35 protein-coding genes and 3 pseudogenes (1 of these 38 cut by a window edge) are annotated in these 56055 nt (G+C 47.3%); 19 read left to right on the top strand and 19 right to left on the bottom strand.

Annotated elements, in window-relative coordinates:
• Positions 1 to 549 precede the first annotated feature (549 nt).
• Positions 550 to 16320 carry a non-ribosomal peptide synthetase gene (locus PSI17_RS00985; RefSeq protein ID WP_273550150.1) on the bottom strand — a complete coding sequence of 5257 codons (15771 nt, stop codon included), beginning with the start codon at positions 16318 to 16320 and terminating at the stop codon, positions 550 to 552.
• Positions 16321 to 17411: 1091 nt separating this feature from the next.
• Here PSI17_RS00985 and PSI17_RS00980 point away from each other — a divergent pair.
• Positions 17412 to 18002 (top strand): annotated as a pseudogene (locus tag PSI17_RS00980) (Fic family protein); the annotation flags it as partial.
• A gap of 155 nt (positions 18003 to 18157) precedes the next feature.
• Here the strand turns inward: PSI17_RS00980 and fis are convergent.
• The 10 genes from fis to acuI form a co-directional block, all read right to left on the bottom strand.
• Positions 18158 to 18454 (bottom strand): DNA-binding transcriptional regulator Fis, encoded by a 297-nt coding sequence (gene fis / locus PSI17_RS00975; protein WP_010847912.1) that lies wholly within the window; start codon positions 18452 to 18454, stop codon positions 18158 to 18160.
• A gap of 20 nt (positions 18455 to 18474) precedes the next feature.
• Positions 18475 to 19446 (bottom strand): tRNA dihydrouridine synthase DusB, encoded by a 972-nt coding sequence (dusB, locus tag PSI17_RS00970; protein ID WP_273550149.1) that lies wholly within the window; start codon positions 19444 to 19446, stop codon positions 18475 to 18477.
• 284 nt (positions 19447 to 19730) lie between these two features.
• Entirely contained in the window at positions 19731 to 20612 is an 882-nt protein-coding gene (prmA, locus tag PSI17_RS00965) for a 50S ribosomal protein L11 methyltransferase (protein WP_273550148.1), read from the bottom strand.
• A 143-nt stretch (positions 20613 to 20755) separates the two neighbouring features.
• A complete protein-coding gene (panF, locus tag PSI17_RS00960; RefSeq protein ID WP_273550147.1) occupies positions 20756 to 22201 on the bottom strand; it encodes a sodium/pantothenate symporter in 1446 nt (481 codons plus the stop codon).
• The gene (locus tag PSI17_RS00955; RefSeq protein ID WP_273550146.1) at positions 22191 to 22433 is read right to left on the bottom strand and encodes a YhdT family protein; all 243 of its coding nucleotides are present in this window, start codon (positions 22431 to 22433) and stop codon (positions 22191 to 22193) included. The genes panF and PSI17_RS00955 overlap by 11 nt, the downstream gene beginning before the upstream one ends.
• 219 nt (positions 22434 to 22652) lie before the next feature.
• The gene (locus PSI17_RS00950; protein WP_273550145.1) at positions 22653 to 23888 is read right to left on the bottom strand and encodes a M64 family metallopeptidase; all 1236 of its coding nucleotides are present in this window, start codon (positions 23886 to 23888) and stop codon (positions 22653 to 22655) included.
• Positions 23889 to 24316: 428 nt separating this feature from the next.
• Positions 24317 to 25666 (bottom strand): acetyl-CoA carboxylase biotin carboxylase subunit, encoded by a 1350-nt coding sequence (gene accC, locus PSI17_RS00945; protein ID WP_273550144.1) that lies wholly within the window; start codon positions 25664 to 25666, stop codon positions 24317 to 24319.
• A gap of 13 nt (positions 25667 to 25679) precedes the next feature.
• On the bottom strand, positions 25680 to 26135 hold the full coding sequence (accB, locus tag PSI17_RS00940; protein WP_273550143.1) for an acetyl-CoA carboxylase biotin carboxyl carrier protein: 456 nt from the start codon (positions 26133 to 26135) through the stop codon (positions 25680 to 25682).
• A gap of 27 nt (positions 26136 to 26162) precedes the next feature.
• Positions 26163 to 26615, bottom strand: a complete 453-nt coding sequence (gene aroQ / locus PSI17_RS00935) for a type II 3-dehydroquinate dehydratase (RefSeq protein ID WP_273550142.1) — start codon at positions 26613 to 26615, stop codon at positions 26163 to 26165.
• Positions 26616 to 26770: 155 nt separating this feature from the next.
• Positions 26771 to 27745 (bottom strand): acrylyl-CoA reductase (NADPH), encoded by a 975-nt coding sequence (acuI, locus tag PSI17_RS00930; RefSeq protein WP_273550141.1) that lies wholly within the window; start codon positions 27743 to 27745, stop codon positions 26771 to 26773.
• 623 nt (positions 27746 to 28368) lie between these two features.
• Between acuI and mreB the strand changes: the two genes are divergently transcribed.
• From mreB to PSI17_RS00875, 11 genes and pseudogenes are all read left to right on the top strand, one after another.
• Positions 28369 to 29412 carry a rod shape-determining protein MreB gene (mreB, locus tag PSI17_RS00925; RefSeq protein WP_010847922.1) on the top strand — a complete coding sequence of 348 codons (1044 nt, stop codon included), beginning with the start codon at positions 28369 to 28371 and terminating at the stop codon, positions 29410 to 29412.
• A 108-nt stretch (positions 29413 to 29520) separates the two neighbouring features.
• Positions 29521 to 30558 (top strand): rod shape-determining protein MreC, encoded by a 1038-nt coding sequence (gene mreC / locus PSI17_RS00920; RefSeq protein WP_273550140.1) that lies wholly within the window; start codon positions 29521 to 29523, stop codon positions 30556 to 30558.
• A complete protein-coding gene (gene mreD, locus PSI17_RS00915; protein ID WP_273550139.1) occupies positions 30555 to 31043 on the top strand; it encodes a rod shape-determining protein MreD in 489 nt (162 codons plus the stop codon). The genes mreC and mreD overlap by 4 nt, the downstream gene beginning before the upstream one ends.
• 54 nt (positions 31044 to 31097) lie before the next feature.
• Positions 31098 to 31685: a Maf family protein gene (locus PSI17_RS00910; RefSeq protein ID WP_273550138.1), complete on the top strand. Its 588-nt coding sequence runs from the start codon at positions 31098 to 31100 to the stop codon at positions 31683 to 31685.
• Positions 31682 to 33151 (top strand): ribonuclease G, encoded by a 1470-nt coding sequence (gene rng, locus PSI17_RS00905; protein WP_273550137.1) that lies wholly within the window; start codon positions 31682 to 31684, stop codon positions 33149 to 33151. The genes PSI17_RS00910 and rng overlap by 4 nt, the downstream gene beginning before the upstream one ends.
• Positions 33152 to 33182: 31 nt before the next feature.
• A complete protein-coding gene (gene yhdP / locus PSI17_RS00900) occupies positions 33183 to 37061 on the top strand; it encodes an AsmA2 domain-containing protein YhdP (RefSeq protein ID WP_273550136.1) in 3879 nt (1292 codons plus the stop codon).
• Positions 37058 to 37906 carry a deaminated glutathione amidase gene (nit1, locus tag PSI17_RS00895; protein WP_273550135.1) on the top strand — a complete coding sequence of 283 codons (849 nt, stop codon included), beginning with the start codon at positions 37058 to 37060 and terminating at the stop codon, positions 37904 to 37906. The genes yhdP and nit1 overlap by 4 nt, the downstream gene beginning before the upstream one ends.
• Positions 37907 to 37924: 18 nt before the next feature.
• A complete protein-coding gene (gene tldD, locus PSI17_RS00890) occupies positions 37925 to 39370 on the top strand; it encodes a metalloprotease TldD (protein ID WP_273550134.1) in 1446 nt (481 codons plus the stop codon).
• Positions 39371 to 39407: 37 nt separating this feature from the next.
• Positions 39408 to 39866, top strand: a complete 459-nt coding sequence (locus PSI17_RS00885) for a ribonuclease domain-containing protein (RefSeq protein ID WP_273550133.1) — start codon at positions 39408 to 39410, stop codon at positions 39864 to 39866.
• Between the two features lie 4 nt (positions 39867 to 39870).
• Entirely contained in the window at positions 39871 to 40140 is a 270-nt protein-coding gene (locus PSI17_RS00880; protein ID WP_273550132.1) for a barstar family protein, read from the top strand.
• A pseudogene (locus PSI17_RS00875) lies at positions 40137 to 40346 on the top strand (cation:dicarboxylate symporter family transporter); the annotation flags it as partial. The gene PSI17_RS00880 and the pseudogene PSI17_RS00875, both read left to right, overlap by 4 nt.
• A 3-nt stretch (positions 40347 to 40349) precedes the next feature.
• Here the strand turns inward: PSI17_RS00875 and PSI17_RS00870 are convergent.
• The 3 genes and pseudogenes from PSI17_RS00870 to PSI17_RS00860 form a co-directional block, all read right to left on the bottom strand.
• Positions 40350 to 40529 (bottom strand): annotated as a pseudogene (locus tag PSI17_RS00870) (LysR family transcriptional regulator); the annotation flags it as partial.
• 96 nt (positions 40530 to 40625) lie between these two features.
• Positions 40626 to 41081 carry a YaiI/YqxD family protein gene (locus PSI17_RS00865; protein WP_273550131.1) on the bottom strand — a complete coding sequence of 152 codons (456 nt, stop codon included), beginning with the start codon at positions 41079 to 41081 and terminating at the stop codon, positions 40626 to 40628.
• A gap of 176 nt (positions 41082 to 41257) precedes the next feature.
• Complete coding sequence (locus PSI17_RS00860) at positions 41258 to 41578, bottom strand: heavy metal-binding domain-containing protein (protein ID WP_045968636.1); 321 nt, start codon at positions 41576 to 41578, stop codon at positions 41258 to 41260.
• A gap of 493 nt (positions 41579 to 42071) precedes the next feature.
• Here PSI17_RS00860 and potA point away from each other — a divergent pair, with 493 nt between their 5' ends.
• Genes potA through potC form a run of 3 tightly spaced genes read left to right on the top strand, consistent with a single transcriptional unit; the run spans position 42072 to position 44807 of the window.
• Positions 42072 to 43187 carry a spermidine/putrescine ABC transporter ATP-binding protein PotA gene (gene potA, locus PSI17_RS00855; RefSeq protein ID WP_273550130.1) on the top strand — a complete coding sequence of 372 codons (1116 nt, stop codon included), beginning with the start codon at positions 42072 to 42074 and terminating at the stop codon, positions 43185 to 43187.
• On the top strand, positions 43171 to 44031 hold the full coding sequence (gene potB, locus PSI17_RS00850) for a spermidine/putrescine ABC transporter permease PotB (protein ID WP_273550129.1): 861 nt from the start codon (positions 43171 to 43173) through the stop codon (positions 44029 to 44031). The genes potA and potB overlap by 17 nt, the downstream gene beginning before the upstream one ends.
• Positions 44028 to 44807 carry a spermidine/putrescine ABC transporter permease PotC gene (gene potC, locus PSI17_RS00845; RefSeq protein ID WP_273550128.1) on the top strand — a complete coding sequence of 260 codons (780 nt, stop codon included), beginning with the start codon at positions 44028 to 44030 and terminating at the stop codon, positions 44805 to 44807. Before potB ends, potC begins: the two co-directional genes overlap by 4 nt.
• Positions 44808 to 44847: 40 nt before the next feature.
• Here the strand turns inward: potC and PSI17_RS00840 are convergent, their stop codons facing one another.
• Both PSI17_RS00840 and PSI17_RS00835 read right to left on the bottom strand, forming a co-directional pair.
• Entirely contained in the window at positions 44848 to 45237 is a 390-nt protein-coding gene (locus tag PSI17_RS00840; protein WP_273550156.1) for a type II toxin-antitoxin system death-on-curing family toxin, read from the bottom strand.
• Positions 45237 to 45458, bottom strand: coding sequence for a type II toxin-antitoxin system Phd/YefM family antitoxin (locus PSI17_RS00835; protein ID WP_273550127.1), 222 nt, complete (start codon positions 45456 to 45458; stop codon positions 45237 to 45239). The genes PSI17_RS00840 and PSI17_RS00835 overlap by 1 nt, the downstream gene beginning before the upstream one ends.
• A gap of 208 nt (positions 45459 to 45666) precedes the next feature.
• On the opposite strand from PSI17_RS00835, the gene potD reads away from it, so the two are divergent.
• Positions 45667 to 46713, top strand: coding sequence for a spermidine/putrescine ABC transporter substrate-binding protein PotD (potD, locus tag PSI17_RS00830; protein ID WP_273550126.1), 1047 nt, complete (start codon positions 45667 to 45669; stop codon positions 46711 to 46713).
• Between the two features lie 274 nt (positions 46714 to 46987).
• Positions 46988 to 48556: an ATP-binding cassette domain-containing protein gene (locus PSI17_RS00825; RefSeq protein ID WP_273550125.1), complete on the top strand. Its 1569-nt coding sequence runs from the start codon at positions 46988 to 46990 to the stop codon at positions 48554 to 48556.
• Between the two features lie 24 nt (positions 48557 to 48580).
• On the opposite strand, the gene PSI17_RS00820 is transcribed toward PSI17_RS00825, so the two are convergent.
• The 3 genes from PSI17_RS00820 to PSI17_RS00815 form a co-directional block, all read right to left on the bottom strand.
• Positions 48581 to 49453, bottom strand: coding sequence for a phosphorothioated DNA-binding restriction endonuclease (locus PSI17_RS00820; RefSeq protein ID WP_273550124.1), 873 nt, complete (start codon positions 49451 to 49453; stop codon positions 48581 to 48583).
• A gap of 184 nt (positions 49454 to 49637) precedes the next feature.
• The gene (locus PSI17_RS17360; RefSeq protein ID WP_443255983.1) at positions 49638 to 50102 is read right to left on the bottom strand and encodes a very short patch repair endonuclease; all 465 of its coding nucleotides are present in this window, start codon (positions 50100 to 50102) and stop codon (positions 49638 to 49640) included.
• A gap of 520 nt (positions 50103 to 50622) precedes the next feature.
• Entirely contained in the window at positions 50623 to 52233 is a 1611-nt protein-coding gene (locus PSI17_RS00815; protein ID WP_273550123.1) for a DNA cytosine methyltransferase, read from the bottom strand.
• Between the two features lie 280 nt (positions 52234 to 52513).
• On the opposite strand from PSI17_RS00815, the gene PSI17_RS00810 reads away from it, so the two are divergent.
• Entirely contained in the window at positions 52514 to 53995 is a 1482-nt protein-coding gene (locus tag PSI17_RS00810; protein ID WP_273550122.1) for an MvaI/BcnI family restriction endonuclease, read from the top strand.
• Positions 53996 to 55318: 1323 nt separating this feature from the next.
• A protein-coding gene (locus PSI17_RS00805; protein WP_273550121.1) for a 3-oxoacyl-[acyl-carrier-protein] synthase III C-terminal domain-containing protein crosses the window boundary here: on the top strand, positions 55319 to 56055 show its 5' portion. 262 nt of this gene lie beyond the right edge of the window; only the first 737 of its 999 coding nucleotides appear in the window; its start codon is at positions 55319 to 55321; its stop codon lies off the right edge, out of view.

Here is a 56055-nt window from a genome sequence, read left to right as displayed (position 1 = left end):
TGTTTTTTAATAAAATTTTATTGATTTGACTTATATAAAGACATTTTAATGTTTTTATGTATTATTGCGGTTTATTTACCATTTTTTAATCAAAAATATTATTTACTATTACCTTTTTCACTAAATAGTCTTTTAATTCATCTAAAACTGGCGTTCACTCGCACTTTTGAATTTTTTGCAAGCAGCAGAAATATTCTGACGTGATATTGAGTGACGTCTGTTGTTTTTGTATTAAAAAACAATGTGATATTGGATTTTGTTAGGTGGGGAGTTGTCTTATCAACGCGTATTCTGTTTTGCCGTAATGATTTATCTACGAAAAATCCCGGCCTTGAGGTGTTTTTTCAGGATATTGCCCTAAAATCGAAAAAAAACGCTTGCTGTTGTACAAGGTTCTCGGAGTTCCATATTAAGAAGAAGAGTGATGATGTTTTTCTTTGAAATCAAATAAGGCACCGAAGTCATTAACCTTCGGTGCCTATATTCTGCTGTTAAAACAATCTTTAACCGGATAATCCAGACATTAATATAGCCTTATATCCTGCAATATTATCGGCATGACAGCGCCTCCGCTTCACAATCCATTGCCAATGCCCTGCTTAAGGTCTTAGCCAGAATGATTTTATTTTCACTCTCTTCCATCAGACTAAAATGATCTCCGGGAATTGGCGTTAATTGTAGCGAAGAATCGGGAACTATCTGATCCCAGCCTAACGACGGTTCCATCGTGATGGACTGTAGCGCAACATCCGTCACAAACGGGATTTGCGGATAAGCGTTCATGGCATAGAATTGATGCAGCGTGATGGCAAGGGCTTTCGGTTCATAATCTTTGACCATCTGAACATAACTCCCCATCTGCTCCCAACGCCTTGCAATCAAATCGGGCCGCAGATTGGATGGGTATAATTCCAACGCCTGCGCGGCGGCAATAAATTGCACCAAATCCAGTTCGTCCATTTTCTGATGCAATGTCGCAATCTCCTGAGGATGTTCATCCACTGACTGCCTCGCTAATTCAGCCAGGAACTGAAGTTTAGGTTGAACGACGAGCGCCTTGAAACGGTGAGGCGCAGGTGTATCAATCAGGCCTAAGAAGTTAACGGTTTCTCCGGCATTCAAGAGTTGTTGGGCAATGGCATAAGCCAGTATGCCCCCCGAAGAGTAGCCGTATATCCGGTACGGGCCTTCCGGCCGCACTGCCTTCATAAAGGTGATCATTCTGGCTGCCAGTGCTTCAATGCTCGACATCTGCTCATCATTGAGGGACGGCCAAGGGAGCGCATAAATCGGGTAATCCGCCTGAATATACTGAGCCAGCCCGAAAACATAAGAATAGTCATCCATGCCGCTGGGGACAAAGAATAGCGGTGGTTCGGTGCCATCTGGTCGTATCGGTATGGCGCTGCTGTGTGATTGAGAGAGCGGATCTAATGTGATCTCTGCCACCAGTTCTGCCAGCACCGGGAATTGGAACAGATTATTCAATGAGCAAATCAAACCCCGCCCTGCGGCCAGATTGATCATCCGCATGGCGAGCAGCGAGTGCCCACCCAAGGTAAAGAAGTTGTCATGCCGGCCAATCCGCTCAACGCCCAGTAATTCACGCCAGATAGCGGCCAGCACGATCTCCGTTTCCCCTTGCGGCGCTTCATAAATCTGACGGGCAAAAGCGTGCTGATCAGGCACAGGCAACGCCCGGTGATCCAGTTTGCCGTTCGGGGTCAACGGAAAGGCATCCAGCCGCACAAATGCTGCCGGCACCATATAGTCAGGCAACAAGGCTCTCAGGTGACGATGTAATTGGCTTGCCAGCTCGTTATCTTCTGCTGCCACGATATAAGCCACCAGACGTTTATCCTGCCCATCACCACGCGCCAGTACCAGCGCTTCACGGACTTCGGGGTATTCCGTCAGCCGTGCTTCGATTTCACCCGGTTCAATGCGGAAGCCGCGGATTTTAATCTGTTGATCATTACGGCCAACGAAGAGCAGATTGCCGTCCGGCAGGTAGCGAACCAAATCGCCGGTTCGGTACATGCGTGCCCCTTCAACATCACTAAAGGGATCGGTAAGGAAACGTTCAGCGGTCAAATCAGGGCGGTTGAGATAGCCACGCGTGACACCGGCACCACCAATATACAATTCCCCCACCGCCCCAAACGGCACTGGCTGGCCGTGATTATCCAGAAGATAAATACGGGTATTAGCGGTCGGGCGACCGATAGGGATCAGCATATCCGTCTCGTCTGGCGGGCAACGCCAGCAGGTGGCACAGACGGTGATTTCTGTCGGGCCATAAGCATTAAACAGCGTTGCCCGATCCCGCAGGGCCTGAAACAACGCCACACTGGGCGCTTCGCCACCCAATATCAAGGTGGGTTTTATCGTTATTGCCGGCAAATCCGCGCCATCCCGCAGCAGAGCCGGGGTCAAGCAGGCGTGGGTGACCTGATGTTCTTCCAGATAATGCCAAAGGCGGAGCGGGTCCTGCCGGACGCTATCCAGCGGAATTTCCAAGGTAGCGCCACTGCACAACGCCAGCATGACTTCCCAGACACTGGCATCGAAACCCGATGAGGCAAACTGCAACATCCGGCTATCCGGGCGAATATCAAATTGGCTGATTTTCTCCCAAATCAGATTGACCAAGCCACGATGCTCAACCATCACCCCTTTCGGCGTACCGGTGGAACCAGAGGTGTAAATCACATACGCCAGATGCCGCGAGGTGAGCGCAGGGACTGATGGATTGTTATCTGACTGATCAATGTTGTCTGACTGATCAATGTTATCTGACTGATCAATGTGGTCCGGCTGCTCAGGCTGGATATTGGGGTCAAGTACCGTTAATGCAGCAAGCGCGTGTTCGCCTAGTGCAGCCCGTCCCGCTTTATCCGCCAGTACTACTGACGGCGCGGCATCGTTAAGCATATAAGCCAGGCGATCACCCGGATAAGCCGGATCTAAGGGAACATAAGCGCCACCCGCTTTCAGTACCGCCAGAAGTGCGACCACGCTTGCCGGCGAACGGGTGACACAAATCGCCACCCGCTGATCGGGTTTCACGCCTAATGTCATTAACTGATGGGCCAGTCGGTTGGCTCGTGCATTCAGTTCCGCATAGCTGAATGTTTGCGCTTCATGGGCCAGTGCCACCGCAGCAGGATTTTTCTCCACCTGTTGTTCAAACAGTTGGTGAATACACAATGAATCAGGATACGCGGTTTGGGCGGCATGGCTGGTTTTCAACAGCAAATGGCTTTCCGTTGCCGGCAAAATATCCAGTTCTTGAACCGGCGTTTCCGGGGCAGACTCAAGGGCTGTCACTAAACTCTCCAGCGCCTGCTGCATGTAACCGCACACCCGCGCGGCTTCAAACGGCTGGACAATTTGCGCTGTCAGTCCCAAGGCATCACCAAAATCTTCCACTGACAGTGTAAACGGATAGTTAGTCCGTTCCTGCGCACCAAGGAATTCAACACCCGCCATGATTTCATTCGACGTTGCCGCAGCCATATTGTGTCGATAGTTCAGCAAGGTACTGAACAGCGGCGTTCCTCCTTGTACACCGCTGCAACGCTGGGCCAGTGCCAGCGAGGCATATTCATGTTCCAATAATCCCGCCAGCCGGTGATGGGCTGCCTGTACGCTGTCGCGCACTGGGGTATCATCCATATCCAAGCGGAGCGGCAAGGTATTGATAAACAGCCCCATGCCATTTTCCGCGCCTTCACCCGCTGCCATGCGACCAAACAAGACGGTGCCGAAGACTACCTGCTGCTGTCCGCTGGTACGCGACAGCACCTGTGCCCAGGCCAGATGGCACAACGCCGCCAGACTGACCCCCAACCGCCGTGCCTGACCCCGTAAGCGGTCATTTAATTCGGCGGTTAACATCCGGTGCGATTCGGTCATCTGTGAACCATCATGGTGAACTTCTGCCAACCCAAACGGTAACGTCGGTTCATTGACATCCGCCAGCATCTCAGTAAAGAAACGGCTATGTTGCTCCTGACTCATCCCCAACCGAGCCTGCGCCACCAGATTGCGGAATGGCGCAGGCGCTGGCAGGTGGCTGCCTTGCCCGTCAAGGTAGGCCTGAATTTCATGACTCATCACATCCAGCGCGGTATGGTCACCAATTAAATGGTGCATCAGTTGCAACACAATCCAGCGGCCATCGCGCTCCTGCGCCACCATTTCTTTCGCTACGACAAAGCGCAGCAACGGTGCCTGCCCCAAATCGAGACGGTAGTGGCGTGGGTTAAATCGTTGCGCCAGTTGGTCGCTGATCGCTCCCTCAGCGGGATCTAATGTCAATTCCGTCACTGACAACAGTGCCTGACGGCAAACGACCTGCGCCGGCACAGATAATCCTTGCCAGATAAAGGCGGTACGCAGAATGTCATGACGGTGAATCACCTGCTGAACCGCCGCCAGATAACGATCCAACAGAGGCCGGTCAGCAAAGGCCATTTGCCCCGCCAGCAGATAGGGATCGCCTTTATCGGCCAACAGATGGTGAAACAAGATCCCATCCTGCAACGGTGACAAGGCATAGATATCCTGAATATTGGCTGTCCCGCCCGGTATCTGCTTAACGATGTGATCAATCTCAGGCTGAGTCAGATCAATCAGCGGTAACATGGCTGGCGTCAACGCCGTGGTGGCCGGGGTAATCACGTTGGCCGGTACTTTTTCGGCCTGATTCAGCTTCAATGTTTGCGCCAGTTCAGACAGTACCGGAGATTGAAACAGATCACGTACTGCCAGTGTTAACCCCAAATTACGCAGACGTTCAACCATCCGTACTGCCAGCAACGAATGGCCGCCCAAGGCAAAGAAGCTGTCATACCGGCTGATCTGTTCAACGCCGAGTAATTCGTGCCAGATAGCGGCCAGTGCGGTTTCGGTTTCTCCTTGCGGTTCCGCGTAAATCTGGCGGGCAAACGCATCCTCCCCCGGTGCCGGCAACGCCCGGCGATCCAGCTTGCCGTTAGGCGTTAGCGGGAACGTATCCAATCGCACAAAGGCGGCCGGCACCATGTAATCAGGCAAGCGCGCACTCAGATGTTCACGCAGGTGGTTAACCAGCCCGTGATCAGCGTGTGCCGCCACATAAGCCACCAGCCGTTTATCCTGCCCGTTAGCCAAAGCCAGTACCAGCGCTTCACGCACGCCGGGATATTCTGTCAGCCGGGCTTCGATTTCTCCCGGTTCAATGCGGAAACCGCGGATTTTAATCTGCTGATCGTTACGGCCAACAAACACCAGATTGCCATCCGGCAGATAGCGCACTAAGTCTCCGGTTCGATACATCCGGGCATCAGTGACAGCACTAAACGGATCGGCCAGGAAACGTTCGTCAGTCAGTTCAGGACGATTGAGATAACCACGCGCGACACCGACGCCACCAATATAAAGTTCACCCACGGCGCCCAGCGGCACAGGTTGACCGAGGGCATTTAACAGATAGAGACGGGTGTTGGCGGTTGGACGCCCGATGGGAATTAATCCCCCGGTATAATCTGACGGACAACGCCAACGTGTGGCACAAACCGTGATTTCCGTCGGGCCATACGCATTGAATAGCGTGGCCTTGTGGCACAGCGCTTTAAGCAACGCCACACTGGGCGCTTCACCGCCCAATATCAGGGTCGGTTTTATGGTTATCGCCGGCAAATCAGTGCCATCCCGCAGCAAAGCCGGGGTCAAACAGGCGTGCGTCACAGACTGCGCTTGCAGATAATGCCAAAGCCGGTGTGGGTCCTGACGAACCGCTTCATCAGGAATAACCAGCGCGGCACCACCGCACAGCGCCATCATGATTTCCCAGACACCCGCATCAAAGCCAAATGAGGCAAACTGCAACATCCGGCTGGTGGGAAGAATGCCAAATCGGGCAATTTTATCCTGAATAAGATTGACCAGCCCACGATGTTCAACCATCACCCCTTTGGGCGTACCGGTCGAACCAGAGGTGTAAATCACATACGCCAGATGACGGGAGGTCAAGGTCGGCCGTTGTGGGTTGTGATCCGGTTGATCCGGCAAGGAATTCGGATCAATCACGGTCTGTCCCGCAAGCATTGGTTCACCCAAGGATGAATGTCCAGTGCTATCTGCCAATAAAATCATCGGTTCTGCATCAGCCAGAATATGGGACAGACGTTCACCCGGATAGGCAGGGTCTAACGGCACGTAAGCCCCGCCTGCTTTTAACACTGCCAATAGCGCCACTATCCGCGCGGGTGAACTGGCGACGCAAATCGCGACCCGCTGATCCGGCGTGACACCCAAAGCGATAAGCTGGTGCGCCAATCGGTTAGCATCCGCATTTAATCCGGCATAACTGAGGTGCCGATCTTCGTATATCAGCGCCGTGGCATCCGGCGTTTTCTCCGCCTGTTGTTCAAACAGTTGATGAATGCACAACGACTCAGGCCAGGCGGTTTCAGTGGCATTCCAGGTTGTTAACAACAAGGTGCGTTCCGTGGCCGGCAGAATGTCTAACTGCTGTACCGGCCTATCGGGCGCTTGTTCAAGTGCTTCAACCAGACTTTCCAATGCCCGCTGCATATAGCCGCATATCCGTTCTGGATCAAATGGCTGCACGACCTGAGCCGTCAGCCCCAGATCCGTGCCGCCATCCTCTACCGACAACACAAACGGATAGTTGGTTCGCTCCTGTGCGCCAAGGAATTCGATGCCGCTCACGATTTCATTCGGTGTTACCGGCTGGGTATTGTGTCGGTAATTCAACAGCGCATTAAAAAGCGGCGTTCCACGGGCTACGCCACTGCAACGCTGCGCCAGCGCTAGTGAAGCGTGTTCATGTTCCAGCAATCCGGCCAGTCGGCCATGTGCTGCGCGTACACTGTCCCGCACCGGGGTATTATCGATATCCAATCGCAACGGTAAGGTGTTAATAAATAGCCCCATGCCGCTGTCCGAACCTTCACCCGCCTGCATCCGCCCAAACAGTACCGTGCCGAACACCACGCGATCCTGCCCGCTGGTATGCGATAGCACCTGTGCCCAAGCCAGATGGCACAGTGCCGCCACACTGACACCCAACCGTCGCGCCTGACTCCGCAAGCGATCGTTCAGTCCCGCGCTCAGCAGCCGGTGGGCTTCCGTCACCTGAGAACCGTCATGGTGCACTTCCGCCAAGCCAAAGGGCAGCGTTGGCTCCTCGATCTCTGCCAACATAGCGGTAAAGAAGCGCGTATGTTCTGCCTGATTGCTCCCCTGCCGGGCTTGTGCGACAAGATGGCGGAACGGCACTGGTGCAGGCAAACTGCCTGTTTTCCCGGCGTCTGTTCGCCCGGAAAGAAAGGCCTGAACTTCGCTGTTCATCACTTCCAGCGTGGTGTGGTCGCCAATCAGGTGATGCAACAATTGCAACACAATCCAGCGGCCATCGCGCTCTGGTGCCACAACAAAACGTAATAAGGGAGACTGATTCAGGTCAATACGATGTCGGCGCGGGTCAAAACGTTGTGCCAGTTGGTCACTGACTGGCCCGTCAGCCGGATCGAGCGTCAATTCTGTGACTGACAACGGCACCTGACGGCAAACGACCTGAGCCGGCGCAGATATTCCTTCCCAAATAAAGGCGGTACGCAAGATATCATGGCGGTCAACCACCTGTTGGACTGCGGCCAGATAACGGTCGAGTAAACGTCGATCGGCAAAAGCCTGCTGCGTGATCAGCAGATAGGGATCGCCCTCATTGGCCAACAAATGGTGGAATAAAATGCCATCCTGCAACGGTGACAGCGCATAAATGTCCTGAATATTGGTTATCCCACCCGGCACTTGTTCAACAATGCGATCAATGTCAGATTGAGTCAGATCAATCAGCGGCAACATGGCTGGCGTCAGTACCGTTGTGTCCGGCGTAATGCCGTTATCAGGCACACTGACTTCATGATGCGGGGTCAGGGAATGTTGGGTCAGGGCTTGGGCTAAGATGCTTAATGTCGGATGCTGGAACAGCGTTTGTACCGATAGCCCTAACCCCATGCGTCGTAAACGTTCAATCATCTTGACGGCCAATAGCGAGTGACCGCCCAAGGCGAAGAAACTGTCATGTCGGCCAATCTGCCCAACATTCAGTAAGTCGCGCCAGATAGCCGCTAATGCGATTTCAATTTCCCCTTGCGGTGCCTGATAAGCTTGGTGGGCAAAGGCATGTTGATCCGGTGCGGGGAGTGACTGGCGATCCAGCTTGCCGTTAGGGGTCAGCGGAAAGGCATCCAAACGCACAAAAGCCGCCGGCACCATATAGTCAGGCAAAATCGCATTCAGGTGTTCACGCAGTCTGGTTGCCAGTCCGTCATCCGCTTGCGTGACGACATAAGCCACCAGACGTTTATCCTGCCCGTCACCCAATGCCAAGACCAGTGCTTCACTGACTTCAGCGTGTTCAATCAGCCGCGTTTCAATTTCTCCCGGTTCAATGCGGAAACCGCGGATTTTCACCTGTTGGTCATTGCGGCCAACGAAAAGCAGATTGCCATCCGGCAGGTAGCGGGCCAAATCCCCGGTACGATACATCCGGGCATGGGTGTCACCACTAAATGGATCACGCAGGAAACGTTCTGCGGTCAGTTCCGGGCGATTGAGGTAGCCGCGTGCGACGCCAACGCCACCAATATACAGTTCCCCCACTGCACCAAGGGGAACCGGCTGGCGGTGTTCATCCAGCAGATAGAGACGTTTGTTAGCAACCGGTCTGCCGATGGGAATTAATCCCCCGGTATAATCTGGCGGGCAATGCCAAGTGGTTGCACACACGGTGATTTCTGTCGGCCCATAAGCATTAAACAAATCGGCCCGGTTGCACAGTGCCTGAAATAACGCGGTACTCGGCGCTTCTCCGGCAAACATTACTGTGGGCTTTATCGCTATCGCCGGTAAAGCGGCACCGTCGTGAAACATCGCCGGTGTCAAGCACGCGTGCGTCACCGCGTGCTCTTCCAGATAACGCCAGAGGCGCTGCGGATCTTGCCGCACGGTTTCGGTAGGGATCACCAGCATGGCACCACAACCCAATGCCATCATCATTTCCCAGACACTGGCATCGAAACCAAATGAGGCAAACTGCAACATCCGGCTGGTGGCACCAACATTAAACTGGGTAATTTGTGTCAGCGCCAAATTCACCGCGCTGCCATGTTCAATCATCACCCCTTTTGGCCTGCCGGTTGAACCGGAAGTGTAAATCACATAGGCCAGATGGTGGGGAGCCAACCCAAAGACGTGCGGGTTATTGTCCGGCTGCTCCGGCAAGAGATTCGGATCGAGTACCGTCAGTGTCGCCAGAACGTCTTCACTTAGCGCTGCCCGCCCGGCATTATCCGCCAATACGATAACCGGTGCGGCATCAGTGAGGATATAAGCCAGGCGTTCACCGGGATAGGCCGGATCTAACGGCACATAGGCACCCCCCGCTTTCAGTACGGCCAATAACCCGATGATCCTCGCGAGTGAGCGTGTGACACAAATCGCCACCCGCTGATCCGGCGCGACGCCCAAGGCGATAAGCTGATGAGCGAGTCGGTTGGCGCGGGCATTCAGTTCGGCATAGCTGAGCGTCTGATTTTCATACATCACCGCGATGGCATCCGGGGTTTTCTCTGCCTGTTGTTCAAACAACTGATGAAAACATACCTGAGTCGGATACGCTTCTTCGGTCGCACTGCCATTTTCCAGTAAGCGTTCCCGTTCTGCGGACGACAAAATATCGATAGCCGTAACGGGTTGCTGAGGCTGGTGCACCATTGCCCGCAAGATGGCCTGCAAATAACCCACCTGTCTTTCAATCGTTTCATGGTCAAACAGGGCTGAAGAATAGTTCAGCTCTCCAACCACTTCGCCTGCCTTCTCGGTTAACTCCAGTTGCAGATCGAATTTCGCGATATCGTATCCCAGCCCGAAGGGGGTTACCGTCAATTCCGGTAATTGCCACGCCTCTGTTTCACTCTCCTGCCAGGCAAACATCACCTGAAACAGTGGCGTATGTTCCGGTCTGCGCGGCGGTTGGACAATTTCTACCACTTGCTCAAAAGGCAGATCCTGATGAGCCTGTGCACCCAGTGTCGCCTGCTGTACACGCCGCAGCAGTGTGACCACATCCGGCATAGCGGATAAATCGATGCGCAACGCTAATGTGTTGACAAAAAAACCAAGCAATGGCTCTATTTCCCGCCGGTTACGGTTAGCGCTCGGTATACCAATCACCACATCATCCTGACCCGACAAACGTGACAACAACGCCGCCCAAGCGGTCAACAGCGTCATAAACAGTGTGGTGCCGTGCTGTTGCCCCAAATGTTTTAGCGCTTGTACCAATGTGGCATCAATGTGCACGGCGATCCGGCCGCCAGTGAATGATTGTTGGGCGGGGCGGAGCCTGTCTGTCGGTAACTCCAGTAATACCGGGGCATCTGCCAGCGTCCGGCGCCAGTAATCGCTCTGTGCCTGTACGCCTTCACCAGAAAATACCTGCCGCTGCCAAGCCGCATAATCAGGATATTGCAGGGGCAATGGCGGCAACAGATCGGGTTGTTGATTCAGGCAAGCGGTATAAAGCGCCGCCAGTTCTGATTTCAGTATCCCTAAAGACCAGCCGTCGGAGATGATGTGATGTTGAGTCAGTAAGAATAAGTGATCTTCTTCGGCCAATTGAATCAGTGAGCAACGAATCAGAGGGCCACAGGCAAGATCAAACGGCGTTTCGGCTTCCTGTGCACACAAACGCTCAAGCTGTTCATCCACGTCAGATGTTTTACGGTCAGATGTTTTACGGTCAGATGTTTTACGCAAATCGTATTTTTGTATTGGCAGACCCAACTCCGCCGGCAACAGTTTAACCTGAGGCTGACCCTCCACGGTGATAAAAAGTGAACGCAGTGCCTCGTGGCGGGCAAACAGGCGGTTCAGGGCTTCTTGCCAAGCAGAAAGGTTAAGCCGGCCGTGTAAACGCTGGGCGGTCGGAATATGATAGGTATCACTGACCCCTTCAAATTGCGCCAGAAACCACAGGCGCTGTTGGCCAAACGATAAGGGTAAAACACCATCACGGGATATTGGCCTGATGTCAGGCAAGTTATCACTGTTCGCTTTGTCCGCATAACGCAGTGCGCAGATCTTGCCGGTAAATCCCGCCAGTGACGGTGACATAAACAACGCAGCCAACGGCAAATCGACACCGAAAACGGCGATTCGGTTTATCATCCGTACTGCCAGCAAGGAGTGTCCGCCCAACGCAAAGAAATTGTCATAGCGGCCGATCTGCTCAACGGCCAGTAATTCACGCCAGATAGCTGCCACGGCGATTTCCATTTCCCCCTGTGGCGCGACATAAATCTGGTGGGCGAAAGCATCTTCTGCCGGTGCCGGTAATGCCTGATGATCCAATTTACCGTTTGGCGTCAACGGGAAAGCCGCCAGACGGACAAAGGCCGCAGGCACCATATAATCAGGCAACACCGCACTCAAATGGCGGTGCAAACTGGCCGCCAATCCGCTGTTCGCTTCGGCGACAATATAGGCAACTAAACGTTTATCCTGCCCATCCCGCTCATTCCCCAAGGCCACAGCCACTACCCGCGCTTCCCGCACCGTGGGATGTTCTGCTAAGCGGGCTTCAATTTCACCCGGCTCAATGCGGAAACCGCGGATTTTGATCTGTTGGTCGTTACGGCCAACAAACACCAGATTGCCGTCCGGCAAATAGCGCACTAAATCTCCGGTTCGGTACATCCGGGCATCAGTCGCAGCACTAAATGGGTCAGCCAAGAAGCGTTCGTCAGTCAGATCGGGGCGATTAAGGTAGCCACGGGCAACACCGGCACCACCAATATACAATTCTCCCACTGCACCCAATGGGACTGGCTGGCCATGATTATCCAGCAGATAAAGGCGGGTATTTGCCGTCGGACGCCCAATGGGAATTAACACTTCTGTATGGTTCACATCGGCATGGTTCACATCGGTATCGTTTGACGGGCAACGCCAATGGGTGGCACAGACAGTAATTTCTGTCGGGCCATAGGCATTAAACAGGGTCGCCCGGTGACTCAGTGCCCGAAGCAATACGGGACTGGGCGCTTCACCCCCCAATATTAACGTGGGTTTTATCGCGATCGCCGGTAAATCGATACCATCCCGCAGCAAAGCGGGGGTCAGGCAGGCGTGCGTCACCGATTGTTCTTCAAGGTAATGCCAGAGATGACGTGAGTCCTGACGAATGAGATCGGCAGGGATCATCAGGCTGGCACCACTGCCTAATGCCATCATGATTTCCCAGACACTGGCATCAAAGCCAAATGAAGCAAACTGTAACATCCGGCTGGCAGGGCGAAGGTCAAACCGGGTGATTTTATCCTGAATAAGATTGACCAGCCCACGATGTTCAACCATCACCCCTTTGGGCGTGCCGGTTGATCCAGACGTGTAAATCACATAGGCCAGATGGCGGGAGGTCAGGGCAGGCACCTGCGGGTTGCTGTCGGGCTGGTCAGGTAAGCTGTTCGGATCTAATACCGTCAACGCGGTAAGCGTTTTCTCACCCAATGCAGTCCGCCCGATACTATCCGCCAGCAAAATAGCCGGAGCCGCATCGGTCAGGATATGCGACAGACGTTCTCCCGGATAAGCCGGATCTAACGGCACATAGGCACCACCTGCTTTTAACACCGCCAGCACCGCAATCACCCGTGCCGGTGAACTTGCCATGCAAATCGCCACCCGTTGATCGGGCACAACATTTAAGGCGATCAGTTGATGGGCCAGTCGGTTAGCACAGGCATTGAATTGCTGATAGCTGAACGTCTGATTTTCATACACCAGCGCCGTTGCATCGGGGGTTTTTTCCGCCTGTTGTTCAATCAACTGATGGATACACACTTGCTCAGGATAAGGGGTTTCAGTCGCATTCCACGTTTCCAGCAATAAGGTACGTTCTGATGCAGGCAAAACGTTCAGCATCCGTACCGGCGTTTCCGGTGCCAATTCAAGGGCATCCGCCAGACTTTCCAGTGCCTGCTGCATATAACCGCATACCCGTTCTGAATCAAACGGCTGTACTACCTGTGCCGTCAGCCCCAGTGTGGCACCCCCATCCTCCACTGACAGCACAAAAGGGTAGTTGGTGCGTTCCTGCTCGCCAAGGAATTCAATACCCGGCACCGCCTCATACGGAACCATTGGGTGCTCATTATGCCGGTAGTTCAGCAGGGCACTGAAAAGCGGTGTGCCGCCCTGTACCCCACTGCAACGCTGGGCCAACGCCAGTGAAGCATGTTCATAATCCAGTAATCCGGCTAATCGGGCATGTGCCAGCCTGACGCTATCGTGTAGCGGGGTATCATCGATATCCAGCCGGAGTGGCAGGGTATTGATAAACAGCCCCATGCCGCTGTCAGCGCCTTCCCCCGCCGCCATGCGCCCAAACAGTACCGTGCCGAACACCACTTTCTCTTGTCCGCTGGTGCGCGATAACACATGTGCCCAAGCCAGATGACACAGGGTTGCCAGACTGACGCCCAGACGCCTTGCCTGTGCACGCAGGCGGTCATTCAGCGCGGGGGGCAGCATCCGGTGCGCTTGTGTGACCTGAGAACCATCACGATGAACCTCAGTCAGCCCAAACGGTAACGTCGGTTCATCTACTTCCGCCAGCATGTCAGTAAAGAATCGGTGATGTTCTGTCTGGTCAACTCCCTGCCGGGCCTGAGCCACCAGATTGCGGAAAGGCACCGGCACCGGTAAATCAGCGTCCTGTCCGTCAAGACAGGCCCGAACTTCGCGGTTCATCACTTCCAGCGTGGTATGGTCGCCAATCAGGTGATGCTGTAATTGCAGTACGTACCAGCGGCCATCTGTTTCCTGTGCAATGACAAAGCGTAACAGCGGTGCCTGACTCAGTTCGAGGCGATATTGCCGTGGATCAAAGCGTTGTGCCAGTTGGTCACTGACCGAACCGTCGGCCGGATTCAGCGTCAGTTCAGTGACTGACAACGGGGCCTGACGCCAAACCACCTGCGCCGGCACAGACAATCCTTGCCAGATAAAAGCGGTACGAAAAATATCATGGCGGTTAATCACCTGTTGTACCGCGAATAAATAGCGATCCAGCAAATCACGGTCAGCAAAGATCATCGGATAAGCCAGTAAGTAAGGATCACCTTCTTTCGCCAGCAGATGGTGAAACAAGATACCGTCCTGCAACGGTGACAGCGCATAGATATCTTGGATATTGCTCACCCCGCCCGGCACCAGCCCGACAATGTGATCAATCTCAGTCTGGGTCAACTCAATCAGCGGTAACATCGCCGGGGTCAGTGCCGTGGTCGCCGGGGTAATAACATTCGGCGGTACGGTTACCGTCTGATGTTGCCCCAATGTTTGGGCCAACTCCGCCAGTATTGGCGACTGAAACAGGTCGCGGGCAGTCAATGTCAGCCCTGAATGGCGTAGCTGTTCAATCATGCGTACACCGAGCAACGAGTGGCCGCCCAAGGCAAAGAAGCTGTCATGCCGGCTTATCTGCCCAATACCCAGTAATTCCCGCCAGATAGTCGCCAATGCTATTTCCCGCTCCCCTTGCGGCGCAGCGTAAATCTGACGGGCAAAGGCTTCTTCTCCCGGCACCGGCAACGCCCGGCGATCCAATTTACCATTAGGCGTTAGCGGGAATTCATCCAAACGCACAAAGGCCACCGGCACCATGTAATCAGGCAAGCGTGCACTCAGGTGTTCACGCAAATGGGCAGGCAATTCGTCATCTGGCCCTGCCAGCACATAAGCGACTAACTGCTTGTCCTGCCCTGCGCCCAACGCCAATACCACCGCTTCACGTACTGCCGAATACTCCACCAGCCGGGACTCAATTTCCCCCGGCTCAATCCGGAAACCGCGGATTTTCACCTGCTGATCGTTGCGGCCAAGGAATTCCAGATTGCCGTCCGGCAGATAGCGGGCCAAATCGCCGGTACGGTACATCCGCGCATCCGGGGCATCACTAAATGGATCAACCAAAAAGCGTTCAGCGGTCAGTTCAGGGCGATTGAGATAACCGCAGGCCACCCCGTCGCCACCCACATAAATCTCGCCTATTCTTCCCAATGGCACTGGCTGGCCCTGCTCATCCAGTAAGTAAATCCGCGTGTTGGCAATGGGGCGGCCGATAGGAATGTGGGTCGTTCCTGCGGCCAGCGTTTCAATCCGGTATGTGGTGGTAAAGGTGGTGCCTTCGGTCGGGCCATAGGCATTCAATAATTGCTGAGGCGGATTATGATGTAAAACTTGGGCAATGACATGGGGATCAAGGCTATCGCCGCCGACAATCAGGCTTTTCAACTGCGGCAAAACAGGGGACAACGCCGCCGCCAGCCGGTTAAACAGGCCGACGCTTAACCATAAAATATTAACTTGATAACGCTCTAATGCCCGGACAAATTCCGCTGGCGTCAACAACGTGGTGTGGGCGATCACCACGAGTGCCCCGCCATTGAGCAAAGGAGCCCACACTTCAAAAGTACTGGCATCGAACGCAGGATTAGCCGCAAAAGCAACCCGATCATTGGGTTGAATTTCAACATAGCCACTATTAATAACGAGTCGAACCACAGCACGATGAGGCACGATCACCCCTTTTGGCGTGCCGGTCGAGCCGGAGGTGTACATGATGTACGCTGGCGCAGTACTGGAACAAAGTAAGTCAGGATTAACGCGCTCTTCTGCTTTGTTCGCGTCTGTCTCATCAGAGAGACGCATTAGCGGGACATCCAGATCCGTCGGGGTATGCGCCTGTGCGCTGGTGAGTACCAATCTGGCTAAGCTGTCGTTTATCAGCCAGTTTTTTCTTTCATCCGGCACACTGACATCGATAGGGACATAAACCGCGCCTGCCTTGAGAATAGCCAATTGAGCCACCACCAATTCGATAGATCGCTCTAACAGGATTGCCACAGGGTCATTCGGACAAATTCCCTGTTTAATCAATTGATGAGTCAGTCGGTTAGCACGGGCATTCAATTGTGCATAACTCAGGATCTTATCCCCGGCGATTAACGCTGTCGCGGTCGGGGTTTTCTCCACTTGTCGTTCAAACAACTGATGGATACCTAACTGGTCAGGATAAACCGTTTCAGTGGCATTCCAGGTTTCTAACAACAGTGTACGTTCAGCCCCTGACAACAAATTAACTTTCTCCACAGAGATATCATTATTGACCTTTTCGGGGGGGATTGGCTCTAATACAGTGTCAAAGATAATTTCCTTTGCAGCCCTGCTATCTTTCATCTACTTACTACCTCAACGAATCTGTTAGTTATTTGGAAGTTGTTATTTTCAACAGTCATCAAAAATGTTTTGCCGCTATTTCTTTTTGCAAAGAAATAAAAATGGATACGCATCGGGTATCAATTAAGATCCTCAGGCAGCACATTATTTTGGATGTTGGATGTCATATCCCGGTTAATAACCGAAGAATTAAAAATTCTTAGATAATTATTTTCCTGATAGCGGAATAGACGATTCACAGAGTGAACCGGTGAAAGATATTCCATTTTTGTTCCTGTTTTTTTTAATAATCGCTGTTGATTTTGGGCAGTTTTTTATTGGCCGACGCGGAATTCCATCACTAAATAAAAATGGATTAATTGAATATGTTTACTGGCATGAGTACTAAATCCCTGCGGTATGTTGTCCATGTTGAATTAATATCATATGTAAATTATTTCATAATAAATTTATGTGGTGAAAAAGAGGGGTTAAACCTCCTGATTCTCAATTAACATCGAGTTTATTTTGATAATGCTCTGCAAGATGAACCTGTCCGCACGCCAATAGGAAACAGATTTCACCATAAAAACAGTATTTATAATTTTGTTATGTTGGTTAATGTATATTTATCCACGTAAATATCATCAATCAGCCTGATTGCAGGTTATTTTATAATAATCAAATTATACAACTAATGTAAACGTTAATTATATTTAACGCCAAGGCAAAATAATTCCAAATCAAAACTAATTGCATATATATTATTTGCCATGATAAAACGATGTGAATAATATATATTGATTGCTTTTAATGTCTCTTATAAATAATTCCAGATTAAAATAGATTGTTTGTTTATTGTTTTGTGGAAAATAATTATTTGTTGAGATATGGTTGGATTATTATATGGAGGGTCATGTATCCAATCTCTCAATCGCTTCTGACGCAACCCACCCTCAATGTTTGTTGCTTTCTACTGACAATTGAGATATCAATACTATGATTTTGAGATGTTGACCAGTTATGACATCAATTAACATGCTAATATAAAACATGTTTTTATTTTATTTTTGAGATACTGTTACTTGGTAAGTTGAGATAGGTGAAACCACATGGCTCAATTTAATCATTTTGAACTGGGGTTACTTAACCCAGATTTTGATTCACCTCTCGTTGATGTACTCACGGAACTGGAATTACTCAGACATCTGCGGTTAGAAACAGATGTACATCCGATATTATTTGTGCAGTTGAAAACCGTTTTTCACATGCTGGAAAGTCTGGGATCTGCAAGAATCGAAGGAAATCACACAACTCTGGCTGACTATGTTGAAAACAAAGTCGAAGGTACTCAAAGCTCGACAGATCAGTTAAAAGAAATTGATAATATCGAAGTTGCAATGGCGTTTATTGATGAGCATCTGAAAAATGGTGATGATATAACCGAATATTTCATTCGGGAACTTCACGCATTAGCCGTGTCGGGACTCGATAGAGAAGGGGACAATACACCTGGCGTGTACCGGAAGCATAATGTAAGCATTGCCTTGTCTGAACATTTGCCACCTGATCCTATCCACGTACCGACTTATATGAAAGAGCTGACAGATTTCATTAATCGTGCGGATAAACCGAAATACGATCTGATGAAAATTGCATTAACTCATCATCGTTTTGGCTGGATACACCCATTTGGCAATGGCTTTACTCATAAGCTGAATTGAATAAGGTGGGAATAATTTCAAGGACAGATCAATGGCTTTTAGGCTAAAGGTTTTTATGTGGGGTAATCCTAAACAAAAAAGCACTTCCCCAAAAAGAGAAAGTGCTTTTTCAACAACATGTTACTGGACTAGGATCAGTTCATGCCATATTTTTTCAGTTTCTTACGCAGAGTACCACGGTTGATTCCCATCATCAGTGCTGCGCGAGTCTGGTTGCCACGGGTGTATTGCATCACCATGTCCAACAGTGGCTGTTCTACTTCAGCCAGTACCAGCTCATACAGGTCATTAACGTCTTGACCGTTCAGTTGGGCAAAATAGTTCTTCAGTGCTTGTTTAACTGAATCACGCAGGGGTTTTTGTGTTACCTGATCTTGTGAATTTACAGTAGCAACGGTTAGTACATCAGAATTTACGCGTTGTTCGAACATAGTTCTGTCAGCTCTTTTCTTTAATTTACGCAAAAATTTTCGAAGTATGCCTCCAACGCCTCCAGCTGTTCGCTGGCATCCTCAATGGCGTTGAATGTGCGCCGAAACTGGTCATCAGGGGCATGTTCCTTGAGATACCAAGATACATGCTTGCGAGAAATACGAACTCCTTTGCCTTGACCGTAAAAATCATGCAATTCTCGTACATGCTCACTCATTAAACGCTGCACGTCGCCAAGGGGCATCGGTGGCAGCAATTCTCCTGTTTCCAGATAGTGCTGGATTTCCCGAAAGATCCAGGGTCTTCCCTGAGCAGCGCGGCCTATCATTAGGGCATCAGCCCCAGTGTATTCAAGCACTGCTCTGGCTTTTAGCGGGTCAGTAATGTCGCCATTGGCAATAATTGGAATGGCAACAGTCTGCTTAACTGTCCGAATATTGTCGTACTCGGCCTCACCATTAAACAGGCAAGCTCGTGTCCTGCCATGTATCGTAAGAGCCTGAATACCACAACGCTCGGCCAATTGGGCAATGTCTACACAGTTACGTTCTTCCGGTGACCACCCTGTGCGGATCTTCAAAGTGACAGGGACATCAACTGCATTGACTACCGCAGAAAGGATTTTTTCAACCAATTCTGGATAGCGCAGTAATGCCGAACCTGCCAGCTTACGATTCACCTTCTTAGCTGGGCACCCCATATTGATATCGATGATCTGAGCGCCATTGGCAACGTTAATTTTCGCCGCCGCCGCCATTTCATCGGGATCACTACCGGCAATTTGTACAGAACGCACGCCGGGTTCGTCGCCATGAACCATACGCAGCCGGGATTTATCCGTCTTCCAAACCTGGGGATTGGAAGAAAGCATTTCTGAGACTGCCATTCCTGCACCCATGTGGTAGCAAAGAGATCGAAACGGGCGATCTGTTATGCCTGCCATAGGAGCCGCAATAAGACAGTTTTTCAACTGGTATTGTCCGATACGCATAGACGAAGAAAGAGTGGTCAACTGTGACTAAGGGCGCGTATATTACGCATTTTTCACAAGATATGAAAGGCCAAACTTTGAGCGAATCGACATTTATAACGTTTTTTTTCCAGTTGATTTTTTCTGATTTGCTTAATTTATCTTAAATAACATGTGGTTACATGTTGTTGATGAAATTTATTATTACTTATATTTCTAATCACAAAGAGAGCGGATTATCCCCAATTGACCTCCCAGAAGATCATTTTAGTGGATAATCTCGCTTTGCAATAGACGTTGGGTGATTATTTTTTAATCCCTGTGATACGACACCATTCTTCTTGTTCAACTATCGGATCGACAATAAATTCATTGTCATAGGCTTGGGCAACCCCTTCAGCCTGACTTGCCAGAACACCAGACAAGCCCAATAATCCACCCGATTTGGGCAGTGATCCGATGACGGGAGCGAGTTCACGCAGTGGGCCAGCCAAAATATTGGCAATCACGACATCACATTCGAGGTCTTTAGGTTGATCTTTAGACAGATGGAGGGTTAACTGGTCAGAGACACCGTTACGTTCGGCGTTATCCCGGCTGGCTTGAATAGCTTGTGGGTCGATATCAATACCGATAGCGTGTTTCGCCCCCAGTTTCAGGGCTGCGATAGCCAATATACCTGAGCCGCAGCCGAAGTCGATCACGGTTTTATCGGTTAAATCAAGGCCATCTAACCATTGCAGGCAAAGGGAAGTGGTTGGGTGAGTGCCTGTCCCGAATGCCAGACCGGGATCAAGCATGACATTGACGGCATCCGGGTCGGGCACTTCGCGCCAGCTAGGGCAAATCCACAAACGTTGACCAAAGCGCATGGGGTGGAAGTTGTCCATCCATTCACGCTCCCAATCTTTATCTTCCAGTTGTTCGATTTTGTGGATAAAGCCGCTACCCAGTTGGGGAACCTGCTCTAATTGGCTGACAACCGCTTTCATATCCATTTCAGCGTCATACAGGCCGATAACATCGGTATCGCCCCATAACCGGGTTTCGCCCGGCAGAGGCTCAAAAATGGGGGTATCATGGCTATCCTGAAAGGTGACTGAGACTGCGCCGCTTTCCATCAGCTCATCGCCCAAGGTTTCCGCTTGTTGTCCCGTGGTGTTTAATCTTAATTGTATCCAAGGCATAAAAATTCTCGTTTTGTGAAGGACGTTATTGTATTTACTCGCCGCACTTCAAGAGGCATTTATTATCTCCCCTGCCGCGCGGGGGAGATAATAAGCGGCTTTTGTATTGCGAGCTGTAGTTATAAACCGCTATTGAGAAGCCGCTATTGAGATGCAGCGGCTTGTGGTGTGCGTTTATTCCCCATCATATTCCCTATCCAAAATGCCAGTAAACTCAACAATAGTGATGGCACGATGGGGTGGAAACCCAGCAGTTGGATATTGAATGTTGCCAACAAAGTATAACTTGCCGCGCCTGTCAGCATTGAGCTGATTGCCCCTTGGGCATTGGCTTTTTCCCAATATAGCCCCAGAACCAGTGGCCAGAGGAAAACGGCTTGCAGCCCACCGAATGCCAGCAGGTTCAGCCAGATAATCATCTCAGGTGGACGCCATGCTGCCAGCAGTAATAATGCGCCTAAAAATAGGGTGGAGTAGCTGGAGATGCGTGAGAGTTTTTTCTCTTGACGGATCTGTTGTGGGTACAGGTTTAAATAGAGATCTTTGACGATAGTGGCCGACGATTGCAGCAGTTGGGCATTAATGGTGGACATAATCGCCGCCATGGGCGCAGCCAGAAAGATCCCGGCGGCAACAGGAGGCAGTACGGTGATCATCAGGGTCGGGATCACTTGGTCGGGGATCGTCAGATCAGGAATGATCGCCCGGCCAAGGGCGCCCGCAAGGTGCATGCCGAACATCAGGAACGCCATGATGATGGTGCCAAGCACAATACCACGGTGAACCGCTTTACTGTCTTTATAAGAGATGCAGCGCACGGCGGTGTGTGGCAGCCCAACGACACCAAAGCAGACCAAGACCCAAAAAGACGCCATAAATGGCCCAGAGAGGATGTTATCGGCACCGTAAGGCGAAACCAGATTGGGGTCAATGGTGCGCAGGGTTGTCACTGCTGCCGATATCCCGCCGGCTTTGTAGATAATGCCTGCCAGCAATAAAGCCGTTCCCAACAGCATTACCAGCCCTTGCAGGGTGTCATTGAGGACGCTGGCCCTGAAACCGCCAAATGTGGTATAGAGGGCAATTGAAACGCCGAAAATCAGTAATCCCGTATCGTATGGGATACCTGCCGCAGTTTCCAGCAAACGTGCCCCGCCAATGAATTGCACGGTCATTGCGCCGACAAAAGCAACCAACAGGCTTATACTGGCAAACCAGACCAGAAAGCGGCTCTGGTAGCGCGCATACAGCATGTCATTGAGTGTGACCGCATTATAACGGCGGGCGAGGATAGCAAATTTTTTCCCCAGTACGCTCAGTGAGAGCCATATCGCCGGCAGTTGGATCAGTGATAACAGCACCCAACCGAGACCATACTTATAAGCGGCACCCGGACCACCAATAAATGAGCTGGCACTGATATAGGTTGCGGTAATGGTCATTGCCAGTACAAAACCGCCCATTGAACGGTTGCCGAGAAAATACTCATTCAGGAATTCACCGGTTTGCCGGCGGCGATAGGCATAGATTGAGAGGATGAAAACCAATACCAGATATCCCACGAGAGGCAGAATGACTTCACTTTGCATCACTGTCCTCCAGCGGAATATCCTTGAATATACACGTCACCATCAACCCACAAAGGATGATAAATAGGGTGGGTAGCAGCAGGCAAGCCAGCTCAAACCAGCGGGGCAGCCCAGTTATGCCGATGGCATTGCTGGGGAGGTAAGCACACAGTAGCCAACCAACGAGGTAAGCCAATGTCAGGAATATTGCCCAGCGTGCTTCTTTGTTGGATTGAACAAATCGTCCGTCCATCCATCCGTTCTCCGAGTAATTTACATGAAACAATATGAGAGGGAATTGTACGGTAATGCGTGGATTTATTCATTTTATTAAAATTTGCATGTATTGCCTCAATCGCTATTTATCCTCCTGATGGGGAATTCATTCCTCGCATGGTGAGTATTTTTAACAAACCGCTGCCCTCTGCTCAGCCCCGTTAATCGCAAAATCCGGCAGGCTTATCGGACAGAGTTATTCAGTATAAGCATCCATCACTTTACGAATATGTTCTTCATTAACGGCATACCATGGATAACCAAGAGTACGCATTTTTGAAATATACACGGGACGGTATTTACCTTTCGTACAATACTGGGCACCTTCAAATAATCCAATCACACCGTTTATATGTTCACAAGTTGGTATTGGTGTTTCAGGTTTAATTAAGTGTCGCCACTTAATTTTATTTCTATTTGTTTCAATCGTCACATTAGGTTGACGCGGTTCTCCGTCAATAGAACAAATCACCCCTCCATCGTCATATTCATCAGCTAAACCATAAGCTGAATGTCCGAATTCATGAAGTGCTATCTCGGTAGCGCGAGGGTCCATGGTACATGTTCCAACACCCGTATAGCCGGCACCCCCATAGTCTGATGTATTCCCGATCACTAAGATTTGATCATATCCTCCATGACCTAACACATTGTTAGCAGTTTGCGTTACCAAGTGAGGGTCAACACAGAGTAATCGATCAATATTATGGCATCCTAACACCATATGAAATGCGGTATCTTTGATGTCAGATCCTTTTGATATGCCAGATTCTTTGCTAATGATATCAAGACGAATAACTTTAAAACGATTTTTTAATGAAGACATCAGAGGGTCCGAAAAAAAATTTCTCCTGACTTCTTCAGCATCTTTTTCCCATTTTTTCTGATCATCTTGCGAATAACCATCTCCCATAAAGACCAGAATTAATGGTCGTTTGATCGTGTTATCTTCTTGAGATATAACTTTATGAGATATAGGTGGAGAAGTCTCGGTCTTATTTTTGCATCTATTTTTTACAAGCGTTTCTATTTGCTTACGATTAAAAACCCGTGATGTTGGCATGGTTAGTGGTGTTGATAAAGTTGGGATTTCTACGATCTTGATTGCCTCTACATTATCGGGATAAGGAATAACGATTTGAAGATAAAGATGAGATAATTCTTTATATATTATTCTTTCAATCTGCCCTGATTCCGGGTCAAAAGTTTTAAAGCGGGGTTTGTCATCAGCAGCAACAAAATAGTGAGATATTTCATTCCCTTGTTTATCTAACGTGAAAATTCGCCACCCTTTGTGTTGGGGAATTAAATCTTCATTAGGTATAACAGGCACTCTAAAGTCACCGGCTTTAGCGTTTAGTATATTAATGTTTTTTTTTGATGATGTGTTTTCTTGTAACAGATGCAACCAGAGGCTTTTATTTTCATTCATTTTTTTGTTCCTATCATATATGCAGTGATTTATCGTGAAATAAATGAGACTAAGAGCAGGCTTAAATGATAATTGCCAATTCTATGAAACCATTTTTCGTGGTTTTCACGTCCGTTGAGTATAACCGATATAATGGAATTTGATAGTCTTAGGATTCGGAATTATGACCAAATTTTGACTAAATAATAAATATGCCTGTTCTTTTAATATTGTTTATTGCAATAAAGCAAATATATTTAACCTATGATACCTGAAATCAATTTGTTATATGAGAAGCAGTGGTTTAATGATGTAATATAATAAATTTCATCTCATTGGTTGTGAAATAATTCATAAATTTATTTTTATTCATGATGAAAAAAATCCCACCGATAAAAGATGGGATTTTATTGATTTAAGGCAATGTGACCTGAACGTTAGAAAGAACCTTACTTATCCTGCAAGCCCAGTTTCTTCTCCAGATAGTGGATATTGGTTCCACCTTGCTGGAAGTTCTCGTCATTCATGATGGCCAGTTGCAGGTCGATATTGGTCTTGATGCCATCAATGATCAATTCGGCCAGTGCATTCTTCATGCGGGCAATGGCCACTCCACGGGTTTCGCCGTAAGTGATCAATTTCCCGATCATCGAATCATAGTAAGGCGGTACGGTATAGCCTGCATAGATATGGGATTCCCAGCGCACACCAAATCCACCGGGCGAGTGGAAATGGGTGATCTTGCCTGGACTTGGCAGGAAGGTTTTCGGATCTTCGGCATTGATGCGGCATTCGATCGCATGACCTTTAATTTCGATATCTTCCTGTTTGATGGACAGTGGCAGGCCAGAGGCAATACGTAACTGTTCTTTAATCAAGTCAACGCCGGTGATCATTTCGGTCACGGGATGCTCAACCTGAATACGGGTATTCATCTCAATAAAGTAGAATTCGTCGTTTTCGTACAGGAACTCAAATGTACCCGCCCCGCGATAGCCGATTTCGACACAGGCTTTGGCACAGCGCTCACCGATGCTGCGGCGCAGTTCTGGTGAGATGCCCGGTGCCGGCGCTTCTTCCACCACTTTCTGGTGGCGGCGCTGCATGGAACAGTCACGTTCAGCCAGATAGAGCGCATTACCCTGACCATCAGCCAAGACCTGAATTTCAACGTGACGTGGGTTCTCAAGGAATTTCTCCATGTAGACCATGTCGTTGTTGAATGCGGCTTTGGCTTCTGCGCGGGTCATGGCGATGGATTGTTCCAGATCTTTGTCGCTGCGTACAACACGCATACCACGACCGCCGCCGCCGCCGGATGCTTTGATGATCACCGGATAGCCGATGCGGTTTGCAATGGCTTTGTTTTTCTCGGCGTCGCCACCCAATGGGCCATCAGAACCCGGAACACAGGGAACGCCCGCTTTTTTCATCGCACTGATAGCGGAAACTTTATCGCCCATCAAACGGATAGTCTCAGCCCTCGGGCCAATGAAAATAAAGCCGGAACGCTCAACTTGTTCGGCAAAGTCGGCATTTTCAGACAGGAAGCCATAACCGGGATGGATTGCCTGTGCACAGGTAATTTCTGCCGCAGAAATAATGGCAGGAATATTCAGGTAGCTTTTTGCCGAGGCAGCAGGGCCGATGCAGACGGTTTCATCCGCCAGCAGGACGTGCTTCAGGTCACGGTCTGCCGAAGAGTGCACCGCGACGGTTTTGATCCCAAGTTCTTTACAGGCTCTCAGGATACGCAGTGCAATTTCACCGCGGTTAGCAATGACAATTTTTTCAAGCATGGGGTGCGCCTCGTTATTCGATGACGACCAATGGCTCGTCGAATTCAACTGGTTGACCGTCTTGAACCAGAATCGCTTTCACTACGCCCGTTTTGTCAGCTTCGATCTGGTTCATCATTTTCATGGCTTCAACGATACACAGGCTTTCGCCCTGATTGACATGCTGGCCGACTTCGATGAAAGGTTTCGCATCTGGGCTTGGTGAACGGTAGAACGTACCCACCATTGGCGAGCGAACGATGTGACCGCTGATTTCAGCCGGTTTGTCAGCGATGGCTGGCGCTTCGGGTGCAGCGGCATGCACTGGTTGCTGGACAGGTGCAGAAATGTATTGCTGAGTCATCGGTATTGCTGTGGCTACCGTTGCACGGCTGATGCGCACTGACTCTTCACCTTCAGAAATTTCCAGTTCAGAAATGCCAGATTCTTCAACCAGCTCGATCAATTTTTTTATCTTACGAATATCCATGAGTGTGGTTCCGTACTTTTCAGTCAATTAGTTGGATGTTGACAAGCGGTTAACCGCTGCCTGTAATGCGAAACGATAACCATCTGCTCCTAACCCGCAGATTACGCCGACTGCAATATCGGAAAGATATGAGTGGTGGCGGAATGGCTCGCGGGCGTGCACGTTGGAAAGGTGAATCTCAATAAATGGGATATCGACCGCCAGAAGTGCGTCGCGCAGTGCCACGCTGGTATGCGTGTATGCCGCAGGGTTAATTAAAATAAAATCTGTATTGCCTCGCGCTGAATGAATTCTCTCAATCAGTTCAGATTCTGCGTTGGATTGCAGATGGGATAATTCAGCCCCCGATTGGTAAGCTTGTTCTGACAGTTGGTTAACGATGTCATTAAGCGTTAACTTGCCGTAGGTCTCTGGCTCTCGCGTTCCCAACAGGTTCAGGTTGGGGCCATTCAAGAGTAAAATGCGAAACTTATCTGCCATTGTGCGGGTATCTCCGGCAATCTGTCAACAATCGACCAAGATAACGCGATGTTAACGGTTTGTCATCTCTTTCTGATATCTAGAATTGTAAATTTGGCGATAAAGCCCGACATTATAAACATATCGTGGCATTTAGCAGCAAAATACTGGTCTTATCAGCGCACCTTCACAATTGTCCTGCCCGTAATTTGATTGTTTATCAACTTATTGGCGTATTCGGTGACTTGCCCTAGTGTGATTTCATTGGCCGTTTGCTGATAAAAGGCCTCTGGCAGCAGCTTCTGCAACCGCTGCCAAATAGCAGGGCGTTTTGCGGCCGGAACCGTCACAGACTCCACACCCTGCAAGCGAACATTACGCAGGATAAACGGCATCACACTGGTGGGAAGCTGGCTGTCACTTGCCATGCCACAGGCAACCACCGTACCGTTATAATGGGCTTGTGCCAGCAACGTCGCCAATGTTATGCCGCCAACCGTATCGATCACACCGGCCCAACGCTGTTTTTCCAATGGGCGTGATGGCTGGTGGAAGTCACTGGCCGGTAAAACCGCTTTTGCGCCCAGTGAAAGCAGGTAATCTCGACTGTCGGGTTTGCTGCTAATGGCAGTAACGGAATAGCCCAGTTGTGACAGCAACGTTATTGCCGTGCTGCCAACACCGCCGCTGGCGCCTGTCACGGCAATGTCCCCGCTTTCAGGCATTACGCTCCCTTGTTCCAACGCCATAATACACAACATGGCAGTAAAACCCGCTGTGCCGATGATCATGGCTTGCCGGGGAGTTAAGGCGTGCGGCAATGGCGTCAGCCATTCACCCGATACCCGCGCTTGCTCTGCCAATCCACCCCAGTGCGTTTCTCCCACGCCCCAGCCCGTTAGCAAAACATATTGCCCGACGTGAAAACGGGGATCTTCGGAATGATGGACAACACCCGAAAAATCGATCCCCGGCACCATGGGAAATTGGCGGATAATCTTCCCCTTGCCCGTAATAGCAAGGGCATCTTTGTAGTTGAGTGTTGACCAATGAATATCAACGACCACATTCCCCGATGGCAACTGAGACGCATCAATATCCTGAATAGATGCTGATAATGTTTCGTGTTGTTCCAGTAATAAGGCTTTCATGATAATTCTCTCTTGATAGGTATCTATCTGACATCATTACTTGTTTGTGTTTGGCATCACCATCATTTCTTCACCACCATTTCTTTCACCTCAATATAGATAAAATCTGATGTACTGAAATAGGCGGGCAACAATATTGTGATAGAGAGTGGTAAAACGGGGTTACTTATTTTTGTTCAGGATGGCATTGGAAAAGATAATAATCTATCGAATTTCAACTATTATTCCTAATCTCACCAAATTCATCTATTGCTTTTATAATTAATGCACTATCCCGCTTTGGAACTTGGTTGAATTTGCTAAAATGGTGACAAGGCAGCATAGGGCTTGAAAAGCGGGGTGGCCGTATCTCAATATGCACGATAAATGTTGGTTTTTTTGTGTATTGGCTGATTTGGGAGGGCAGTGATGAGATTATTGGTGAAATTAGCCCATTTTTATGCAGTTTTTTTCTGCTCCGTTAGAGAAAAGTAACGTAGAATACCGTATTTCTGATGTGAATAACGTAGCCACTTTTATTGAAGTAGTAAAAGTAGTTAATTATGCGCCTTGTCGCTGCTTCATGTGGTTGGTAGAGTAGACGGACAATCTCCGTCCCCAGCTTGCAGGATTATCCTTTCGTTATGTTAAAGAAATTTCGTGGCATGTTTTCCAACGATTTGTCCATTGACTTGGGTACTGCCAATACCCTTATTTATGTCAAAGGCCAAGGAATAGTATTGGATCAACCCTCCGTCGTTGCGATTCGCCAAGACAGGGCTGGTTCACCCAAAAGCGTTGCAGCAGTAGGGCTGGAAGCAAAGCAGATGCTGGGGCGTACTCCGGGTAATATCGCCGCTATCCGCCCAATGAAGGATGGGGTTATTGCTGATTTTTATGTTACCGAAAAGATGCTACAGCATTTTATCAAGCAGGTTCACAACAACAGTTTTATGCGCCCAAGTCCGCGCGTGTTGGTCTGTGTGCCTGTTGGTGCGACCCAAGTTGAGCGTCGTGCCATTCGTGAATCTGCCCAAAGCGCAGGCGCCAGGGAAGTCTTTTTGATTGAAGAGCCAATGGCGGCCGCCATCGGTGCGGGTTTGCCCGTTTCCGAAGCAACAGGTTCAATGGTCGTTGATATCGGTGGCGGAACCACGGAAGTTGCGGTGATTTCCCTTAATGGTGTGGTTTATTCTTCTTCGGTACGCATTGGTGGTGACCGTTTTGATGAAGCCATCATCAATTACGTTCGTCGCAATTATGGCTCCCTGATTGGGGAAGCAACGGCAGAGCGCATCAAGCACGAAATTGGTTCTGCTTATCCAACAGATGAAGTGCGTGAAATTGAAGTGCGTGGCCGTAACCTTGCCGAAGGTGTCCCGCGCAGTTTTACGCTGAATTCCAACGAAATTCTTGAAGCACTGCAAGAACCCTTAACGGGTATTGTGAGTGCGGTGATGGTCGCGCTGGAACAGTGCCCGCCAGAATTGGCGTCTGATATTTCGGAACGGGGCATGGTGCTGACTGGCGGTGGCGCGTTGTTGCGTAATCTTGATCGTTTGTTGATGGAAGAAACTGGCATTCCTGTTATTGTTGCTGAAGATCCACTGACTTGTGTTGCCCGTGGTGGTGGCAAGGCACTGGAGATGATCGACATGCATGGTGGCGATCTGTTCAGCGAAGACTGAAAGTAACTCTGCGGGCTGGGAGGTGGACACGTTTTATCGGAGCCTCCTTGCTGACTGTTACGGAGTTTTACCCTTTATGAGACAACTCAGCTCGACAATACGCCATTTATGAAGCCGATTTTCAGCAGAGGGCCTTCTCTGCAACTGCGACTCTTTTTTGCTATCATTATTGCCATTGTTTTGGTTGTGGTAGACAGCCGCCTTGGTGTTTTCAATAAAGTCCGTAGCTACATGGATACGGCTGTGAGTCCCTTTTACTTTCTCGCCAACGGGCCGCGCCAGTTTTTGGACGGTATCTCAGAATCTCTTGCCAGCCGTAATCATCTTGAGCTGGAAAACAGAACCCTGCGTAACGAATTGCGTTTACAGGACAGCAAACTGTTGCTGTTGGGGCAACTGAAACAAGAAAATTCCCGGTTACGTGAATTACTGGGGTCGCCCCTGCGTAATGATGAACACATGATGGTATCGCAGGTGATTTCTGGGGGGATGGACCCATACCGGGATCAAATCGTCATTGATAAAGGGGCCAAAGAGGGGGTGTATGAAGGGCAGCCTGTTATCAGCGATCGGGGGGTGGTGGGGCAAGTGACAGCGGTGAGTCAGTTGAGCAGCCGGATATTGCTGATTTGCGATCCCTCGCATGCCCTTCCTGTACAGGTTTTGCGCAATGATATTCGGGTTATCGCTAATGGAGCAGGGTGCACGGATGATCTCCTGCTGGAACCTTTACCCAGTGATACTGATATCCGCGTAGGGGATGTACTGGTGACATCGGGGCTGGGGGGGCGTTTTCCGGAAGGTTATCCTGTGGCTGTCGTGTCTTCTGTCAAAATTGATAACCAGCGGGCCCATGCGGTCATTCGTGCCCGTCCATTGGCCGAATTGCGGCGCTTGCGCTATTTACTGCTATTGTGGGGTGCTGATAATAATCCCGCTGAACCCTTGCCACCTGCGGAAGTCTACCGGGCAGCCAATGAACGTTTGATGCAGATGTTACCACAGGTGTTGCCAAATCCATCGGATGAGGCCCCGCAGTTGCTGGCACCCAAATCCGTAGAAAAAGAAATATCAGCGGGAAAAGAAACACCCGCGGCAAAACCGACGTCTAAGCCGTCATCACCAGCGACAGGAAATCAGCAATGAGCCAATACCATAGCAAAGGACTCTGGATCATTTGGCTATCTTTCCTGATTGCAATCGTGCTACAGATTATGCCGTGGCCGGAGCAGTTCTTTATGTTTCGGCCCACCTTATTGATGCTGTGTTTAGTTTACTGGTTGCTTGCCCTTCCTCATCGTGTCAGTGTGGGGACGGGCTTTGTCTTAGGGATGATTACTGACCTGTTGCACGGAAGTATCTTGGGAGCACATGCCCTGGCATTTAGCATTATCAGTTTCTTGGTCGCTTTCAAATTCCAGCTTATCCGCAATATGGCACTTTGGCAGCAGGCGCTGCTTGTGCTTGGGCTTTCAACATTGATGAACCTCTGCGTTTTTCTGGTTCATGCTCTGTTACTAAAGACCCTCTTTCATCCGGAAGTGTTCTGGAATGGGGTGGTTAATGGTATTCTCTGGCCTTGGCTATTTTTATTAATGCGGAAAATCCGTCGTCAATTTTCAATTCGTTAAAATAGGCTTCTAACAAAAATAGCGGATAAGATAGATTCCTAAGGATTATTCACGATGAAAACCATTTATTTAGCTTCTGGCTCACCAAGACGGCGTGAGCTGGTGGAATTGTTGGATTTTAACTTTGCAATCCTGGCACCTCAGGTCGAAGAAAAATGGCGTGAAGGGGAGTCTCCACAGCAATATGTCACTCGATTGGCCAGAGAGAAAGCGCGGGCTGGCGTCGCCATCGCGCCACACGATTACCCCGTTCTGGGGGCAGATACCATTGTTGTATTGAATAACCGTATCTTAGAGAAACCGCGAGATCAGCAACACGCTGCGGAAATGCTTAATGCTTTGTCAGGTCAGTGCCATCAGGTGATGACGGCTGTTGCTTTATCGAACAGTCAACATACCTTGAGTGAAATAGTCATTACGGATGTGATATTCCGCCAGTTATCCCAACCGGAAATACGGGAATATATTGCCACTGGGGAGCCAATGGATAAAGCCGGCGCGTATGGCATTCAAGGTAAGGGCGGTTGTTTTGTCAGAAAAATTAATGGCAGTTACTACGCTGTTGTCGGCTTGCCACTGGTGGAAACCCATGAATTAATCACACGGTTTTTAGCGTTAGCTGATGGGAAGGATTATTCATGACAGCAGAGTTATTAGTCAATGTAACACCATCCGAAACGCGGGTTGCTTATATTGATGGCGGTATCTTGCAAGAAGTTCATATTGAACGGGAAGCCAAAAGGGGCATTGTCGGGAACATTTACAAAGGGCGTGTAAGTCGGGTTCTGCCCGGTATGCAGGCGGCCTTTGTGGATATCGGGCTGGAGAAAGCCGCTTTTTTGCACGCTTCGGATATTGTGCCGCATACGGAATGTATTGCGGGTGAAGAGCGGAAAAATTTTCATGTCAGGGACATTGCCGAATTGGTGCGTCAGGGGCAGGATTTACTGGTTCAGGTCGTGAAAGATCCGCTGGGAACCAAAGGCGCCCGTTTGACAACCGATATCACCTTACCGTCTCGTTATTTGGTGTTTATGCCGGGGGCATCCCATGTGGGGGTGTCACAACGCATAGAGAGCGAAAAAGAGCGCGAGCGCCTGAAAAGCATCGTCATGGCGTATTGTGATGAGCATGGCGGTTTTATTATCCGCACGGCCGCTGAAGGGGTGGGAACAGAAGAACTGGTACAGGATGCGGCATTTTTGAAGCGTCTGTGGAGTAAGGTGATTGAACGTAAGAAACGCAATATCACCAAAAACAAGGTTTATGGGGAATTGGCACTGGCGCAACGTGTTTTGCGTGATTTTGTCGGTGCTTCCCTCGATCGTATTCGCGTTGATTCCCGCCAAACATTTGTACAATTACAGGAATTTATTGATGAATATATTCCTGAGATGAACGCGAAACTGGAATATTATCAGGGAAACCAGCCGATATTCGATCTCTATGACGTGGAACGTGAAATTCAGCGGGCGCTGGAGCGTAAAGTAGAATTAAAGTCAGGGGGCTACCTGATCATTGATCAGACGGAAGCCATGACGACCATTGATATTAATACCGGTGCGTTTGTCGGGCATCGCAATTTAGAAGAAACTATCTTTAATACTAATATTGAAGCAACGCAGGCGATCGCCCGGCAATTAAGGCTGCGTAATTTGGGCGGTATCATTATCATTGATTTTATTGACATGAGTAACGGAGAACACCGTCGCCGTGTCTTGGCATCCTTGGAACAGGCATTAAGCAAAGACAGGGTGAAAACAACCCTCAATGGTTTTTCACCCTTGGGATTGGTTGAGATGACGCGCAAGCGTACACGGGAAAGTATCGAACATATCTTGTGTGATAATTGCCCGACGTGTCAGGGACGAGGCACGGTAAAATCTGTCGAAACCGTCTGTTATGAGATCTTGCGTGAAATTGTCCGCGTCAATCGTGCCATTGATGCAGATCGTTTTCTGGTTTATGCCTCTCCCGCCGTCAGCGAAGTCCTGAAAGGGGATGAATCCCACGCATTGGCAGAAGTCGAAATTTTTGTAGGCAAACAGGTCAAAGTGCAGACAGAGCAGCGTTACAGCCAGGAGCAATTTGACGTTATTATGATGTAGAGCAATAGCGCTGACAACCAAGGAGAAATGCGTGAAGCGACTGCCGGGGGTATTATTAGCGACAGCCGCAATAGTCATTATCATTGTGGCTTTGCTTGTCAGCGGGTTACGTTTCTTCCTGCCGCATATCAATGAATATCGTCAGCAATTAGTCGAAAAAATTGCTGACGTGACAGACATACCGATCAATATAGGTTACCTCAACGGTCATTGGGAAACGTTTGGCCCCAGTCTGGAACTTCGTGATATCAGTGCAAAAACGGGAGATGTCGAAATTCATGCCAAAAAGGTGACCCTTTCTTTGGATGTCTGGCGTTCACTGTTACAACGGCGCTGGCATTTTCGTGATCTCTCTTTTTACCAGCTACAGGTCAATTACAATAGGGCGCTGTTTGGAGAAGGCGGCGAAAACAGGCTTTCTAAGCCGGACAGCCTCTCAACGCTGTTTCTCGAACAACTCAACCATTTTGATTTGTATGACAGCCGCTTAACCTTTTTGACCCCGTCAGGTGAAAAAGCCGATCTGCGCTTACCGCAGCTAACATGGCTGAATAAAGATAACCGCCATCGGGCACAAGGCAGCGTCAACCTCTCTTCGATCAATGGGCAGGAAGGGATTGTTCAGGTGAAGTTTGACCTGAAAGATATCAACGGAATGCTGGATAATGGCACGGTTTATTTGCAGGCTGATGATATCGATATGCGGCTCTGGTTAAGTCGTTGGTTAAAGGACAACACCGGATTAGATCATGCCCATTTCAGTTTAGCCAGTTGGATTACCTTGAAAGAAGGGCGAATTGATAGCGGACGTTTGCAGCTCAGGCACGGTAGCGCCAACTGGCACGTCGGGAGTGAAAAACATCAGCTTGCCGTGAGTGACTTCTTTGTGCAGATGCGCCGTCAGGATGAAGGGTGGTTGTTTGACGTGCCCAATCTGGCAAGCCTGAAAACGGACGATCAACCGTGGCCAGAGGGCCGGCTTTCGACCCTGTATGTCAAGCAGGCAAGCGAATATCAGGGTAAAGATCACTGGCGTATTCGTGCTGAAAATATCCGGCTTGAAGATTTGAATGGAATATTGCCGACCCTTTCTTTTGTGACACCGGCTTTTGTGACACCGGAAACTGTCAAGGATTGGCAGCACCGACAGCCGAAAGGCATGATTGACCACTTTGCCCTCGATATCACCCCCGCGCTTCCCGATGAGATGGGAATTCGCCTGAAATGGCGGGATGTAAGCTGGTTACACTGGAAAGAACTGCCATCGGTCAGCCATTTCAGTGGCATGCTAGAGGGTAATAAGCAGTGGGGAAATATCAATTTTGCATTGAAAAACAGCACCATTGACGGTGGCAATATGTTTCAGGCACCGCTGGACATTGCCAGCAGCGAAGGGCAGATTGCCTGGAAAAATGGTCAGAATGGCATGGAAGTGTGGGGGCAGGGGTTGGATTTGCAAGCCAAGTCGCTGTGGTTCAATGGGGATTTCCATTACCTGAAACCTCACAACCAACCGCCTGTTTTGGCCATGTTAGCCGGGATCCGGGCGGATGATCTGGGTGAGGCATGGCGCTATTTTCCCAAGCCACTGATGGGGGCATCGCTGACCGACTATTTGACGGCTTCCTTGATTAAGGGCAAAGTCGATAATGCTACCTTGGTTTTTCGCGGTGATCCCCATGACTTCCCGTTTAAACAGAACAATGGCCAGTTTCAGGTGCTTGTGCCCGTGCGTCAGGCAACCTTTCAATACCAACCGGATTGGCCGGCTCTGTTTGATTTGAATATCGATCTGAATTTCCAGAATAACGGCTTGTGGATGCTGGCACAGAAAGCGCATTTGGGAAAAGTAAAGGCGGCTCAAGTGTCGGCCGTGATCCCCGATTATGGCAAGCATAAGTTGTTTATTGATGCGGCATTATTTGGGGATGGGAAGAGTATTCATCATTATTTCAACCACACCCCGATGGCGGATACGATTGGTCGCGCATTAGATAATTTACAGCTTGATGGCAGGGTGGATGGCAAGCTCCACCTGAACATTCCCTTGCAGCACGGCGACGTTGCGGCGAGCGGGGAAGTGGTACTGAAAGATACGCATCTGTTCATTAAACCATTGAACAGCAAGATGGAACACCTTAATGGCAAATTTCGCTTTGATAATGGTCAGTTAAAAAGTGAGGCATTATCCGCTCATTGGCTGGGCAATCCCTTATCGCTGAAATTTTCTACCCAAGACTTGGCAAAGCAGTATCAGGTCGATGTGAAACTGGATGCACATTGGGCGGCAAAAGCATTACCGGAACTTCCTGTGGCGATCCGGAACCAGCTATCTGGAACGCTGAACTGGCAGGGTGACGTGAATATTATGCTACCTTCTGATCAGTTACCGGCCAATGAGTTACCAACAAAAAAAGACGTGCAATATCGTGTTGCCATTAATGCAGATTTATCACATTTGAGCAGTCAATTACCCGCATTGGACACAGAATCCCTGAGGAAATGGAATAAGATTAATCTCCATGCCGAAGGTGATATTCACCAACTCCGGATCAACGGATTAATGGGTAAGCGGTACGCGTTCAACACGCAGTGGAGGCTGGAAGATACGCACGCCAGATTGCAGCGGGGTATTTTTGATACCGATGGCAATGGGCTGCCTGCCCTGCCAAAAAAATCGTTGTTGGCACTCAACTTGCCTGCTATTGATGGTGAAAAATTATTGGCACTGCTCGCTCCCTTGCGTTGGAACTCATCGGAAGATAATGAGTTATTGTGGCCGAATGTATTTGAAATTTCATTGCCTTCATTGGATCTTGTTGGACAGCGTTGGAATCAACTCACATTCAATATTGTTCAACAAAATGGTGCAATAAAAGTGAGTGCAAAGGGGAAAGAGATTAATGGCAGCCTTTTGATTCAGGCGCATAAACCGATGCAGGCATCCATTCATTACCTTTATTATGATCCCTTATTTGCAACAAATTCGTCGATGGATGACAAAAAGCCAGCGTCAGATAAGGCTCCGGCATCGCATTATGCTTTGAACAGTTGGCCTGCATTAGAGGTCAAATGCGCCGAGTGCTGGGTTGCCGGATTAAAACTCGGCAAAATATCTGGATCGATCATGCCGGAAGGGGATTCTCTGGTCTTGACTCATGGGCAAATGGAGAACAGTGTTGGAAAGCTGACACTCTCTGGCCGTTGGTATGAAAGCAATACCAGAAAAAGCCATGCTGGAAAAAACCAGGCCGGAAACTATAGCTATATTAAAGGGCAGTTATCAGGAGAAAAATTCGACGATATGGCCGCTTATCTGGGCTTTATCGTGCCGATTGTTGATGCGCCTTTCAAATTTGATTTTAATTTGAATTGGCAAAATGTTCCGTGGCAGCCCGATCTTAAAACATTGAACGGAACGCTGACCGGAGACATGAAAAAAGGGGCCATCGCCAAACTGGGCGGTGGCAGAGCTGGGCAATTATTAAGGTTCATCAGTTTTGATGCGTTGTTGCGTAAATTACAGTTGGATTTCAGTGACACATTCAGTAATGATTTCAACTTTGATTCCATTCGTGGTGACGCAACGATAAAAAATGGCGTCATGTATACCGATAACTTTCTCATTGATGGGCTGGCGGCGGACATCAATGCAACAGGGAAGACAGATTTAGTTAAGCGCCAGATCAACATGGAACTGGTCATCACACCGGAAATTTCGACAACGGTGGGGGTCGCGGCGGCCTTTGCGGTCAATCCTGTGGCTGGTGCGGCAATTTTTGCCGCAACAAAAGCACTAAGGCCCTTATGGCACAAGATATCGGTGATTCGCTATCGGTTAACGGGCAGCCTCGAACAGCCTAAAATTGATGAAGTTTTACGTCAGCTTAAGGAGAATAAAGGGCCATGAGAAACGTCAATGTTGCACTTTTACAATTATGTAGTGGGACGAATGTTAAACACAATTTAGCGCAGATTGAGCAACAGATTAAGCAACTGCCAGAAAGCGTAAAACTGGTTCTGACCCCAGAAAATGCGCTGTTGTTTGCTGATGCTGACACCTACCGCACACATGCAGAAACGCAGGGCAGCGGGCCATTGCAACAGGCCGTGAGCGAGCTGGCACAACGTTACGGCGTTTGGCTGCTGATTGGCTCTATGCCGATGGTCAGCCGGGAAGATCCCTCTCGTATCACAAGCAGTAGCCTGTTGTTTGATGATCAAGGAGAAATTCAGGCCCGTTACGACAAAATCCACATGTTTGATGTCAATATCAACGATGAACACGGTGCCTATAATGAATCCACTATCTATCAGCGTGGGGAACATATCACCGTGGTTGATACGCCCGTTGGTCGCTTGGGGATGACTATCTGTTATGATCTGCGTTTTCCGGGACTCTTTCAGGCATTGCGTGAACAGGGTGCAGAGCTGATTTCCGTTCCTGCTGCTTTCACCCGCTTGACGGGTAAGGCGCACTGGGAGCCATTGCTGAGAGCCCGTGCCATCGAGAACCAATGTATTATTTTGGCACCGGCGCAGGTTGGTGTACACGGTACTCGCAGAACTTGGGGACACACCATGGCGGTGAGTGGTTGGGGAGAAATTATCAAGAAAAATTCTCTGACCGTCAGCGCATTGCAGCTTAATATCCGTCGGGAGAGTTTGACTCACATGCGTGAGCAGATAAAAGTGGTGAAACACAATCGCTTCCGTCCACAACTGACTTCTTTGATAAAAAAGAATACAAATTAAAGTAAAAGAGTAATCAATATGAGTTTAACTTATGTCAGTGAATGCTTGCTGGCTGCTAATAACTTGAATCATCAAGACTTATTTTCTGTACTGGGTCAATTGGCGGAACGTCGTCTGGACTACGCCGATCTCTATTTCCAATCCAGTTATCATGAAACATGGGTATTGGAAGACCGCATCATCAAAGATGGCTCCTATAATATCGATCAAGGTGTCGGTGTTCGTGCGGTCAGTGGAGAAAAAACGGGTTTTGCTTACGCAGATCAAATCACCTTGAATGCGTTACAGCAAAGCGCCCAAGCTGCGCGCAGCATTGTGCGGGAAGTGGGTAATGGCATTTCGCATACATTAGGTGCAGTGGCGTATAAGCCGCTTTATCCGACCGTTGATCCTTTGCAGAGCATGAGTCGGGAAGAAAAAATTGCGTTGTTGCATCGAGTGGATCAAATTGCACGAGCGGAAGATCCCCGCGTACAGGAAGTGAATGCCAGCCTGGCCGGTGTTTATGAACAAGTTCTGGTCGCGGCGACGGACGGTACATTGGCAGCGGACATCCGTCCATTGGTGCGCCTTTCTGTCAGTGTATTAGTGGAAGAAGGGGGTAAGCGTGAGCGTGGCGGCAGTGGCGGCGGTGCCCGTCATGGTTACGAATATTTCCTGCGTACCGAAGGGGGGCAGGTTCTGGCAGAGCAGTTTGCGCGTGAAGCGGTACGCATGGCACTGATCAACTTGTCGGCTGTTGCCGCACCGGCGGGCACAATGCCGGTGGTATTGGGTGCCGGATGGCCGGGCGTGCTGCTGCATGAAGCGGTCGGGCACGGTCTGGAAGGCGACTTTAACCGCCGTGGCACCTCTGTTTTCTCTGGTCAGATTGGGCAAAAAGTGGCGTCAGAACTGTGTACTGTGGTCGATGACGGCACAATTGAAGGGCGCCGTGGTTCACTGGCTGTCGATGATGAAGGTGTGCCGGGGCAATACAACGTACTGATTGAAAATGGCATTTTGAAAGGCTATATGCAGGATAAACTCAATGCCCGCCTGATGGGTGTAGCGCCGACCGGTAACGGCCGCCGTGAATCCTATGCCCACCTGCCGATGCCACGGATGACCAATACCTACATGCTGGCAGGGAATTCCACGCCAGAAGAGATTATCGCCAGCGTGGATCGTGGGCTGTATGCCCCGAATTTCGGGGGTGGTCAGGTGGATATCACCTCGGGTAAATTTGTTTTCTCAACATCCGAAGCCTATCTGATTGAAAACGGCAAAATCACCAAGCCCGTGAAAGGGGCGACCTTGATTGGCTCTGGTATTGAAGCCATGCAGCAAATTTCCATGGTTGGCAATGATCTGGCGCTTGATAAAGGGGTCGGTGTCTGCGGCAAGGAAGGCCAAAGCGTACCAGTGGGTGTGGGGCAACCGACCCTGAAACTGGATAACCTGACCGTTGGCGGAACCGCCTGATCGTGTCTTGAGCGCAAATAGCATGAATAAGGTCATCATGAAAAAGAGCATCCTGGCGGCGGTATTATTGGTTCTGGCTGTCATGTTTATCGTCTTTGCCAACCGATCTGGGCCAATTCGCGCGGATACAGCAGGGCAAAGCCTCATTGCTTCAGAAAAGCCGATTGATGTTCTGACCGAACAGCGCCGTGTTGTGGACTACCTGCGCCAGCATCACACGTTGCCGGACTATTACATGACGAAAAAGCAGGCCCGTCGCCTTGGTTGGCATGCGCGTGAAGGTAACTTATGTGAAGTGTTACCGGGCAAGGCCATTGGCGGTGATCGATTTTCCAACCGTGAAAATAGATTACCAACAAAACCTGATCGCCACTGGTTTGAAGCGGACGTGAATTATCGGTGTGGGCACCGGGGAAGTGACAGATTGCTCTATTCTAATGATGGCCTTATTTATTTAACGGTTGATCACTACAACAGTTTTACCCGACTGGAGTAATGACATGAAAAAGGTGGAATTCGATTTTAACCAACTGCCTGATTTGAGCGATTTTTATCGTGAATTCCAAGCGCGCTTCGGGCTTGGGGATAATTTTGGTGCCAATCTGGATGCCCTGTGGGATGCAGTGACGGGGTATATTCAATTACCTGTTGAGATTGATTTTATCCACTTTACGCCGCAAAAACGAACGCATTTTGCGGCGTTAGTATTACTGTTTGAAGAAGCGGAAGAAGAGCTGGAAGGGAAATTGCGGTTTAATATGATGGGTTGAGTTTTCTTTTTTGTCTTGGCTCCATTACCGGCTGGGGTTTTCACCATTATCTTGATGCCGGCCAGACAAAAGAAATTTCTTCCTATATCAACATCATCACCGACATATTCCTGCGCCTGATAAAAATGATCATCGCACCTCTCGTCTTTGCCACGATTGTCACTGGCTTCATGTCAATCGGTGGATCATCGTCCGTAGGACGCATCTTCCAGCCGATATAATGGTTTTCCATCAACTTTACAGCCAGAGACAAGATATAACTTGGCATCCAACACTTTATGATGAAGAAACGGTGATGTCATCAGATCTTCATTAAAAAAAGACAGAATAAAATCACTTTTTCCACTTTTAAGATTATTGACGGCTTCATCGGCATTAATGGATTCGAGTTACGATTAAATATTTCAAATACAGGCAATTACACAAATTCAGGTACAGGGGCTATACGGGGCGCACATTGCACTTATTGTGTTAATCCAGCCTTTTCAGGATGCTTTTTTCTGCTGCAATAACCATTTATCCAGTTCATTTGCGAACCGTTGGCGATCACGTTGGTTTAACGTAGCAGGCCCTCCCGTTTGGATCCCGCTCGCTCGCATCGTATCCATAAAATCACGCATAGTCAGGCGTTCACGTATTGTCGCTTCACTATAACGTTCACCGCGCGGATTGAGTGCTACTGCACCTTTCTCGATGACTTCAGCAGCAAGAGGAATATCAGCCGTAATCACTAAATCCCCTACCTCTGAGCGACGTACAATTTCATTGTCAGCGACATCAAACCCAGCAGAAACTTGTAACGTACGTAAAAAAGCGGATGCAGGTACATTTAATCGCTGATTTGCCACGAATGTTACCTGTATTTTTTCACGTTCTGCTGCACGATATAATACTTCTTTTATCACCTTAGGACATGCGTCAGCATCTACCCATATAGGCATAACAGATTCCTCTTAATTCCATATCTTCAACTATGATCATAAATGGTTTGAAGTATGCGCGATTAGACAGGACGGTTTGGCAACTTTCAGTCGTCAGTCCTGACTGCGCTAACCCACCAACTTTAATTAAGCCACCCAACCGATGGCCTAACCCACAAACTCAGTACAATTGCCTTTTACACGATCTTAACTGCTGTTCCCGAGACGGCGACCATCAGCATACCGCCGTTTTTGCCGACGGTTTCATAGTCAATATCAATGCCGACAACCGCATTGGCACCTAAAGCCTGGGCTTGTGCATTCATTTCTGCAAAGGCAATTTCCCGTGCATTTTTCAATTCTTTTTCATAAGCGCCAGAACGTCCGCCGACGATATCCCTGACTCCAGCAAAAAAATCCTTCACAATATTTACACCAAGAATCGTTTCCCCTGTGACGACACCCAGATAATCTGTGATGGTATGGCCTTCTAATGTGGGGGTTGTTGCATTTTTCATAATCGATCTCCGTTTGGAAAAAACATAATGCCAATTTATCTGTATCTTCTGACAGGGTGATCGTGATCTTAATTATTTTTATTTCAGTAAGATAGGATAATGATAAAAATGAACGTCCGGGTCTGTTGGATGTACCGGCAAGCAGGGTGTTGATGGTGATGGCGTTTGCCTTGGGTGTCTGTCTGAATTTATTGAAAGGCAACCCTATTTTCTGGTTGGAAAATTATCAACAAGAAATAGTTACAAGATGGTATGATTACAATAAAAATGGTTCCACCTGTTACCATTTGTGAAATGGTAATAAAAAATGGCATATTGTCATTGTTTCAGCTTTCAATTTGGCCTTACTGCGTTTATGATGCGCGCTTCGTAATTTCAACCGGCGCCACTGGCTTTGAGCTTTAGCGGAGAAATGATGCCTCCTGCTAGCTGACACAGTCTTTTCCCGTGGCGGTTCTATCTGCATTATTCCAAGGGATAGATGATAGCATAAATGACTGAGAATACCTCTCTGACACCACTTGTTGAACTGAAAGCCCTGAGTAAGGGTTTCGACGGTAAACACGTTATTTCACAGCTCGATCTGACCATCAATGATGGCGAGTTCCTGACCATTCTTGGGCCATCCGGTTGTGGCAAAACCACAGTACTTCGTCTGATTGCCGGACTGGAAGATGCGGATTGCGGCAAAATTTTACTGGAAGGGCAGGATATTACCGATATTCCCGCCGAGCACCGTCACGTTAATACGGTTTTCCAAAGTTATGCCCTGTTCCCCCACATGACCGTATTTGAAAATGTCGCTTTTGGGCTTCGAATGCAGAAAACACCGGAAAAAGAGATCGCCCCGCGTGTTGAGGAAGCATTGCGCATGGTTCAGCTCGGTGAGTTTGCTCAGCGTAAGCCAGCCCAGCTTTCCGGCGGTCAACAGCAGCGTGTGGCGATTGCCCGTGCCGTTGTGAATAAACCAAAGGTTCTGCTGCTGGATGAATCGTTGTCCGCGCTCGATTACAAGTTGCGCAAGCAGATGCAAAATGAGTTGAAGGCGCTCCAGCGTAAGCTCGGCATTACCTTTATCTTCGTCACGCATGATCAGGAAGAGGCGCTGGTGATGTCAGACCGCATTGTGGTGATGCGTGACGGGCGGATTGAGCAAGATGGCTCTCCGCGTGAGATTTATGAAGAGCCGAAAAACCTGTTTGTTGCCCGCTTTATCGGTGAAATCAATATTTTTGATGCCGAAGTGCTGCATCGCATTGATGAGCAGCGGATACGCGCCAATGTCGAAGGCCACGAGTGCGATATTTTCACGTCGCTGCCCGTGGCGGTTGGGCAAACGCTGAAAGTGTTGCTGCGCCCGGAAGATCTGCGGGTAGAAGAGATCAATAACGGTGAGCAGGTATCGGGTCTGATTGGTTATGTGCGTGAGCGCAACTACAAGGGCATGACGCTGGATTCCGTGGTCGAAATGGAAAATGGCAAGATGGTCATGGTGAGTGAATTTTTCAACGAAGATGATCCTGATGTTGACCATTCCCTCAACCAAAAGATTGCCGTGACTTGGGTGGAAAGCTGGGAGGTTGTGCTGGTCGATGAAGAAGACGCGTAAGCTATTCCAGAATATTGTCATTACGGGCATTGTCGCCTGGCTGATGCTGTTTGTCTTTTTGCCGAATCTGATGATCATCGGAACCAGCTTCCTGACCCGCGATGATGCCAATTTAGTGCAGATGGTCTTCTCGCTGGATAACTATAGCCGATTGTTTGATCCGCTGTATGCCGAGGTGTTGCTGCATTCACTGAATATGGCGATTGTCGCGACGCTGTGCTGTCTGGTCATTGGTTATCCGTTTGCTTTTTTCCTGGCGCGTATGCCGGAGAAACTGCGCCCGCTGATGCTATTCTTGCTGATCGTACCGTTCTGGACGAACTCGTTAATCCGGATTTATGGCTTGAAGATGTTCCTCAGTACCCGTGGCTATATGAATGATTTTCTGCTGTGGGTGGGGATTATCGATAAGCCGTTGCGCATAATGTATACCCCCGAAGCCGTTGTGCTGGGGCTGGTTTACATCCTGCTGCCGTTTATGGTGATGCCACTCTATTCCAGCATTGAGAAGCTGGATAAATCCTGTCTGGAAGCCGCACGCGATCTGGGCGCGGGGAAATTGCAGACTTTTATCCGTATCATTGTGCCACTCACCATGCCGGGCATTATCGCCGGTTGTTTGCTGGTATTGTTGCCGGCAATGGGGCTGTTCTATGTGGCTGACCTGATGGGCGGCGCGAAGAATCTGCTGATCGGTAACGTGATCAAGAGCCAATTCCTTAATATCCGCGACTGGCCGTTTGGGGCGGCGACCAGCATCTGTCTGACGCTGGTGATGGGGCTTATGTTATTGGTCTATTATCGTGCGGCTAAGTTGCTGAACAAGAAGGTGGAACTGGAATGATCGGACGCCTGTTGCGCGGTGGTTTTATGACCATCGTTTATGCTTACCTGTATATCCCGATTATTATCCTGCTGGTAAGCTCGTTTAACCAATCACGCTTTGGCATTCGCTGGCAGGGTTTTACCACCGAATGGTATAGCCTGCTGTTTTCCAATGACAGCCTGCTTCAAGCGGCAGGCCACTCTCTGACGATGGCGATCGCATCCGCCACCTTCGCTACCCTGATTGGCTCCCTGACCGCAGTCGCGTTGTATCGTTACTCGTTCCGGGGCAAAAAGTTTGTTGGCGGTATGCTGTTTGTCGTGATGATGTCGCCGGATATCGTGATGGCGATTTCCTTGCTGGTGCTGTTTATGTTGCTCGGTATCTCATTGGGATTCTGGTCACTGCTGTTTTCGCATATCACCTTCTGCTTGCCGTTTGTCGTGATAACGGTTTACTCCCGCCTGAAAGACTTCGACGTTAAGATGCTGGAAGCAGCGCGTGATTTAGGCGCGGGGGAATTGACCATTCTGCGAAAAATCATCCTGCCGCTGGCGATGCCGGCAGTAATGGCGGGCTGGCTACTGAGTTTTACCCTGTCGATGGATGATGTGGTGGTTTCCTCATTTGTGACGGGGCCAAGCTATGAAATCTTGCCACTTAAGATTTATTCCATGGTCAAAGTGGGAATTTCGCCGGAAGTGAACGCATTGGCAACGATTTTGTTACTGATGTCGTTGGTTTTGGTGCTGATTAGCCAATTTGTGATGCGTGATCGCACGGGTAAGTCTTAATCTTCTTGTCAGCGTGGTTGCTTGACCACGCTTTTCTTTGTCAATAAGGGCTAATCTTTGGTTTGAAAAATTCTCTGAGTTTGGTAGCCAATTGTTTAGATACAAATTCCCCTTTAGCCGCTTTTACCGTTAATTCAACCAGTTCTGGGCGGTCATAAACTTCCACACCGTTACGTTTCAGGAATAACATGGTGGTGTTCAGGGCTGTTCGCTTGCTTCCATCTATAAAAATATGACCACGGGCAATGGCAAGCCAGTAGGTTGCGGCAAGTTCGTAGATATCAGTGATACCTTCATAATACTCTTGGTTCAACACTCGGCCGACAATTGCGTCTGCTCGACCAGGATCAGATATTCCGGGTACTCCTGCGTAACGGCGTAGGATATAGGTGTGAAGGGCAATCACTTCATCAGGAGTGACGTGTCGGATCATCTATCTGCCAATGCCTGATTCGATGTATCGAATAGGCCAACGATATCTGCAAATTCAGCATCTAATTTCGCTTTTTGGAGAGCGTCAAACTCTTTTTTACTGATGATCACCGCAGTTTCCCGACCGTAACGGGTAATTTCTACTGGATGACCAGCTACAGCTTGATCGATAACTGCTGCTAGGTTTTCGCGGGCGTGTGAAATGGTAAATGTATTCACGATGCTTCTCCCTTTTTTGCGTATATTATGTGCACAGTGATTGTATTGTACAATACAATCGTAAAAATCGTACAACTTATAAACCTACAACCTAACAAGTGGCTTTACCCTGCAAAATGCGGCTTTTATAATAGCCGTTTTTTGGGGGGTAGGTTCACGCGGAACCTATATTACGATACTAACGCACTAACTGCGTGGAAAAGATGACATGAAAAAGTGGTTTTATCTGCTTGCCGCCGGGATGATGGCATTAAGCATTGGTTCGGTGAATGCCGCTGACGATGGCAAGACGCTGTATTTCTACAACTGGACTGAATACGTTCCGCCTGGTTTGCTCAACCAGTTCACGAAAGAAACCGGGATTAAGGTGATTTATTCCACCTATGAATCCAATGAGAGCATGTACACCAAGCTGAAAACCTATAAAGACGACGCTTATGATTTAGTGGTTCCATCCACTTACTTTATCTCAAAAATGAGTAAAGAAGGGATGTTGCGAAAAATCGATACCCGCAAATTAAGCAACTTCCATAATCTTGATCCAAATTTGTTGCACAAGTCTTTTGATCCGAATAACGATTACTCTATCCCTTATATTTGGGGCGCCACCGCGATTGGCGTCAATGGCGATAATATTGATCCCAAAACGCTCTCCTCTTGGGCTGATCTTTGGAAGCCAGAATACAAAAGCAGTCTGGTGCTGACTGACGATGCGCGTGAAGTCTTCCAGATGGCGCTGCTGAAACTGGGATATTCCGGCAATACCACCGATCCGAAAGAGATTGAAGCCGCTTATCAGGAACTGAGAAAACTGATGCCAAATGTACTGGCATTTAACTCTGACAATCCGGCTAATCCCTTTATGGAAGGGGAAGCTGACATTGGCATGATGTGGAATGGCTCTGCTTATGTTGCGCGTCAGGCAGGCACACCGGTGGATATTATCTGGCCGAAAGAAGGCGGGATTTTCTGGATGGATAGTCTGGCTATTCCGGCGAATGCCAAAAATGTTGATGGCGCGATGAAGTTAATCGATTTCTTGTTGCGCCCGGAAATTGCGGCGCAGGTTGCCAAGAAAATTGGTTACCCAACCCCGAACATGGAAGCGAAAAAATTACTGCCAAAATCGATGACAGAAGATAAGTCTCTGTATCCCGATGAAGCGGTGATCCAGAAAGGCGAATGGCAAAGCGATGTCGGCAATGCCAATATCTTGTACGAAGAATATTTCCAAAAACTGAAAGCCGGCCAGTAACCCGACATTGAGTTTGAATAACAGGCGCTAAAAGAAGAATTTTAGCGCCTGTTATTGTCTAACATTATCATCTTTGACTATAATATCAGCGTTATTCCTCTGACCAACCTGACTAAGAAGGCATTTCCCGACGATGAACTAAGTCCTGCCAGAAAATGTATCCGGATACCCAAGGGTATTCTTTTTTCTGTTCCTGGCAGACAATAGTTCTCATCCGTTTCTCTCCTGAAAAGAGATCCCTGCATTGTCTGCCACCTGTATTCAGGAGGTACGCATGACAATAGCCTGTCATTTTTCACAACTGAGTATCGAATTTAATCAAAGGACTCTTTTTCCGTCCCTGAGCAGTACACTGTTTTGCCAACAAACCGCCCTGATCGGCAGTAACGGAAAAGGCAAATCAGTACTGCTACGGTTGCTGGCGCAGAGACTATTACCTTCCTCTGGGCATATCGTCTGGAATATGCCCTTTATCTATGTTGACCAACTGATCCGGCTGGCGGGAGAAACCCTTGCCGATGCCTTGGGTGTTACCGCGCTCTATCATGCTTTTCAGCGGGTAGAAGCCGGAACCGCGACAATGGATGACTTTGAAAGGCTTGAAGGGCAGTGGCAGCAACCGGCGATATGGCAGAGTCTGCTGGACTCCGCCCGTTTACCGGTATCAATGGAGACGCCGGTACAAAATCTCAGTGGCGGGCAACAAACCCGTCTTGCCCTATGCCGCGCTTTTCTACATAGCGACCACTTTCTCCTGCTGGATGAACCGGATAACCATCTCGACCATGAAGGACGGCTGTGGTTTACCGACAGGCTGGAACAACACAAAGCAGGTTCACTGGTGGTCACCCATAACCGTGCCCTGCTTGCTCATATGCAGGCGATTTTTGAGTTAACCGACAAGGGACTCTGCGAATATGGCGGCAACTATGCCCTTTATGCAGAGCAGAAGGCTGCCGCCATCGCATCACTCGACGCGGCTTCTGAGCGTCTGGATTCCCGTATCCGCAACGAAAAGCGTCAACAACAGGCCAGCCTCCAGAAAGCCGCCCAACGGCGCAGACAAGGCGAAGTTATCCGTCGCGGTGGTTCTCAGTCACTCCTGTTACTCGATATGCAGAAAAACCGGGCAGAACAGCGGCAGTCTAATATTGCCCAACGTCATCAACGGGTGTTGGGAAACCTGCAAACACAATTTCAGGAGATTCATGAGAAAAAGGCCCATACGCGACAACAAAAAATGGTTCTGAACTACCAGCCGGACGGACAACAGGTAACCCTATTTGCCTCAACGCTCAGATTACCCTACGGCTATTCTGGGCCACTCTCATTCACGGCTTATAGCGGTGAACACTGGCACATCAAAGGCAGTAACGGCAGCGGAAAATCAACACTCTTGAAAGTGCTGAGTGGGGAACTTCTGCCAGTATCAGGAGAATATCGGATAACGGAGACTTTTTGTTATCTTGACCAGCACCTGAACCTGCTGGATAAAACCCTGCCAATTGCCGAAGCATTACATCACTACCAAGGTGAATTTTCTGTCGAACAATGGCGGACTCAGCTCGGTATGTTACGGATAAGGGGGGATAAATCGCTCCAGCCTTTAAACCAGCTCAGTGGGGGAGAACAATTGAAAGCCACGCTGCTGGCCCTGACACACAGCCCCTCACCGCCGGCTGTGCTCTTGCTGGATGAACCGGATAACCACCTTGATCTGGATTCAAAGCAGTTATTAGAGGCGCTACTTTGTGAATATCAGGGAACATTACTGCTGGTTTCCCATGATGAGGTCTTCGTTGAAAACTGTGGTATCACCCATGAATTGAATCTTTCTGATTGAGATAAAACTAAACTGTTTTGTCAATTATTGCTTAAATACCTGGCTGCGATGCCAGGTAATAAAACTTTCCAAAGGATAATAGTCTCTGTTTTGAGGAAGTAATATCGGCTGTTTTGCAAAATTCCAAAAAAGTTGCTTCACCATCGAACCGCCATTAATACTTTCTGAAACCAGTAACTTCATGTGATCGTCAATACTGATTGAACCCATATCGAATGCCGAATGGTGCAATGAACAGAGGGCAAGCCCATTGTTGACAGTACAGGGGCCGCCGTATTGTTTCCATTTAATGTGCGCCGCTTCCAGACCAACGGGAGTACTGTCGTGTCGCAGATTGTAGCCACATATTGCACATTCGTAGTTATAGGCGCGCAGTATTTGCTGACGAAAATGGGGATCACGCTTTTTGCGGATATCACTTAAAGAGAAATTCAATTGATTGGCGAGCAGCTCCTGTATGCTGTCAGGAAAGTGTTCACTCAGGATTTGTTGTGCCAGTTTATCAATGACTGCAGGCTTTTTGCGTAATAACTGATAACTTTGTTGGTCGAAACCTCCTTTGACACCGAACTTAATCAATTCACGTTTTGGCGGTTCCTTGCTGCCTTTTTGTGGCGTACAGCGTTCGCTATTCTGTAATTCCCAAAACCCGTCGCCGCGTAAGCGCCAGAAGGGTAAGGAGGGATAGTGACTTTTGCGTCTTGGGCCAAAGTTATTGAGTAACGCCAGTAATGGCTGGTGGATCTCCTCACCATAATCAAACAGTCGTTCATGGCTTTTCTGATATTGAGAGAGTACATACAGTAACAATAATGGCTTATGTGGTGCACGTTGATCACCTTTGCGCCATATAGAAAGGTTTGAGATAGCGACTTGGAGTGCTTTGATGGTAGGCATGTAAGTTGTTTGATTAATGGGTAATGGTATTGCGATCATGCTCGCAAAAGTGGCAGGGGGCAAGTGGTGGGTTGTATGAAATGGAAGAGGCGATAACCGAATTATGAGATTGGAAAAATTAGGTATTTTTGTACAGTTCTTTAGCTATAAAATAAGCGCTAGAGCTAAATCTAAGATTTCTATTTTAATAAATATTAAAATTGCCTGATATATCTAACATGGGCCCACCGTTATAGATAAAGTCTGTTGCAATTTCCAGTAATTTTTCTTCACCCAATCGACTACGCCCGCGTATGGCACATTCCCATATAACTAAAACGCGCCACCGTAATTCTCTGAGTTTATCTTGGGCTGATAAGTCGCGGTAACAATTAGTTTCAAGCTTTTTATGCCACCAAGAGGTTCGAGTGGCTGGCCAATGAAAGAAGGGACAGAGGTGCATATGCCAGAAACAGCCATGAATGAAAATTACGCAACGATATTTCGGTAATACAATATCTGGGCATCCTGGTAAGCTCTTAACATGCACACGATATCGAAATCCTTTCTTATGGAGGCGTTTTCTAACCCATAATTCAGGGATAGTATTCTTGGATGGTATGGAAGCCATGAGTCTTCTGCGTACGCTTTCATTGTGCAAGGTATTCATAATACAATCCATTATTATCGAGAATATCGGCTTGTGAAGGTTAAATTTTAATTAATATAATTGTTTTTTTCATTAAAGTTGAATGTTAGAGATAGAATAGGATTTTTTCATAGGGATATAAGCGCATATGAATATGGTGTTTACAGTATGCCCCTGTATTGAAAAGAATAGTATAAGAAATGATTTCTTTATGTAACTTATTGTTAAATAATAAGGTTGTGATAGATTATTCCATTAAGGAAATATATGATAATAGAATTGAATTGGAAAATCAACCCAACCCAATCCTATCCAGGGCGAGAGCATGAAAGCCTGTTTTTTGAACGATCCGTGCAAATAAAACACTGATTGATACTTTAACAAGACCGAATTGAGTGATATTCGCCCTATAATTGACTGTGTTGCATACAAATTAAGGTCGAAAAACGTTCGTGCTCTCGCCCTGCAATCCTATCTAATTGGAAAAATAACTGATGTTTATACCAAAACATGTCAGATTGATTATGTATTCAATTACATTTTATTCTTCATTTTCTGTTAATGCCAATAAATCAATGATAACCTTTCCTAAAGCTTCACCTAATAATGGGGGAACCGCATTACCTACTTGGGTATATTGAGGAACTTCAAATTTTCTCATCTGTCCTCCTGTTGTAATTTTTGAACGGAATACGAAATCATCTGGAAAAGATTGTATTCTAGCCATTTCCCTGACAGTAAGAACTCTTAATTCATTTTTATCATAATGACAAGCATCATCAGGAATCGATAAGGCTGCAAATGCAGGTAAATTTGCAACCAGTGCCCTTTGGGTTTGTTTTCTGGTTGGGTGTTTTTTTAAGTAATCAATAAAATCTGATTTATTATGAATATATCCCATTTCTTCATTATCTTGTAGATATTCATATTCTTTGAGTTTATTCCAGATATTATCTTCTAATTGGCAATTGGCACCTTTTAGTATTGAAAAAACAGCTTTATTTGTGGACTTGTCATTTATATCTTGAAGAATTTGATATAATCTAAAACGGCATCTAACCAATAAGCTATTTTTGCGTTGTTCATGGTTGTGCATTTCTTCCCTATTTTTTAATAAAGATGAGAAATTGTTATTCAATTTATTTATAAACAAAGAGTTACCTGATGGATTGTTGGTTTTTAAATCATCTATTGCTTCTTTTACAGTAACTTCTTTTTTATCAATAAGGTGATGCAAAAAGGAATTTTTAAATAAAATAAAATCATTCGGCTTCATTGCGTCAAAATATTTTAAAGTTCCAAAGTTGGCTTTTTTGGGTGTGTTTTTTACCAGTTGATAAAAATTTCTTGAATTATTTAATAGTTCATATTCTGGACTTTCATGACTTATTTTTTTTAATAATCTATCAAAAATATCTTGGCGTATAGCAATCATAATAAAACGTGGTCGATTTTGGGCAACTCCAGCTAACCTTGCATTTATATGTAAACATAAAGGAATATAGTTTTTGGTGGCAAAAGTTTTAGCTATTTCAAACCATGCATGATAATGTGTACCATCCTTATCTTTAAATGCCCGTAATATACCCGTTACATTCTCCAATAAAGCAATTTTGGGTTGAACCATGGCGATAAAATTGGCGAATTCCCAGGGTAAGGTATTTTTTTCATTATTTTTTTCTCGTAATCCTGCCATGCTGAAACTTTGACAAGGTGGTCCTCCAGAGACAAGATCGACTCCACCGTCATTGAAACCAGATCTTATAAGATCAAGTAATACCTTGTTTTTACTAAGTAAGGTATTTAACTGAATAATGTTTCCAACTACTAAGCTTTTTTTTAGTTTTAGGAAGTCATCTTTTATATCTGTATTTTCAATAGACCAATCGGGAAAATTAAAAGGATTTTCTCGCAAGCGTTGCTTAAGATTTTTGAATCTGCTACTGATCCAAAAGGTATTTTTAGGCTTTTCTTCATTACTAGCTAATAGTTCAAGATCTTCATCGAAAAAATTGTAGGAAAAAGTTTCTGCCGCCATGGGAGATAATTCATTTGCCAATAATAAATTAAATCCGGCCTTTTCTAATCCGAGAGATAAACCACCACAACCGGAAAACAATTCTATGTGATTAAAAGAGTTCGATTGTTTCAAGAGACACCTGCATATTATGTAATGTAACATTTAGTATTGATACTATTTTAGCTGAGGTGAAATCTATTGTCCAGGTTTGTATTAGAAGAATATTGACTTTTGCGAGTGGCATCGATAATCTTATTAATAGGCTAATGAGAGAAGCCTTCAGCCCATGCAAGTAAAGACCCTTCGAGTCCTCTCTGTAATGATCAGTTTCTTTTGCACTTTGGAACTTATTTATGGGCAGTAAGTTTGGTGCATGTATTACAGAAACTTTTTATTATGGAGAGGTACATACATGTCCAGACGACTTTTACCTTCGGGTTTACCACCAGTTACTGATGCTTTGCTTCTTAGATACAAACAGGAAGCTACCAAATTCAAAAAGCAAACCGGACTCAAACACAGTCAAGCCCTTGATTATATTGCTAACGCTTATTGTTTTCCTAATTGGAAGGCTGTTGTTAAAGCCCATGAACAAACTAAAGAGGCCGCTGTTTCTGTACCAAAACCTTCGTTAGATTTTATTAATGATGTTTGTCTTATGGAAGATGAAAAAAAAATGATTCAGTTGGAACGGCAGGTCGAGTTGGGTGATGATGTGAAGTTGAAAATAATAAAGAATAGGAAAGCACTTACTCAATTGGCGATTGAATATTCTATCTTTGAGCCAACTTTTACTGGATTGAACAAATTTATACTTGATGCTACGCAAGCGGTCAGGACTCATTTTGAATTAACAGGATTTCATTTTTATCGGGAACAAAGGCAAGGTGAAGATGGTAAAATTACCAAGGAGGCGTATTTTCTAACTCCTTCAAAAAAAATTAAATCTCGTATGAGCTTATATAGACCAAACACTAAAAAAGGTGATCCACGTATGTGGTTCCAACACCTTCCTTCTTTCGCCTGTCCTTGTCACCAAATTGCAATAATTATAAAAAATGACTCTGCTTTTTTGATTAACTTGTCCGTTATTGATATTGAAGAAATCATTAATTCACCAATGAATCCAATCAAGGAATTTATTGAATCTTGTAATGATAATTCAATAGCCAATGAACTAATAGAAAAACTAAAGTATTTGTCTCAATCACCAATCGAGGCAACACATGTAGGTGATACGGCCATTGGTATGTCTATTGAGCATGCCCTGGGAATTACTGCTAATTCAAGCAAGTTGCCAGATTATAAAGGAATAGAGTTAAAATCTGGTAGAGGCTTAAGGAATAGAACGACACTTTTTGCTCAAGTAGCGAATTGGTCCATTAGTCCTTTAAAGAAAAGTGCAGATATTCTTGATAAATATGGTTATCAAAGGGAGGAGGATTTTAAGCTTTATTGTACTGTAAGTACTAAAAAACCTAACAGCCAAGGATTGATTTTCAAATATGAGAAAGAAAAAGATGAATTACAAGAATGGTATGCCATTCAAGATAATGATACATGCAAATATATAGAGCATGTTGCAACATGGTCTGGAGACATGTTGAGGGAACGTTTAAAAGAAAAACATAATGAAACATTCTGGATTGAAGCAGACAGCGAATTTATCAATGGGAAAGAAAGATTCACCATAATATCTGTTACACACACGAAGACCCCTTTATTGAGTCAACTTTTACCTTTAATTGAAAGTGGTGTTGTTACAATGGATCATTTAATCAAGCGCAGCGGGAAGAATAAAAGAGTCAGCGAAAAAGGTCCGTTATTTAAAATTGACAAGAAAAATATTGAGCTATTGTTTCCTAACCCTGTTAAATATAAGTTAAAAAACTAAAATTCATATTTAAATGTTAATTATGTCATGGTCGGTCATTTAATGACCGATTTTAGGTTGTGATTACAATTTACTGATAATGCTGGATTTAACTAATAAGTAAAACACTCTTCCTGTATACAGGATAGGGCGAAATATCTCATTTTTGATATTTTTATATTGGGTTATAATTACTCTCTTTGTATTTAATAAACACCAAGAATAGATATAAAAAACCGCGAACTTAGGTAAAAATAACTTCATAAATATAGAATGGTATGCTTGCCAAAATAAAATAAAATATTTGTGTTATTATAAATATAAAAGGTAAAAAGAGAGGCAGTATTATTGTCTTCTTCAGGCTTCTATCCAATATAAAAAAGTAACTTATTATCGCAAATATTAAATATAAAAAGACAAATTGAACCGCCCGTAGCAAAATAAAAATCATCATTTGCCCTTAAGGTTTATTCAACACAATTACCCAGTAACACCCATAAACAGGACACTTATATAATAAAAAGCTATCAGAAAATAAAATGAAAATATTTCAGTCAATAGATATATTGTCAAAATGATGAGTGAGAATTTTATTGATTTCTTTTTATTTCTGCCTAAAATAAAAAATAATTTACTAATGCAAATAGCACGAAAAAAACAGAGAATTGAGTCACATGTAATACGAGTAATTTCATCGTATCCTCAAAAATTTTTAGAAATGATTATCAATATCTTTTATTTTTATTGTGTTGAACATAGATATATAGAGTTGTATTTATGAAATTGTGATGTATCTCACAAATAATCAATCATAATCCGAAGGTTGATTGTGCAATCGTCATTGCACAATCATGTTGTAACATGCTGTTTATCGACCTTATGGCGGGAGTATTAACGGCGGTTGTTGTCGCTATCTTGTGCCAGCTCATTTTACAGGCTATCCCAACGTGCCCTAATCGCCAGAAAAAGAATTGATATAATTCACTAATGAAATAAAAACTCAAAATGACTATTTATATTAATTAAATTGAGCTGATTTATTTGTCAATTAATATTGACCTTTGTTTTACATAGAAATAACAAACGCCATGATTAAATCTCATGACATGTTTGCCATATTAAAAAAATTTTATGATATTGAAATGATGACCTGAGAAAACTTATTATTTTTCATATATCTGGATTGAATATTTCAATTTAGTAATATGATGTATCATAAATATAGACTTCCTGTTTAACTGACTATCTGATAAATATTCATTTATTCTCATCCTTACTCAGAATCCACTTCATATTCTGACAATAAAATCAAACAAAAAATTAACACTTGGAAGTGATAAAAAAATGAAAAACTCACATGAATTGATCCCATTAAAGATCATTGCATCTGGTATTGCTTTACCAGAAAACAAAGTGTATTCATCCGATTTAGATTTGAAGTTAAATAAACCGCGTGGCTTTGTAGAAAAACATTCTGGAATAAAATATCGCTATCATTCGGATTATAAATCGTCTCAAGCGAAATTGGCCGCAGAGGCTTTGCATGATACGTTAAAAACGCATCAAATTTCGCCGGATTCAATTGACTTGCTGATTTCGGCTTCTGCAATCCCGATCCAAGCCTTACCTTATTCTGCCGCGCATATTTTAAAAGAGAGCCGGTTAAAAGCCGGGATCGCCTGTTTTGATATTAATGCAAGCTGCGTCAGTTTTATCTCTGCGTTGAGTGTTGCCGGTGGATTGTTGGCGACCAGACAGTATCGGCGTATTGCGATTGTCTCCGCAGAGATGGCCTCTCGTGGCATTGACTGGTCACATCAAGAATCTTCGCTGATTTTTGGTGATGGCGCGGCTTGTGTGATCGTCGAAAGAGGGGATGGGCAAAGTGGGATTGTGACCTACAAACATGAAACGTATCCGGAAGGCCTTGAATTATGTGAAATTCGGGCTGGCGGAACCCGCAAGAATCTGCGTACTAGCATGGAAGAGAGTGATTTCCTGTTCCAGATGCAGGGTAAGCCCCTGTTTAAACTGACAGCCTCATTGATTGAAGGTTTTACCGAGCGTGTACTGACGAGTGC

Origin of the sequence: Xenorhabdus sp. IM139775 (assembly GCF_028598745.1) — a bacterium.
In the GTDB taxonomy this organism is placed as follows: Bacteria; Pseudomonadota; Gammaproteobacteria; order Enterobacterales; family Enterobacteriaceae; genus Xenorhabdus.
Note: the sequence above shows the minus strand (reverse complement) of the source record. Positions and strands in the feature narration are given on the sequence as shown.

Excerpts from the sequence above, each read along its gene's own strand:
- PSI17_RS00985 (WP_273550150.1), bottom strand. The coding sequence starts at position 16,320 with ATGAAAGATAGCAGGGCTGCAAAGGAAATTATCTTTGACACTGTATTA.
- fis (WP_010847912.1), bottom strand. The coding sequence starts at position 18,454 with ATGTTCGAACAACGCGTAAATTCTGATGTACTAACCGTTGCTACTGTA.
- dusB (WP_273550149.1), bottom strand. The coding sequence starts at position 19,446 with ATGCGTATCGGACAATACCAGTTGAAAAACTGTCTTATTGCGGCTCCT.
- prmA (WP_273550148.1), bottom strand. The coding sequence starts at position 20,612 with ATGCCTTGGATACAATTAAGATTAAACACCACGGGACAACAAGCGGAA.
- panF (WP_273550147.1), bottom strand. The coding sequence starts at position 22,201 with ATGCAAAGTGAAGTCATTCTGCCTCTCGTGGGATATCTGGTATTGGTT.
- PSI17_RS00955 (WP_273550146.1), bottom strand. The coding sequence starts at position 22,433 with ATGGACGGACGATTTGTTCAATCCAACAAAGAAGCACGCTGGGCAATA.
- PSI17_RS00950 (WP_273550145.1), bottom strand. The coding sequence starts at position 23,888 with ATGAATGAAAATAAAAGCCTCTGGTTGCATCTGTTACAAGAAAACACA.
- accC (WP_273550144.1), bottom strand. The coding sequence starts at position 25,666 with ATGCTTGAAAAAATTGTCATTGCTAACCGCGGTGAAATTGCACTGCGT.
- accB (WP_273550143.1), bottom strand. The coding sequence starts at position 26,135 with ATGGATATTCGTAAGATAAAAAAATTGATCGAGCTGGTTGAAGAATCT.
- aroQ (WP_273550142.1), bottom strand. The coding sequence starts at position 26,615 with ATGGCAGATAAGTTTCGCATTTTACTCTTGAATGGCCCCAACCTGAAC.
- acuI (WP_273550141.1), bottom strand. The coding sequence starts at position 27,745 with ATGAAAGCCTTATTACTGGAACAACACGAAACATTATCAGCATCTATT.
- mreB (WP_010847922.1), top strand. The coding sequence starts at position 28,369 with ATGTTAAAGAAATTTCGTGGCATGTTTTCCAACGATTTGTCCATTGAC.
- mreC (WP_273550140.1), top strand. The coding sequence starts at position 29,521 with ATGAAGCCGATTTTCAGCAGAGGGCCTTCTCTGCAACTGCGACTCTTT.
- mreD (WP_273550139.1), top strand. The coding sequence starts at position 30,555 with ATGAGCCAATACCATAGCAAAGGACTCTGGATCATTTGGCTATCTTTC.
- PSI17_RS00910 (WP_273550138.1), top strand. The coding sequence starts at position 31,098 with ATGAAAACCATTTATTTAGCTTCTGGCTCACCAAGACGGCGTGAGCTG.
- rng (WP_273550137.1), top strand. The coding sequence starts at position 31,682 with ATGACAGCAGAGTTATTAGTCAATGTAACACCATCCGAAACGCGGGTT.
- nit1 (WP_273550135.1), top strand. The coding sequence starts at position 37,058 with ATGAGAAACGTCAATGTTGCACTTTTACAATTATGTAGTGGGACGAAT.
- tldD (WP_273550134.1), top strand. The coding sequence starts at position 37,925 with ATGAGTTTAACTTATGTCAGTGAATGCTTGCTGGCTGCTAATAACTTG.
- PSI17_RS00885 (WP_273550133.1), top strand. The coding sequence starts at position 39,408 with ATGAAAAAGAGCATCCTGGCGGCGGTATTATTGGTTCTGGCTGTCATG.
- PSI17_RS00880 (WP_273550132.1), top strand. The coding sequence starts at position 39,871 with ATGAAAAAGGTGGAATTCGATTTTAACCAACTGCCTGATTTGAGCGAT.
- PSI17_RS00865 (WP_273550131.1), bottom strand. The coding sequence starts at position 41,081 with ATGCCTATATGGGTAGATGCTGACGCATGTCCTAAGGTGATAAAAGAA.
- PSI17_RS00860 (WP_045968636.1), bottom strand. The coding sequence starts at position 41,578 with ATGAAAAATGCAACAACCCCCACATTAGAAGGCCATACCATCACAGAT.
- potA (WP_273550130.1), top strand. The coding sequence starts at position 42,072 with ATGACTGAGAATACCTCTCTGACACCACTTGTTGAACTGAAAGCCCTG.
- potB (WP_273550129.1), top strand. The coding sequence starts at position 43,171 with ATGAAGAAGACGCGTAAGCTATTCCAGAATATTGTCATTACGGGCATT.
- potC (WP_273550128.1), top strand. The coding sequence starts at position 44,028 with ATGATCGGACGCCTGTTGCGCGGTGGTTTTATGACCATCGTTTATGCT.
- potD (WP_273550126.1), top strand. The coding sequence starts at position 45,667 with ATGAAAAAGTGGTTTTATCTGCTTGCCGCCGGGATGATGGCATTAAGC.
- PSI17_RS00825 (WP_273550125.1), top strand. The coding sequence starts at position 46,988 with ATGACAATAGCCTGTCATTTTTCACAACTGAGTATCGAATTTAATCAA.
- PSI17_RS00820 (WP_273550124.1), bottom strand. The coding sequence starts at position 49,453 with ATGCCTACCATCAAAGCACTCCAAGTCGCTATCTCAAACCTTTCTATA.
- PSI17_RS17360 (WP_443255983.1), bottom strand. The coding sequence starts at position 50,102 with ATGAATACCTTGCACAATGAAAGCGTACGCAGAAGACTCATGGCTTCC.
- PSI17_RS00810 (WP_273550122.1), top strand. The coding sequence starts at position 52,514 with ATGTCCAGACGACTTTTACCTTCGGGTTTACCACCAGTTACTGATGCT.